The following is a 56,700-nucleotide window of genomic DNA, read 5'->3' as shown; positions in this document are numbered from 1 at the left end:
GGGACAATGGCAGCCAGGCCAGCGGCGGCACGGTGCGCAATACCTGAAAGATCGGATCGAGGCCCCGCATGGCCCAGACGGACTGACCGATGACTGCGCCGATCACGATACCTGCTATGGCCGCAAGACCGAAGCCATAGGCAACGCGTTCCAGCGAAACGAGCACGCGCCAGCCAAGCCCGATATCCTGCGAACCGTAATTGAAGAAGGGATAGGCGATCAGGTCGTAACTGTCCGCCCAAACCTTGGATGGCGCGGGCAGGGAAGCGTCGGGGGCAGCGCACAATATCTGCCAGACGCCGAGCAGCACGGCGAGCACCACCAGCGGAGGCAGAATGTTTCGCGCTGCGCCGCGTACGAGCGCGCCGATATCGAAAACGTGTTTGGGCTGTTTGGCCAGCCGGACGATATTCCCCGTGGCCTTTGTCGTCTTGGGCGTCAGCGGCGTAACGATGGTTTGATTTTTCAGCACGGCGGACATGCAACGCTCCTGTTCGAAGGTGGGAGAGGCGCGCTGTCGCGCGCTCGATTTGCTCAGGACGCAACCTTGATCGCGAGACTGTCGAGATAGGCGGAAGGGTTTTCAGGATCGAAGAACTTGCCGTCGAAGAATGTTTCCTTGCCGCGCGAGGTCGAAGCCGGAATATCGGCTGCCGCAACGCCTAAATCCTTGGCGGCTTCGCGCCAGATATCTTCACGGTTCACCTGATCGACCAACGCCTTGATATCGGTGTCCGGCGCGAACTTGCCCCAGCGAATATTCTCGGCAATGAACCAAGTGTCATGACTCTTGAAAGGATATGACGCCCCATTCGCCCAAAATTTCATTTGCAAATCGGTGCCTTGCGCAACACGGCCATTGCCGTAATTAATATCGCCCTTCAGGCGGCCCAGCACGTCTTTCGGCGGTACGTTGAACCACTGGCGCTTGCCGAGTATCTCAGCCATTTCGGCCTTGTTATCCATGCTTTCGCACCACTGCTGCGCTTCCATCACAGCCATGAGCAGTGCCTTGGCGGCATTCGGATTTTTCTCAATCCAGTCCGCGCGCATGCCAAGCGCTTTTTCCGGGTGTTGCTTCCAGATTTCGCCCGTCGTCGCGGCTGTGAAGCCGATGCCCTGATTGACGAGTTGCTCGTTCCAAGGCTCGCCGACGCAGAACAGGTCCATATTGCCGACCTTCATATTGGCGACCATTTGCGGTGGCGGCACCACGATGGTGGAAACGTCCTTGTCGGGATCGATACCGCCAGCGGCGAGCCAATAGCGAATCCACAGATCATGCGTGCCGCCGGGGAAGGTCATTGCGGCCTTCACCTCCTTGCCCTCAGCTTTCTTCTTTTCGAAGGCGGCCTTCAGCTTCGATGAATCGAGCTGAACACCGGTGCCGGCATATTCCTTAGCAACCGAAATGGCCTGACTGTCGTAGTTCAGCCGCGCCAGCAGGGCCATCGGCACCGGCTGGTTGTTTTGCGTCACCTTGCCAGCATGGATCAGATAGGGGAGCGGGGAGAGAATGTGCGCGCCATCAATGCCGTTCGATGCTCCGCCCAGCACAAGATTGTCACGCGTGGCGCCCCATGACGCCTGCTTGGCAACCTCGACGTCCGGCAGGCCGTGCTTGTCGAACAGACCTTTTTCCTTGGCCACGATCAGCGGGGCTGCATCGGTCAGCGCGATGAAACCAAGCTTCGCGCCGCTGACTTCCGGCCCGCTGGCAGCCGCGAAAGCGCCGCCGGGAAAGGCCGAACGGATGGCGGTGAAGAGCGCCGCTGTGGCGCTGGCTTTCAAAATGTTGCGCCGGGAAATCCCGGTCGTGGTTTCTGCCTTCTCATGCATTGTCATCAGCTGGCTTCCCCTATGCTGGCCTTGGTGACTGTTCGCTCCGCCGTCTCAAATCTGGGCACAAAAAAACGCCGCCTGGAGATCGCATCCTCGAACCTTGCGTTCGTGGTGCAATTCCTTGCGACGTCGGTGTCGTGACAGGAGCGGTATGTGGCTCGCTTGTTGCTCCGGTCGCCGTTGACCGGTGCATAAATCTAACACGCAAGGAACGTGCCAGACTTTTAAAATATTTGCAAGTAGTTGAAAATACGAAGTTTAAAGGGGTGAAAAAATAGACAGCCGTGGCTAGGCGTCAATATAGATCTGACTGTAATTTAGGCGATCATGACAAGATATGCGGCCCGGCGTGCAATCAATTTGGGCATTGCGGGTTAATCTTCTGCTGCGTGCGGATCGGCGAATGTCTCGCGACGCACATCGAAACCGCGCACATAGGCATCGATATCAGACGGATCGAAAACCCTGCCGTCCATGAAACGATCATCCGCATGTGTCCCCTCTACCGTGCCTGGTATGAAGGGTGAAAGGGCGATCCCGAGAGCCGCACAGTAAAGATCTGGCCGGTAGGACTGGGCCACTTTTTGCTGTGCCGTCCGCGATGCCGCTACCTGTCCCCAGCGCACCATCTGGCTATAAATCCACATCGCATCGTTGGGGCGGGGGCAATTGGCAAGACCGGCATGGAAGTCGAAATAATGTTCGATGACGCGCTGGTTCCCGCGAGCATCGAGATTGAATGTCCCGGCAAGTACGTTGCGAATGATATGCTGCGGCACGCCGAGATAGCGCTCGTCTGCCAGAGTCTCGGCCAACGCATCATGGTTTTCGATGCTGTCGCACCAGCGTGCGGCCTTATCGAGGGCGACGATCAAACGAGCAACGGTCGCGGGGTGGGTCTCAGCCCATTCCGGGCGCATGCCGATGACTTTTTCAGGCGCGCTTGGCCAGATATCCTGTTTGGCAGCGACAATGCGCCCGGCGCCCCGTTCTGAGGCCACCATGTTCCATGGCGCTCCGACGCAGAAACCGTCGATAGCACCTGACGCCAGAGCGTCTGAGGTCAATGGCGGCGGCACGACGACCAGTTTTACATCGCGGTCAGGATCAATGCCGCCTGCCGCCAGCCAGTAGCGAAACTCGTAATTATGCGACGAGAAAGGATAGGTCATTGCCAGCGTCAGGAGTGGTTCGCCGCGTGATTTCATGTCGCGCACGACGGACGCGAGCGCCCGCGCATTTTCCAGCGCATCTGCGGCTTCCGGCAGATCGGCAATTGCGCGCATCCGTTCATAAAGGCGCACTGACAGGGTGATGGCGTTGCCGCCGCGCCCTAGCGAGAACGGAGTTATCGTCGGCGATGGATTGGAGCCAAGTCCCAGCATGGATGCCACGGGCATGGGCGAAAGCATGTGTGCAATGTCGAATTGCCGGAAAGCGAGCCTGTCACGGACATTCGCCCATGAGACATCCTTGACGAGATCAAGGTTCAAGCCTTCCGCTCGAGCAAAACCAAACTCTGCCGCTGCAATCAGCACGGAAGCGTCCACCAGAGGAATAAACCCGGCGCGCAGCGTCCTGATTTCCTTGCCTGCTATGCCTGCTGGCGCGGCAAGCCCACTTCCGGTCTTGGTCAATCTGGTCGGCATGTTCACTTGCATACTCCCGGAATATTTGCCCCGGTTCTGAAATCTAAAGCTATTTCATCAGCAGTCCGGCTGCGGTCACGATACTTTGCGCAATGTCGGACATTTTCTTCTTTTCATTCATCGCAGTCTGTCGCAGCAGGGCAAAAGCGTCTTCTTCGGACAGGCCGCGCATTTTCATGAGAATGCCTTTGGCGCGCTCCACCACCTTGCGCTCCTCCAGTGCCGACTTTGCATCCGCAAGTTCGCGTTGCAGACGGCTGAATGCGTTGAACCGGCTGACGGCCATATCGAGAATGGGCTTCACGCGTTCTTTCTTCAGTCCGTCCACAATATAGGCGGAAACGCCTGCCTCCACTGCAGCCTCGATAGAGGCTGTGTCAGAGCGGTCGACAAACATGGCGATCGGGCGGCTTACGGTGCGGGTCAGCTGAAACAGATGCTCCATCATGTCGCGATTGGGGTTTTCTATGTCGATCACAATCACATCGGGATTTAGCGTTTCAATCATACGCGCTATGCCGTGCATCTTGTTGATCACCACGACTTTGCCGTGGCCTGCCTCGCGCAATCCTTCCTCAATGATCGAGGAGCGAATGGCGTTCTCATCGATAATGAGAATGGTCAGGTCCGGCTGCTTCATGCTGCATTGATGCCGTAGCGCCGTTACATTGGCAATAGCTTTCGGTCTATTTATTAATCAATTTTATATTTGGTTATTTTTTAATCAGAATTGATTGAATTGATTGCAGATTTGCTAAAAGTGCAGCGATCGTTCACAAGACGCGGATCAATGGCAGCTGGAGTTTCTGCCGGAACTTCTTGCCAAGGCTAACGGAAATTATCATGCACGAAATCATCTGCCCGCATTGCAACAAGGCATTCAAGATTGATGAAGCTGGATATGCAGATATTCTAAAGCAGGTTCGAGACAGTGATTTCGAGAAGCAATTGCACGAGCGCCTGGAGTTAGCAGAGCAGGACAAGCGGAATGCTGTCGAGCTTGCACAGGCCAAGGTTGCCAATGAACTGCAGAAAGCCGCCGCAGCCAAGGATTCTGAAATCCAGGAACTGAAGACAAGGCTTGAATCCGGGGAAGTCGCGAAGAAGCTTGCCGTAGCCGAGGCTCTGGGGGCCATCGAGAAAGAACGTGATGCTCTTTCGCACGAGCTTGAAAGCGTCAGGCGTGACAACGAAGCCACGTCTAAACTGGCCAAGGCAAAGCTTCTTTCTGAACTGCAGAAAGCGGCTTCCACCAAGAATGAAGAGATTCAGGATCTGAAAGCCCGACTCGATGCCAGCCAGATTTCTCAAAAACTTGCCGTCACCGAAGCTGTCAGCGCGATTGAGAAGGAGCGCGATGAACTGAAGAACGGGCTTGCCCGGGTGGCACTTGAAAAGCAACTTGCCGAGACAGCGCTCAAAGACAAATACGAAACGCAGCTCAGGGATCGCGACGAGGCAATCGAGCGTCTGCGGGATATGAAAGCGAAACTATCGACAAAAATGATCGGCGAGACGCTGGAACAGCACTGTGCAACCGAGTTCGACCGTATTCGTGCGACTGCTTTCCCACGCGCATATTTTGAGAAGGATAATGACGCGAGCAGCGGTAGCAAGGGCGACTTTATCTTCCGCGATATGGACGATGCGGGCACCGAAATCGTTTCGATCATGTTTGAGATGAAGAATGAGAACGACGAGACCGCGACCAAGAAAAAGAACGAAGATTTTCTCAAAGAGCTCGACAAGGACCGGTGTGCGAAAGGTTGCGAATATGCGGTTCTGGTCTCGCTGCTCGAACCTGAAAGTGAGCTCTACAACACAGGGATCATCGATGTATCCCATCGTTATCCGAAAATGTACGTCGTCCGGCCACAGTTCTTCATCCCAATCATCACGTTGCTGCGCAATGCAGCGATAAACTCGCTCAAATACAAGTCCGAACTGGCACTGGTGAAGGCGCAAAATGTCGACATCACAAATTTCGAAAGCCAGCTCGACGACTTCAAAGCTGCATTCGGGCGCAATTGGCGTTTGGCTTCTGACGGTTTTGAGGAAGCAGTCAAACGCATAGATGAAGCGATCAAGGATCTCGAGAAAACAAAAGAAGCGCTTCACAAGTCGGCCAACAATCTAAGACTGGCAAACGATAAGGCTGAGGACCTGACGGTCAAGCGGCTTACCCGCGGTAATCCGACAATGGCTGGTAAATTTGCCGAACTCCAGCAAGGATTGCCCGACGATGAATAGACATATCTGAAACCGCATAAACGCTCAGAGCGCATCGTGACAAATGATGAAGCTCCGGCATATAAGGGAGCGGGGGCTCTCGCGGAGCCAAATGGCGACCAGATAACGGAAAGAACTTCGGCGATCCGGCGTGGCTTTGGGGGAAGGATAGCGCATGGTTTTCGGGGCAACACCGCTCGACGAGGCATTGAACGCTATTCTCGCACATCGGCTGGTTGTGGGTGGGAGGAGTTTCCCCAAAGGGCATGTTCTCGACGCGCATGATATCGAATTTCTCCGAAAGGAGGGACATGACAGCGTGGTGTCGGCCCAACTGGAAGCCGGCGATGTTACGGAGAACGACGCTGCTGCCCAGATCGCATCTGCAATATCGGCAAGGGGCATTATTTGCTCTGCGGCCACGACCGGGCGGGTGAATTTTCTTGCAAGAGAGCCCGGTGTCTTCACCGTCAGCCGGAAGCTTGTGGACGCGGTGAATTCTATCGATCCGTCGATAACACTGGCGACCTTGCGCGAGTTTGACCGCGTTCGTGCCGGGCAGGTGGTTGCGACAATTAAGATCATTCCCTATGCCGTCCCGGAGAGTTCCGTCGCAGCGGTGCTTGCGCTGTGTCGCGACAAGAATATGCTCGGCGTTGAACCCTTCAGCGGACGCACTGTCGGGCTTGTTCAGGGAACGTGCCCGGCTTTGAAAACAAGTGTTCTGAATAAAACCCGTCAAGCGCTTGAAGCGCGTTTGACGATGAATCTTGGAGCCGTGGCGACAGAACTTCGGGTCTCGCATGCGGCGGAGCCGATGGCGTGCGCCATACAAAATGCAGCTGCGGTTTCCGACATTGTCGTTGTGTTCGGCGCATCGGCGGTTGCGGACAAGAACGATGTTCTTCCCAGTTCCATTCGCAAGGCTGGTGGGACGATTACTTATGTAGGTATGCCCGTGGATCCCGGCAATCTGCTGGTCCTTGGCGAAATCGACAGTAAGCCGGTGATCGGCGCTCCCGGCTGCGCCCGGAGCATCAAAGAGAACGGGTTTGACTGGGTTCTGGACCGCTTGATGGCGGGGATGAGCGTCACGCCAAAGGACATTGCAGCGATGGGCGTCGGCGGTCTTTTGCTCGATAGTCCTGCGCGCATTGCGCCGCGCGATGGTAGAGCGAAGAGAAAGCGCGATCTTGCGGTCATGATTGCTGTTCTGGCCGCCGGGCAATCCTCACGCATGGGCGGGGCGAACAAGCTTCTCGCCATTTTTGATGGCAAGCCGCTGGTGCGCCGGTCGGTTGAAAATGCGGTAGAAGCTGATCGTGGCCGGGTGATTGCCGTCACTGGCCATATGGCAGACGAAATTGCCGCTTCGCTTCAGGGGCTTGACGTCTCTATCGTTCACAATCCGGCTTATGCCCTTGGGCTTGCAAGTTCGATCAAAGCTGCCCTTGTCGCAGCACCGGCAGACTGCGACGGGCTGATGATCCATCTGGGAGACATGCCTGCGGTCAGCGCGCAGCACATTCGCATGATGATTGATCGTTTCCGCCAGCACGACGGAAACGCTGTCATTCGCGCCGTTACCGACGAGGGTGAGCGAGGAAATCCCGTCATTATACCGCGCCAGCTTTTCGAAGCCATTTCCGTCCTGTCGGGCGATGTGGGGGCAAGGCATATCATTGAGGCGAGCGAACTCCCTATCGTTGATGTACCCATTGGCTCTGCTGCCAGAATTGACGTGGATACGAGAGAGGCTGTCGTGAATGCCGGTGGACGAATTGTCTGAACATAGTTTTGGTCTTGCCAAGGACCCGTTGGCTGTCGCGCTCCATTGGCGCCAGAATGGCAAAGGGGTTGCGATCGCCACCGTCATTGAAACATGGGGATCGGCGCCGCGTCCCACAGGCAGTCATCTTGTTGTCGACGCGTTGGGCAATTTTGAAGGCTCGGTTTCCGGGGGTGTGTCGAAGGTGCAGTCATTGAAGAGGCGCTGGAAACGATAGCGTCCGGAAAGACAAAGCTGCTGGAGTTTGGCGTTGCCGATGAAACGGCATGGCGCGTGGGGCTGTCTTGTGGGGGCAAGATCAGGGTCTATGTGGAGAAGCTCGATTGATGCAAAGCTCTCTTCTTGCGGAACTGAATGAGCTACGCGCCAGCCGTTTGCTCGTAGCGACATTGACCGATCTGGACCAGAGACGCACTGAGCTTGTGCGGGATGCTGAGGTTGTTTCTAGTGCGTTTCAACCGCACGTTCGACAGGCGTTTCAAACCGGTAAGGCGCTCTATTTTGTGGCCGACAATCGACGGTATTTCATCAATATATATCGACCGGCATTGCGGTTGAAACTGGTGGGGGCAGTCCACATCGCCCAGCATCTTGCGCAGATGGCCATCATGACGGGTTTCGATGTGGAGGTCATCGACCCGCGGACAGCGTTTGCAACGCCGTTGCGGTTTCAGGAGGCCGCTCTTAAGGCAGTCTGGCCGGAGGAGGCGTTTCGCGACAGCCCGCTGGACCGGTATACTGCGGTTGCCACGCTTACGCATGATCCCAAAATTGACGAACCGGCGCTATCACTGGCAATGCAGTCGGATTGCTTTTACATTGGGGCATTGGGCAGTCGTCGAACCCATGCCCAACGCATGGAAAACCTGAAGAAACTCGGGCACAATGCCACCGATCTGGCGAGGATTTCATCCCCGATAGGGCTGGATATCAAAGCCGCGACACCTGCCGAAATCGCGGTCGCCATATTGGCCGAGATCATTCAGAAATCAAACCAGGCAACGGACAGGTGAACATGACCGCAACAGCCCGTAGCATTCTGCCCGGAACCGCCGAAGGGCCAATCCTGGCGACAACCGAACCGCTCAGCTTTTGGGGTGGGATTGATCCTGCTTCGGGTAAAATCATCGACGTGCACCATCCCCTCCACGGGCAGAGTATCAGAGGCGTTGTGCTGATGATGCCATCAACGCGCGGTTCCTGTACGGGTTCAGGCGTGCTGCTTGATTTGGCATTAAATGGCATGGCACCGGCTGCGCTGATTTTCTCCCAGACTGAGGATGTGGTGACGCTGGGGGCGCTGATCGCCGACAAGATGTTCGACCATCCTCTACCCGTCTTGCGCCTGCCACCGGAGGACTGGGAGCGCTTACGAAAAGAGCCGGAGGTCAAGATCACGCCGACCAAGTTAACCGCGCCCGGCTTTACCCTGCCGCTCGTGGGGTCGAAGGAAACGAGGCTCGAACTTTCCGCAGCTGATCAAGCCATGATGACGGGCGCAGATGGCGATGCCACCAAGCTCGCCATGGAAATTATCTGCGCGATGGCCGAAAACCAAGGCGCAGAACGCCTGATCGATGTCGCGCAGGCGCATATCGACGGCTGCATCTATGCAAGCCCGGCCAACTTGATCTTCGCCGAGAAGATGGCGGATATGGGTGCGCGGGTTCGCGTACCGACGACAATGAATGCCATTTCCGTTGATCGCGAACATTGGCAGGCGCAAGGTGTGCCTGCATCCTTTGGGCGGCCCGCCGCACGGCTTGCCGATGCCTATGTGCGGATGGGGTGTCAGAACACATTTACCTGCTCGCCCTACCTTTTGGACACCGCGCCGAAAATGGGGGAAATGATCGCATGGGCCGAAAGCAATGCAGTCATCTATGCAAACACCATGCTTGGGGCCCGCACGGCGAAGCATCCCGATTTCCTTGATCTCTGCATTGCCATGACGGGACGCGCACCACTGTCGGGCGTTTATCTTGATCAACATCGATTTGCGCAGCGTATCATCCACGTTGATATACCCGAAGGGTTCGACGACGCTTTCTGGCCCTTGATTGGTTATCTCGCGGGTAAGGTTTCGCCGGATCGGATTCCACTCCTGAAAGGGCTCAGGGACGCCAAGCCGACACCGGAAAATTTAAAAGCCATGTGTGCGGCCTTCGGTACGACTTCCGCTGCACCCATGCTGCATGTCGAAGGCGTTACACCGGAAGCGCATTTTGTTTCGCCCACAGCCGATACGGTCTCTATCACAAGGAACGACATGGTGGATGGATGGAAGTCACTGAACGATGGTCCAGATGCGGTGGATCTGGTAGCCATCGGCAGCCCGCACGCTTCGCTTGAGGAATGCCGCGCCTTTGCAAACGCTTTGCGAGGCGGCAAAGCGGTCAGAACCACCATTATCACCGCGGGGCGTCAGGTTATAGCTGCGGCGCGCGAAGATGGAACATTGCAAAGGCTGGAAGCCGCGGGCGTTCAGGTGATCCCGGATCTCTGTTGGTGTTCCATTTCCGAACCGGTTTTTCCGGTCACGGCCAAAGCGCTGATGACCAATTCCGGAAAATACGCACATTATGGGCCGGGTTTGTCTGGCCGTGCGGTGCGTTTTGGTAGTCTTGCGAGCTGCGCAGAGGCCGCAAAGACAGGCCACGTAGCGCGGGGCCTGCCGACGTGGCTTGAGGGATGATGAGAAGAGCCGGTGTTGGCTATCGCCTGGCGCTTCAGGCAATGACGCCAGACTTCAGCAGTGCTGAGAAACGTGGGTCGAAATGCCTGCTGATCTGCTCAAGGGCTGCTCCGCGCGCCACGGCCCATATATCGGTCAACCCGACCAGCAGACGCGGCAATGTCCGCACCGGATAATCTACGCTGGAGGAAATGAGCGGCTCGATCCGGTCCACGAGCCGGTTGGCCAGAAGTTTCGGCGCGCCGCCACACAGAATAACTGTTTGCGGGTCGAAGATCGCTTCTATCGTATGGATGGCGGATCTCAGTTCCATCGCCGCCCGCTCCAACCATGTTTCCAGTTGCGGATCGTTCTGCGCCAACAGGGCTTCCAATTCCGCAGAAAGATCGGGCTGCGCTTCGTCGATTTTCAAATGTTTGTAGAGCGACCAGAGAGAAGCATGGTGTTCCAGTGGCGTTTGCGCGCCACGATTGGTCATAAGCATGGTGCCGATTTCACCGGCATTGCCCTTGCTGCCCGTATAGATTTCTCCGTTCAGTATCAGCCCGGCGCCGACACCGTAGCCCATATAGATACAGACGACATTATCGAGGCCGTCTGCGAGACCAACCATTTTTTCTGCCCGCGCGCAGGCGGCAGCATCGTTCTGCAATGTTACAGTCAGGCCGGTGCTTTGGGTCAACCTGTCGATCAGCGGGAAAGATTGCCATGCACTCATCACCCATCGGTCATGCTCGGGAACCCTTGTCCCGAAAGGGCCGGGCATGGCGACCCCAAGCCCCGACATCCGATAGTGTCCATCGAGGAATTTCCGTGCGAGCGTCGCTTGCGCTTTGGCAATTTCTTCCAGAATGATGGCGCAGCCTTCTTCCGGATTATCGGGTGGCAGTCTGGCCTCTCGCCGCACGACTTCATCGCCGGTCAGATTGACGATGACGATCCGGGTCAGATGCCGGTCGATCTGAACGCCGAGCGCGAATGCGCCCTCGGGCACCAGCCGGTAGGGCGTTGCCGGTTGTCCGCGACCACGCCTGACCGCATTTTCCGAACTCACCAATCCGTCGCTTTCCAGACCTTCAATCAGGTTGGAGATCGTCTGTTTGGTGAGATTTGTCGCACGGGCGAGTTCGGCGCGGGAGAGCGATCTGTTTTGGCGCAGGGCGTCGATGATCACCCTGCGATTATGGGCGCTTGTACCCTCATGATTGGTGCCACTCGTGGCCCGAATGTCGCTCTTTCTTGGCATCCTCAATCCCTCTTGACACCAGTAGATATTTATAACACGTTTAAGTCAATGGATTTGACTTAATAAAGAACATGAACATTTAATAATGGTGGAACAACAGCTCTGATCTCACGGCGATAAGGCAATGTGCACGGCACTAGCACAAGCCGGAGGCAGGTTAACGGGAGGTACCAATGCTTAAATCAATTCGCACCGTCTTGCTGGGTACGCTGGCCGTATCCGCTTTCTCGGTTCCGCACGCATTTGCTGAAACGACCCTGAATGCCCTGTTCATGGCGCAGGCCGCTTATAGCGAAGCGGATGTACGCGCGATGACGGAGGCCTTTCAGACAGCCAATCCGGATGTGAAGGTCAATCTGGAATTCGTGCCCTATGAAGGGTTGCATGACAAGACGGTTCTGGCTCAGGGTTCGGGGCAGGGCTATGACGTTGTGCTGTTCGACGTGATCTGGCCAGCCGAATATGCAAGCAACAATGTGCTTGTCGATGTCTCGTCGCGCATTACGGACGAGATGAAGAAGGGCGTTCTGCCGGGTGCCTGGACGACGGTTCAGTATCAGGACAAATATTACGGCATGCCGTGGATTCTGGATACCAAGTACCTGTTCTACAACAAGGAAATCCTTGAGAAAGCGGGTATAAAGAACCCGCCCAAGACCTGGGCGGAACTCCACGATCAGGCAAAGATCATCAAGGACAAGGGCTTGCTTGCATCGCCGATTGCGTGGAGCTGGGCTCAGGCGGAGGCCGCGATTTGCGACTACACCACGCTGGTGAGTGCTTATGGCGGCGATTTCCTGAAAGACGGAAAGCCCGCCTTCGACAAGGATGGCGGACTGGATGCCCTCAAATATATGGTGGACAGCTATAAGTCCGGCCTCAGCAATCCGAACTCGAAAGAGTTTCTGGAGGAGGACGTACGCAAGGTCTTCCAGAATGGTGACGCCGCTTTCGCGCTGAACTGGACCTATATGTATAGCAAGGTCAATGACCCTGCCGAAAGCAAAGTGGTTGGCAAGGTGGGTGTCGTGCCCGCGCCGGGCGTCGATGGCAAGAGCGAGGTTTCGGCGGTCAATGGTTCCATGGGGCTTGGCATCACCACCACCAGCAAACATCCTGATGATGCGTGGAAATATATCGTCTTTATGACCTCGCAAAAGGTCCAGAACGATTATGCAAAACTGTCTCTGCCAATCTGGGCGTCGTCCTATGATGATCCGGCTGTATCGAAGGGACAGGAAGAGTTGATCGCGGCAGCGAAGCTCGGTCTGGCTGCGATGTATCCGCGCCCGACAACACCGAAATATCAGGAAATGTCCACGGCCTTGCAGCAGTCCATCCAGGAAGCTTTGCTTGGACAGTCTTCGCCGGAAGACGCCCTCAAATCCGCAGCTGAAAACAGCGGACTCTAAGACCCTGATGGGGGTGGGTGCACCTGCATCCGCTCCCTTCTTCCATTTAGACTGAGGTGCAAACAATGTCCGGCAACTGGATGACTATGCGAGCGTGGTTGCTGATGCTTCCGTTACTCGCCGTCATGGTTTGCGTGATCGGCTGGCCAATGTTTGAAACGGTGCGCCTTTCGTTCACCGATGCAAAGCTTGTCGGCACTGGCGGCGATTTCGTTGGTATTGCCAATTACATCAAGATGCTGTCCAGCTCCAATTTCCAGCGTGCTTTCTGGACCACAACCTGGTTTTCTCTCATCTCGGTGTCAGCCGAAATGGTCCTTGGCGTTTTGGCGGCACTGTTGCTGAACCAGCAGTTTTATGGCCGCACTGTTCTGCGAGCCTTGCTTATTCTGCCATGGGCGTTGCCAACGGTGGTCAACGCAACACTATGGCGTCTCATCTACAATCCCGAATATGGTGCGCTCAATTCGCTGTTGACCCAGCTTGGCATCATTTCAGACTACCAGTCATGGCTCGGCGAACCGTCAGCAGCAATGACGGCGCTGATTGTTGCCGATTGCTGGAAGAACTTCCCGCTTGTCGCACTCATCGCGTTGGCGGCCCTTCAAGCCGTCCCAAGAGACATAACAGCTGCATCGCTCGTCGATGGCGCGGGTCCATTCAACCGATTCCGGTTTGTGATTCTGCCCTATCTTGCGGGACCATTGATGGTCGCGCTTGTGCTCCGCACCATTGAGGCATTCAAGGTCTTTGACATTATCTGGATCATGACCCGCGGTGGCCCCGCCAATTCCACACGTACGCTTTCTATCCTCGTTTATCAGGAAGCATTTTCCTTCCAGCGCGCGGGATCTGGTGCATCGCTGGCGCTCATTGTGACCCTGATCGTTACGGTGTTGGCGTTGGGCTATGGTTTTCTGGTGCGCAAAACGGCTGGAGCGGCAACATAATGGAACGTCGAAGCCCCATCGCAACTTTCTTCGTTTATCTCGCTGCGCTGTCGCTGGCAGTCATTATCCTCGCGCCCTTGTTCTGGCTGTTTGTCATGAGCATATCGCCGATGGCCGACCTGTCTGTTCGCCCATTGAAATGGTGGCCGACCACAGCGGATTTTTCTCGCTATCAGACTCTGCTGTCCACGGTCCCCAATAGCGCTGGCGCTGCCTTTGTGGCATCGATGTATAACAGTCTGAGAGTGGCGGGCATGGCCACCTTAGTGGCGATCCTTGTTGCGATCCCTGCCGGTTGGGCGGTATCGCGGACCTCGCGCATCGGTTGGTCGCTCACTTTGGTCATCGGCACATACATGCTGCCTCCGGTGGCTTTGGCCGTGCCGCTTTACATGCTCCTTGCAAAACTAGGGCTGTTGAATTCGGTATTCGGTCTTGCGCTTGTCTACCTCACCATTCTGGCACCATTCACCACATGGCTGATGAAGTCTGGCTTCGATGGTATCCCGCAGGAGATTGAGCAGGCCGCGATGATTGACGGTGCAAGCCTGTTCCAGACATTGCGTATCATCACGCTGCCGCTTGCATTGCCGATTGTTGCGACATCGGCGCTGTTCGCATTTCTGCTGGGATGGGACGAATTTTTCTATGCGCTTTTGTTCACATCGGATCAGAGAGCGCGGACGCTGACAGTTGCTATTGCCGATCTGGCTGGCGGGCGCGTTTCCGATTACGGCTTGATCGCGACTGCGGGTGTTTTGGCAGCACTTCCACCGGTTATTGTTGGGCTTTTGATGCAACGCGCACTTATCTCCGGCCTCACCAGCGGCGGCGTGAAAGGATGATGATGAACACGCAAAAGCAGCGTCCTGAAGGACTTGTCGCAATCGATAAAGAGATGGCACGCCAGTCTAGCGATGCTCTGATTTCCTTCGAGAATAATCGCGAACTGGCAGAGAAGATCGCCGGGAGTTTACGTAAAACCGGCAAGCTGCTCCTGCTGGGGATGGGCGGGTCACATGCGGTCGGTCGTGCGGTGGAACCGCTTTATCGCGCCCATAATATCGATGCAGTTGCCATACCGATTTCAGAGCAGCTTGGCGCTTCCTTACCCATTGAAGGCAAAACGGTTCTGGTCACATCTCAGTCTGGTGAAAGTGCGGAAGTTGTACGGTGGTTCGCCGAGAAAAAGGGGCAGGCCGATATATTCGGTTTGACGCTTGATGCTGGGTCGTTTCTCGCCAGCAAAGTCGACTGCCTGGTGGGGCATGGCGGCGGGGAGCTTGCATTTGCAGCAACCCGTAGCCTGACGATTAGTTTCGCTCTGCATCTGGCCATATTGGCGGCACTCGGTGACGATCCGCGAGCCGCACTCAACGTGTTGAATTCCCCCCAAACTGTGGCGATTGATGCAGCGCTTGATTGCATCGCTGATGTCAACACGATTGTAACCTCGGGGCGCTGTCTGCAGGGGGTAGCAGAAGCCATTGCTCTTGGGTTTACCGAGCTTTCGCGCGTGCCGAGCTATTCGCTGGAGGGTGGCCAACTGCGTCACGGGCCGATGGAAATGCTCTCACCAAAGGTTGCAGTTATCCTCTTCAAGGGCAACGATGCGACCGCACCGCTGGTGACGGCGATGGGACAGTCTGTTGCTGAAACGGGAGCCAAACTGGTAGTGTTTGACGCCTCCGGTGAGGCACCTGTTCCGGGTGCTGTAACGATTTCGTTTCCCGCAGCAAGCGGACTTGGCGCCATTTTCACGATCCTGCCAGCTGCGCAACGGCTCATGATGGCCTTTGCCGACCAACGTGTCGAGAATGCCGGTACGCCGGTCCGTTCTTCCAAAATCACCCGGAGCGAATGAGTGAGGCCAATTGCAATTATCGGCAACGTCAATGTTGATATGATCCTGGGACCGACTTCGGCTTGGCCACAACCGGGCACCGAGAACATTGTCAGCCATGACGAGTTGCGCGTCGGCGGTTCGGCGGGAAACTCGGCTTTGGCACTGATGGCTTTGGAAGTTCCATTTCAAATGGCAGCGAATACAGGCGCCGATCAGTTTGGACGCTGGCTCGCTGAGAATTTTGGTGATCATGCCAGACAATGGGCGGTGTTTGCTGGAAAAACCACTCTGTCCGTCGGCCTGACGCATCCGGATGGAGAACGGACTTTCTTCACGACACTCGGTCATCTGCCGCATTTTTCAATTGAAGATGCCCTGTCGGCACTTGATGGTGAGGCCTTGTCCGGCGGACTGGCCCTTCTTTGCGGAAGTTTTCTGACCGACAGGCTGGCGGATGCATATGATCAGTTTTTCGATTGGGCCGACAGCCACAACATCGAGGTGGCGCTTGATACCGGCTGGCCGGTCGAAGGCTGGACGGAGCGGAACCGAAGCCGCGCACTTTCATGGTTGAAACGCAGCAAGTTTGTCATGTTCAACGAGGTTGAGACGATCAATCTTGGAAACTCCGCCGATCCGGTGGAGGCCGCGCACAATCTCTGCCGGACGATGCCGAATGGCGGCCTTTTTTATCGTTAAATGCGGCCCGAATGGCGCCTTCGCGGTTGGACATGATGGCAGCGTCATATCGGTCAATGCGCCTCAGGTAACGGTTATCGATACAATCGGTGCGGGCGATGTTTTCAACGCAGCTTTTCTTGCGTCATTCGCCAAGGGACGCTCGGTTGAGGCCTGCTTGCAGGCCGCCACACGCAGCGCCTCGAAGGCTATTTCCACAAGCCCGCGGGCCTATATGTCGGATACTGAAGGAGCGCTTGCATGAGCACCCTGACCATAAGCAATGTTTGCAAGAGCTACGGGTCGACCGAAATCCTCAAAGGTATCGATCTGTCACTGGCCAGCGGTGAGTTTCTGGTGCTGTTAGGTGCCTCCGGTTCCGGCAAGTCGACATTGCTCAACATGATCGCGGGCCTGGCCGAACCGACAAGCGGCGACATTCGCATTGATGAGCGGTCTATCGTCGGCGTACACCCCAAGGACAGGGATACGGCGATGGTGTTTCAGTCCTACGCGCTCTATCCAAATCTGAATGTGAAGCGCAATATCGGCTTCGGTCTTGAGATGCGCAAAGTACCAGCTGCGGAGCGGGATAAAGCCGTGCTGGAAGCAGCGCGCCTTTTGCAGATTGAAAATCTGCTGGATCGAAAGCCCGCGCAGCTCTCCGGTGGCCAGCGTCAGCGTGTTGCAATCGGTCGCGCATTGGTGCGTCACCCCAAACTGTTCCTTTTCGATGAACCATTGTCCAATCTGGATGCAAAACTGCGCATGGAAATGCGTGCCGAGTTGAAACGACTGCATCAGTTGATGAAAACCACGATGGTTTACGTCACGCACGATCAGATCGAGGCGATGACATTGGCGACGCGGATTGCGGTCATGCGCAATGGGCGCATCGAGCAACTGGACACGCCTGAAAATGTCTATAACCGGCCCGCCACGCTTTATGTGGCGACATTCGTCGGCGCGCCGCCAATGAACATGCTGGAAGCCACATTCAGCGGAGATCGTCTGACGATTGACGGTACGGACACCAGCATTCCAATTGGCAACCTACCGAATATTGCGGCTGGCAGACGTATTTTGCTTGGGGTTCGTTCAGAAGCAATAGGGCGGGAGCGGAAAGATCAAAGCGTCGTTCTGCGCATGAAATGCGATATCGCCGAACTCACGGGCCCCGAGCTGATTGTAACGGGAACCGTTGGCCCACAAAGGCTCGTTGCCGCTTTGCCCCCCAGTCATAAAGTTCAGCCAGGCGAAGAGTTCGAAGTCATGCTCGATCCTGCGAATGTCCATCTCTTTGATGCGGAGACCGAACAGAGACTCAATTGATAGTGCGACGGATTATGAACGCTCATTGATGGCGGTCGCCTCATACAGTGACAATACCGCGCGCTACTTTAACAAAAGCCGTTAAAGTAGCGCGCACTCAGCGTTTTCGGCAAGTGCAGGGCTCGTAGCCACCGGCGAACAAGCGACCAGGCTTCATGCCGATCATGGCCGGAACCTCGTGCAAGGCTTGTGCACCGAGCGAACGTGCAATGGAGATTGTGGCTTCGGCGCAGATGGCCGCGTCTTCCGCCGCATTATGGTGTGCGAAGGTGAGACCGAGATACGAAGCCAAAACATTTAACTTGTGGGAGCCGAGGTCCGGCCAGACCTTCTGCGCCATTTTTACCGAACACAGATACTGAAACTCCGGGTAGCTTTGCCGATATTGGTCGAGGCATGCGCGCCAGACGCTGAAATCGAAAGCAGCATTGTGGGCGATCATCGTCGCGCCCGCGAAGTCATCTGCGAACTCATCCATGACTTCGGGAAACTCTCCGGCATCTTCGACATGCTCGGGGCGAATGCCGTGAATGGCGATATTGAATGAGGAAAACCGCATATCCTTCGGTCGGATAAGGCGCTCTTCAACGCGCACAACGCGGCCATCTTCAATCCATGCCAATCCAACTGAACAGGCGCTTCCGCGCTGTTCATTGGCCGTTTCAAAATCAACTGCGATGGTTTTCAAGGGATGCTCCGGCTGGCTTTGAAGAGCTTCTACCGTCAAGCGCATCATTTGGCAAAACCAAAGCATCGCCTGCATCCGTTTTGAAAAACCGATGCAGGCGGAATCGTGTTGATTATTTCAGCTCGACAACAGCTGCCTTGATATCGGGCTTTTGGGGAATGATACCGCTCTTGGCATACCAATAGGCAATTTTCCCAATCTGCTCGACATCTGCTGCGGTAACGGCGGTCGTCGGAACGGCATTGTTCTCACCGATCACTTGCCCCAGTTCAGCGGGTATATTCATTTCTTTGGCCCAGATGGCGCCAGCGTCCGCCTTGTTCGCCACGGCCCAGGCATTGTCTTTCTTCAGAACATCGAAAATCGCTTGCAGCTCGTCGGCTTTCTTTTCAGCAAATTCTCGGCTTGAAATCAGAACGACCGCATTGTCGGAACCAATGGCAGCGCCATCCGCAATCACCTGACCGCCATAGGACTTTTCGGCGATTGCCACAAAGGGTCCCATGTCGCCCAGGCGTCGACATGGCCTTGCACGAAGCTTGGGCCGCTGTCGCTTGGGCTAAGATAGACGCGCTCGACGCTTTTCGGATCGATACCGTTTGTCTCCAGCCCTTGCATCAGCAGATATTCGCCCGTACCGCCGCGGTTGACAGCAACCTTCTTGCCTGCCAAATCCTTGATCGACGTGATGCCAGCATCTTTCTTGGCAACAATTCCTTCCGATCCCGGCGACATTTTCTGATAGCCGAAGATCGTCAGCGGAATATTTGCCGCCAGCGCTGCGATGGCCGATGTCGAACTGCCTGCTGTAATATCGATGCTGCCCGCATTCAGTGCTTCAAAGGCTGGGGCCGCAGCCGGAAATGGGCCAGCCCATTCCACCTTAATGCCTTTTTCCGCGAGGGCTTGTTCCAGTGTGCCGCGTGATTTGGCCAGTGTTATGTCGTTGGGGCCGCGAAGCCAGCCAATGCGCACAACCTGATCGGCGGCGAACGCCGCTGTGCTCGCAAGTGTCATTGCCGCACCGGTAAGGGCGGCCAGAATTTGAAGTCTTTTCATTGAATATCTCCGCTTTTAAGGGTGCAGGACGGAATGCCGGACGCCCAGCGCTTCCAGCAATTCGGTTTCGATAGCGGCAGCGCGTTTATCTGTTCTCTGTCGAGGGTGATCGATATCGACACGCAGATCGTGACTGAAACGCCCCTGATCCAGAACGAGAATGCGGTCGGCCAAAGCGACAGCCTCCCACACATCATGCGTCACTAGCAAGGTTGCTGGCTTGTGCTTGCGCCAGAGGTTGAACACCAGATCGTGCATGCGAAGACGCGTTAGCGCATCGAGTGCGGCAAATGGCTCGTCCAGCAAAAGCAGTTCCGGTTCTCGCACCAGCGCCCGCGCCAAGGCCGCCCGCTGTGCTTCACCACCAGATAATGTCAGAGGCCATGCATTGATCCTGTGCGACAGACCGACATCGGCCAGCGCTTGCGCGGCCTTGCCGCTGTTGCAGGCGTTCGGCACACCGAGCGCAACATTGTCGATCACACTTTTCCACGGCATCAGCCGAGGCTCCTGAAACACGACGGCACGGCGTTGGGGAATTTCCAGCACGCTTGCGGGAGCTTCGTCGAGCCCCGCAAGCACGCGCAAAAGCGTGGATTTTCCTGAGCCGCTTCTGCCAAGCAGGGCTACGAATTCCCCCGGCGCGATGCTTAGATCGATACCATCAAGAATTGCCGGTCCGCCGAAGGACCGCGACAAGCCATGAATTTTTACGATGTCGCTCATGATATCACCGCAGGGCGCCAGCGCAGGGCATAGGCCTCGATTGCGCGAACCAGCCCGTCAGTGAGCAGCCCCATGAGCGCGTAGACCAGCAGGCAGATCACGATGACGTCGGTTTGCAGGAAATCGCGTGCATAAGTGATGATATAACCTATGCCACTGGAGGCATTGATCTGTTCTGCCACCACGAGGCTAAGCCATGCGATGCTCAATCCATAGCGTACGCCGACGAGCAACGAAGGCAGAGCGCTGGGGATCACGACATGCCGAATGATTTCGAGCGTGCTGAGATTGAGGGTGCGTCCAGCTTCGATCAGCTTGCGATCAACGCCGCGAATGCCGCCATGCAGTGTCAGATAGATCGGGAAGACGGAGCCAAAGGCAACCATGCCGATCTTTGGTGCTTCACCTATACCGTACCAAAGGATGAAGAGCGGAAGAAGCCCCAGAAAAGGCATTGCCTTCAGCATCTGTACCGGCGGATCGATGATGGTTTCACCGAGCTTGGAAAGCCCGGCGAAAAGTGCCAGTGCGACGCCTACGACAAGCGCGATGGAGAAGCCTGCAATGACGCGGAGGAACGACACGGCCAACCCTGTCGCAAGTTCACCCGAAGCCAGCAGCCGCAGGCCGGTTGCCGCGATGTCGACGGGCGACGCCAGCGTGCGGGCCGATAAAAGCCCCGTCATGCTCGCCAGTTGCCACAAGATTAGGATGGCGATGGGCGATATAAGCCTGCGCATCCATTGCGGGAAGCGCGGACGTATATTGGCAATGCCAGCCGAAGGAGAACCGACGTTTGTCACTTTCTCCAGAGCACTCGTATCAGCCATTGATGGCCTTTCCGGTCAGATCCCGGTCGAACAGGGTTGACCATGTAAACTGCTTGCGCTCAGCGACGGGCCGCTCGACAGGAAGGCGCGGCAATACCATTTCGCCGAAACGATAGGCTTCCTCCAGCAGTGGCATGCCCGACAGGATGAACGTATCGACGCCCACGGCCTGATAAGCTTCAAGTGTGCGAATAACCGTGTCGGGCGAGCCGACGATTGCGGTGCCGGGGCCGGGGCGGACGAGACCGATACCCGCCCAGAGATTGGGTGAGATTTCAAGGTCGCGCAGATTGTCGGGTTTCACGCCCCCATGCATTGCCGTCATGCGCTGCTGGCCGACAGAGTCCGTGTTGGAAACGAAGCGCTTGTTGCCCGCCATGGCCGCTTCATCCATCTGGTCGTAAAGGTCGGCTGCTGCTTCCCAGGCCTTTGCGTCAGTCGAGCGCACGATTACATAAAGACGGATACCGTATTTCAGTTCGCGCCCATGCGCTGCGGCGCGCGCTTTGACTTGCTTGACCTTCTCGCCCATCTGTTCGGGCGTTTCTCCCCACGAAAGATAGGTATCGACATGCTTTGCCGCGACTTCGATTGCGCTGTCCGACGATCCGCCAAACCATAGTGGCGGTGGGGCAATCGACGAACCGGCAGGAAGGGCCAGTTTTGCGCCTTCAGTCTGGAAATATTTGCCGTTATGGGTGACGCTTTCACCTGCCATAAGACGATGCCACAGCGTCAGGTACTCGTCGGCCATCAGATAGCGTTCGTCATGCGGCAACATCATGCCATAAGCGCCAAGCATCTTGGCATCGCCGGAAACGACATTCAGCATCAGCCTGCCATTGGAAAACTCCTGAAATGTCGCTGCCATCTTGGCAAGCAGCGTTGGCGCTACCAGACCCGGATGGAAGGCCAGCAGAAACTTCATGCGCTCCGTATAGGGCAGAAGGGCTCCAGCCAGCGGCCACACATCATGAGCGCCGGTGGCAAAAGCGCGCCGGTATAACCCAGATGGTCATAGGCCTGTGCAAGCTGCTTGTAGTAGCCGTAATCGACGACGCGTGAGCCCTCGGGTTTCCAGGGATAAGCGCCGTCTGGCGCGCACATGTACCAAAGGACATTCATGCTGTTTCTGCCTCGTTATGCTCTGCTATAATTTCTAGTCTGCGGCTGATCGCAGCATGGCGAAGCAGTATGTCTGCCTCCGCCTGCTGTTCGCGCAAAAGCGTGTCGTCAGCTGGCATGATGTGCCAGTTGCGTTCCTGGATCACCCGCGTCCAGGCGCGCCGCTCATTGTCGTCGGCGTCCTTGGCGAGCAGGGCTGCGGCCTGTTCAGGATGCGCGATAATCTCACGACCGATCCGGGCCAGTTCCACCGCAAACGCATCAATCACATCGTCCGGCAGATTGCGCTGTCCGATCGTCCAGAACACCGAGCGATTGGGAATTGTGGTGCCGCAATGCAGCAAGACATGGAATTCTCCACTGGCGAGTGCCTGTTCGAGATGCGGCGCCATGGCAATCCACGCCGCCACTTTGCCTGTGCGGAGAAGTTCACGCGAAGGGCTCGCCAGAAGATCATGGCGTTTCACGTCATCAAGACGAAGCCCGACTTGCTCCAGACTTTTTGCCAGAAAATAAGTGTGAAAGGAGCCATCGACGAGCGCAATATCGCGCCCTTTCAGGTCGGCGACGGTCTGGATATCAGTATCCTTGGCAACCAGTATCGCACCATTGGCAGGCCGTGGTGCAGACGCTGCGGCATATGTCACAGGCAGCCCGCTATCCGCTGCAAGAATGGGCGGCGTGGACCCCGTGCCACCAATGTCGATATTGCCGGCAATAAGCTGCTGGGCGGTGTCACGGCCTTCTGGATAAGGCACGAATTCCGGCTTGAAATCGGCAAAAGCCCCAGGCCAGCGCGACGCGAGCGTCAGATGCAGATTATTGGGGTGAAAGCCGATCTTGAATGCCATGAAAACGGGGTCCGGTTGCAAATTCGTTATATAAATTTATATAATGGGATTCAGGCAGGCACCGAAGGAAGGCTTGATTAAACCTTCGGCGAAACTTGGAAAACCATTCCGTGTTTGCTCTATTTTTGAGATTGAATGGCAAGGCGCGACGATCATGAACGAGAAAGCCACTCCAAAAGCCCATGTGCCCAAGGTGAAATGTCGGGCGGTCGGCGCAGCGTCTGATTTTCTGAAAGCCATATCCAATCCCGTGCGGCTTTCGATCCTGTGCGTCTTGCTGGAAGGCGAGCGCACGGTAAGCGAATTGGAAGACGTGCTGGATGTTCACCAGCCGACCCTGTCACAGCAGCTTGGGGAGTTGCGCGAGGCTGGTATTATCGAAGGCAGGCGCGAAGCGCGCGCGGTCGTCTATCGCGTAGCGGACCCGCGCGCCGGGCAGCTCATCGGGCATTTGCGCCTGCTGTTCTCCGATCCCGGTGCGTCTGCAATATGGAAAGGTGCCCAGCTTGGGGCGCCTGCTCCATCAGAAATGCTGGACAGCTAAGCCGGTTCAGCTATGGCCAACACTGTCGCCTACCAGTTCACGCGCACGCCGAGCTTTCCATTCCAGGCATAATTGTCGGCATCAAAGGTCGTGCTGTAGCTGACATTGCCATACCGAAGCCTTTGACATCTTGATCAGGGAAGCCAAATTCCGTCGCCCGGTTTGAGCTGGTTGTCATGTTGTACCAGGTTTGCGGTCTTTGAGTTACTCTTCTTCGCCGACACGCTCAGGGAATGAGCCGATCAACTGCCTGCCATAAATGGCTCCCATCGAAAGTATTGCAGCATAAAGGAACACTTCTGGTCCGTAATCAGGTGTTGGGTTCGGGATTGGTTGGACGGGTGAAACAGGCGGTGTTGGTGGGGAGGAGTTGGTGGTGTGGGGGGTACGGGCGTAAGCTCGGATCGGAGATACCAGTTCTCTTGAGCGGAAGCGTCAATACTGCCGCGATAAAGCGAGTATTCGTAAGGGCCAGCCACGGCTGGACCCGCGAGATGGATCGCGCCGGTCTCCCTTCGTTCCGTCATTGGCTGTATCGACCATAAGATTACCACTTCCAGTGGTGATGGCGCCTTGCCTGCCCGCATTCGTCACCTCCAACCGAGTGGAACCAGATGCCCCGCCGCCGTCGATGATCAGGCGGTCGGACAGTGAGCCGTACGTATCAAGATAAGTGTTGAACCCAATTTGACCTGCTTTACCGGGGCTTCCCCAAATGCGCGTAGCGAAAGCATAGTCGCCGGACGGGGATTTGCCTCACAGAAATATGTACATTCGTTACTGATTGGCGTGAAAGACCTTGGCCGCACCCCGCTATTGAGGGAAGCGCGGTTGCCAAAAAACCATAATTGCTTCACATAGATCGGTACGTACATTTCGCGCTGAACAACGGGGCAACACTTGAAACGCCTAAAATTTGCTTCTCTTTGCCTCCTTCTGGCAACCGTTCCACTTGCACTTGCTTTCGAGGCTGGTACACCGCCGGACCTCAAGCCGCTGCCGCAGCAGGTTCAGGCCGCGCGCCTGACCTCTGAATTTTTGTCGCGTTTTCATTATAAGCCAGTGCCACTCAACGATGCTCTGTCTGCCAAAATTATGGACCGGTTTATCAAATCGTTGGACCCGGACCGGCTGATCTTCCTTAAATCCGACATTGACGGGTTTATGGCGGACAAAACCAAGATTGACGACGCGATCAAACAGGAAAATCTGAGCATCCCGTTTTCCATCTTCAATGTTTATGAAAAGCGCATTACCGACCGCATGGCCTATGCGCGCAGCCTGTTGAACACGAAGTTCGATTTCAATGAGCAGGAGAGCTATCCGCTGATGCGGGACAAGGCACCTTGGCCTGCAACGGATGAGGAAAGCAAGGACCTTTGGCGAAAACGCGTCAAGAATGACTGGCTGCGCCTGAAGCTGGCTGGCAAGGATGATGCCTCGATCCGCGAAACGCTGGAAAAGCGCTATCAGAATTCGCTTGAACGTATTTACAAATACAAGAGCGACGATGTTTTCCAGATGTTCATGGCCGCCTATACAACCTCGGTTGACCCCCATACGGATTATTTCGGCGCCAGTGCTTCTGCCGAGTTCGATATATCGATGAAGCTTTCTCTCGTCGGTATCGGCGCGGTTTTGCAGGAACGGGACGACTACATCACGATCCGAGAGCTTGTGGCCGGTGGCCCGGCTCAGGTGTCGGGTAAAATCGCAGTCGGTGATCGCATTACGGGTGTCGGTCAAGACGAGACCGGACCGATGAAGGAAGTGGTTGGCCAGCGTCTTGATGAAGTTGTACAGCTGATCCGTGGCGCCAAAGGCTCGGTGGTGCGCCTGGATATTCTGCCTGCCAATGCAGGACCGGACGCGAAGCACCAGATCATCAGTCTGGTTCGCGACAAGATCAGCCTGGAAAAACAGGCTGCGCAGAAATCGGTGCTTGAGGTCAAGGATGGCAATGCCACGCGCAAGATCGGCGTTATCACCTTGCCTGCCTTCTATGAAGATATCGAAGCGCGCAGAAAAGGCGACAAGGATTATCGCAGCGCCAGCCGCGATGTCGCCAAGCTCATTACCGAACTGAAGCAGGACAATGTCGATGGCATCCTGTTCGATCTCCGTAACAATGGCGGCGGCTCGTTGTCGGAAGCAATTGATCTGACCGGTCTTTTCGTTGGAAAAGGTCCGGTCGTCCAGCAGCGTAATGCCAATGGCAAGGTCAAGGTTGAAAGTGATGATCGGTCGACGCCTGCCTGGCAGGGGCCGCTCGGCGTGCTGATCAATCGTGGGTCGGCGTCGGCGTCCGAGATTTTTGCGGCGGCGATACAGGATTATGGTCGGGGCGTGATTATCGGAGAACCGAGTTTCGGCAAGGGCACGGTACAGACCGTGGTCAATCTTGACGAGGTGGCGCACAATCCAGAGCCAAAATTCGGTGAGCTTAAGCTGACGATCGCCCAGTTCTTCCGCGTGAACGGAGGCACGACGCAGCTGCGTGGCGTAACGCCGGATATCAGCCTGCCCGGGCTCTTTGATCTGAAGACTGTTGGCGAGTCGAGCTTCGACAATGCCTTGCCGTGGAGCGAAGTCAAACCGGCAAAATACAAGCGTTCCGGCGATATCAAGCCACTCTTGCCTCAGCTGCAAAACCTTCACGACGCCCGCGTAAAGGATAATCCTGAGTTCCAGCAGTTTGTGGATGACATTGCGGTGTTGAAAGCACAGCGCGAAAAGGCGGAGCTTTCTCTCAATGAAACGGAACGCCGCAACGAAATGACGGCGGAAGAAAACCGTCTGAAAGCCCGCAAAAAATCCGATGATGGCTTCAACAACAGTCCGGATGACGGTCTTCAGTCGAACGAGCGAAGCCTGAGCGCAGATATCGCCATTGAGAAAACCCGCAAGAGCGCCAAGGACGTTCTGCAGATTGAGGCGGCGGGGATCGTTGCCAATCTCTCGGATATGCTGGCTGGCGCTAAGGCGGCGGCGAAATAGTCGATAATAGTCATCACCCCTATGCGGCAAATCGCGCATAGGGGTGATGGTGAATATTACCTCTGACCATTCCGGCTTAAATGGCCGCAGCACTACTGTCCGATCTTGACGACCAGTTTTCCGAAATGTCCGGCGCTTTGAAGCGCGTTATAAGCATTCTCGGCCTCACCGAATGGATAGATCTTGTCGATCTGCGGTTTGATGCCGGTACGAACAAGGGATGCAAGCGTGGAAACCGGGCCGACATAAATGCCCTGCAAGGTGATCCTCTTTTCAAGGATTGCAGCAGTTTCGATGGAACCGTTAAACCCGGTCAAGACGCCCATAAGCGATATGCGTCCATCAAAGCGTGTTGCCTTGAGGGTCTTGTTCAGCGTGGCCGGACCTGCTGAATCGACAGCCAGATCAACGCCCACATTCCCCGTTAGCCGCAGGACTTCATTTTCCCAATCGGGATGTGCCTTATAGTTGATGACGTGGTCAGCACCGAGCTTTCTGGCACGTTCCAGCTTTTCGTCGGAACTCGATGTAATGATGACCCGAGCGCCCGCCATTTTTGCAAGCTGCAAGGCGAAGATCGCCACGCCGCCCGTACCGAGCAGCAGGACGGTTTCGCCTGGCTCTAAAGGTCGTCTTTCAAAAAGCGCGGACCATGCCGTAACGCCTGCGCAGGGAAGCGTTGAGGCTTCTTCAAATGTCATGGGGTCCGGTATCCGTACGACCCCGGTTGCCGGTACGACGATACGCTCACTCAACACACCATCGACGGTATTGCCGCCAAGGCTTGCAGCCTTCTTCACCTCGGAGAAGGGGCCTTCAACCCATTCAGGCATAAAACCGATGACCACACGATCACCGATAGCGTAATCTGTCACGCCTTGTCCGATAGCCGATACCACGCCGGCTCCATCGGACAAAGGAATGCTGTCCTTGGTACGCTTCGCGACGATAAGATCGCGATAGTTTAGTGACGCAGCACGCAAATCGACTGCAATCTCTCCGCGCCCTGGCTTGCGGTCCTGTTTCTCAACCAGCCTCAGGCGTAGATTTTCATTTCCGGTCAGAATGTAACTTTGCACGGCATTGTCTCCTTTAATGCCGAACAAATAGGCCTATATTGACCTTTGAAAAAGTACGTACAAATTTGGCATGTAGTATCATGGATGATAGTGTCAGGACACGCGGCAAGCGCCGAAACGTCAGCAAAACAGGCTGCGCGGTGGAAGCAACGCTTTCAGTCATCGGTGGTGTTTGGAAACCGGTAATCCTTTTTCATTTGCTGAAAGGAAAGCTGCGCTTCAACGCACTTTGCAGGCTCGTTCCAGCAGCGACACCAAGGATGTTGACTTTGCAGCTCCGGGAGTTGGAGGCTGACGGGATCATAAACCGCACTGTCTTTCCGGAAGTGCCGCCGAAGGTGGAATATGAGCTGACGGGCCTTGGTCATTCTCTTGCGCCCATCTTGATCAGCATGCGGGACTGGGGCGAGCGCATTCAGGGCGATCAAGCGCATCCAAGCGCAAAGTGCTGAGTTGGATATATAGGGGCGACTTCATCCTTGACGGGCAACCACCTGCACGTTTAAGCGAAAGGGCAGACGGAACCAACAGCGGAAGCCTCTGCCAATGAGCACTTTGCGCATTCTCCCCAGCGCCGATATCCCTGAACTGCCGAACCGCTACAACGGCAAGGTTCGTGAGAATTACGATCTACCGGACGGCAGCCGTATCATCATCTCTACCGACCGGCTGAGTGCCTTCGACGTCATCCTGACATCGATCCCGTTCAAAGGTCAGGTTTTGACGCAGACCGCGTCCTATTGGTTCGAGGAAACGGCGGATATTTGCCCGAACCATGTTCTAGCTTATCCAGACCCGAATGTCGTCATTGGCAGACGGTTGGACATTCTGCCGGTTGAAGTCGTTGTGCGCGGCTATCTGGCGGGTACGACCAGCACGTCGATCCTCACGAAGTACCGCAAAGGCGAGCGCCAGATGTATGGCGTCACACTGCCCGATGGTCTGAAGGACAATGAAAAGCTGCCTCATCCGATCATCACGCCGACAAGCAAGGCTTTCGACGGCGGACATGATGAGCCCCTTTCCGGTGAGGAAATCCTTGAACAAGGTTTGCTGACCGCAGAACAATGGGAAACCGTGTCCCGTTATGCGCTGGCGCTTTTCGAGCGTGGACAGGCGCGCGCTGCGGAACATGGATTGATCCTTGTCGACACCAAATATGAGTTTGGAACAGACGCAAGCGGCCGCATCATTCTCGCGGATGAAATTCATACGCCGGATTCAAGCCGCTATTGGATTGCCGACAGCTATGAAGAGAGCTTCGCTGCGGGAACCCGCCCGGCGAGCTTCGATAAGGATTTCGTGCGCGCCTGGGTCACCGAGCGTTGTGATCCTTATAACGACCCGATCCCGGAAATTCCGCTTGAACTCATCGAGCAGACCTCGAAGGTCTATATTCAGGCCTACGAACAGATCACCGGCAAGACTTTTGTGCCCGATCTGACCGGCCAGACGGTGCTGGACCGCGTTCGCGCCAATCTCGAACCATATTTCGTCAAGAAAGCAAAACCGGCGCGCGCCAAGCCGACCACCCGTGCGCCGCGCAAGAAGGCTGAACCAAAAGCAGCTGTCGTGAAACCAGTTGCAAAGGAGGCTGCTGTTACCGCTCCGGCTGTTCGTAAGAGATACACACCAGCGGAACGGGCTGCCATTCTTGCAGCAGTTGCGAAGGCCACCGAGAACGGCAAAGCTACGCTGAAAGCTGTATTGCAGCATGAAGGCGTCAGCGAGCAGACCTATTACAACTGGAAGAACGCTGCTGGTAAGTCCGTAGCCCCAGCCGCTGCCACTCCTTCTGCAGGTGACGATTTGAAAGCGCTGCTGGCGTTGGAAGCGGAAAACCTCAAGCTGCGCAAGGAATTGGCAGCAAAACTTCGAGCGGAAAATGCGGAATTGCGCAGGCGTCTCGGCAAGGCATAACACTTAAAAAAACAGGCGACCGTAATTAGGTCGCCTGTTTTGCTTTCAGTAGAAATATCGGTTCATTGTCCATCGAATATTTGCGCAAACGAACGCATGAAGTGGTCGTTCTCTTCCGGGCTGCCGATGCTGACGCGAATAAAATTCGTGTATCCCTGTTGTTTCCATGGTTTGACGATGACGCCGTCGCGTAAAAGCTTCTCGGCGAAAGCAACGGAATCCGTCTTGACGTCTATGAACAGGAAATTGCCTTTTGACGGAGCGAACCGGATTTGCCGCGTGCCGAGGAAATCAGCCACACGGGCCCGCTCACGCAAAGCAAGAGCTACACCTGCCGCAAGATGTTCGCTGTCACGCCGGGCGATCAATCCAGTCGCCTGTGCAATCGCATTGGCGTTGAAGGGCGTGCGGGCGCGGTCAAGATAACCGCGCAAGGTGCTGTCGCTTGTGAGGCCGAAGCCAAGACGTGCGCCTGCCAGCCCATAGGCTTTGGAGAATGTTCGAAGCACGATCCAGTTAAGGTCGGTGCCGCGTAACAGGTCTATGGCTGATGGATAATCATCCCCCGCCGCATATTCGGCATAGGCTTCGTCGAGCACAAGCAAAGTGTTTGGAGATGTCGCATTTATAACCCGCTGTAGCGCTTTCGGATCGAGCCAGCTTCCGACCGGGTTGAGCGGATTTGCGAACATGACAAGCCGCGGGTCTTTTGCAACGGCGGCCACCAGAGCATCGACATCGACCTCCAGTGATTGTTTTACCTCGACCCGCTCGACCACAGCTCCCATGAGCGTCGAATAGTCTTCATGCAAAGGGAAGGATGGGTAAAGCGTGACGACGCGATCACCGGGGCGAAGCACAGATCGGCAGATGACCCCGATCAGGTCTTCCGATCCGTTGCCCAAGATAACCCGATTCTCCGGCAACTGAAATTCCTGCGCTATTTCGAGCGCCAGAGCGCGACCGGACGGGTCAGGATAAAGCCTCAGCAGGTCGTGCACGGAGGCGAAGAGTTCTTCTATTTTCGGGGAAGGACCCAAAGGGTTCTCGTTCGAACCGAGCTTTGCGATTTGTGCCGGATGATAGCGATGTTCGACTTCGGCAATGGTCAGCCCGGCATTATAAGGGCTAAGGGCGCGTATCTCTGGACGAATCAGACTGTTGAGCGCTGTTTGATCATCGGTCATTTCTCGTTCTCCTCTCATGGCGCGCTCTTGGATGCGGCGCGCCTTGCTAAAGAACGTTCTAAGACTAAACTCCTATTTTGTATATATATGTATAGACAAGTTCCGAAAAAGATGCCTTTATGTCGGGGAGACCATAAAAAATTGCTAAACATTACCCGCAGAATGGTTAGAAGTTCTGGCGATGTTTTGTTCAGGCAGGGTCCATAGGGGAACATGATGCAGGTTTTATCGCTTTTCGACCTTAGCGGGCGTAAGGCGCTGGTCACTGGCGCGAGCCGGGGGCTGGGACAGGCTATTGCCGAGGCTCTGGCATCGGCAGGGGCCGACGTTGCCATAACAGCGCGCAAGTCCGACGATCTGACCGAAACGGCCTCTCGCATCGCCGCTCTTGGGCGCGCCTGCATGCCGCTTTCCCTTGATGTGCGGGCCGTTGAGGCCTGCGCAGACGTGACTGCACAAGCCGCCGCCAAACTGGGCGGTCTCGATATTCTCGTCAATAATGCCGGTTATGAAGAAATACGGCCTTCGCTCGATGTTGACGAAGCGCTGTGGGACCGCATTGTCTCGACCAATCTGAAGGGCGCATTCTTTTGCGCTCAGGCCGCGGCGCGTCACATGACGGATACCAAAAGCGGCGGCGCAATCATCAATCTTTGTTCGCTCACCTCCTATGTTGGCGTACCGACAGCGGCACCTTATGGCTCGTCGAAGTCTGGCCTCATGGGGATGACGCACGCGCTTGCAACGGAATGGGCGCCGCACGGCATTCGCGTCAATGGTATCGCGCCCGGCTATTTCCGCACGTCGATGACGGACGTTTTCTATGAAAATGAAGAATGGCAAAAGTCCATGCTGGATAAAATCCCCCAGGGGCGGTTCGGTCGCATGGATGATGTTGCAGGCGCGGTGGTGTTTCTGGCGAGCACCGCATCCGCTTATATAACGGGTCAGGTTATCCCCATCGACGGCGGCTATCTGGCATCGATCTAACGTTTCGGCTCCCCGAAACTGACTTGAGACACTTACGACCGGCGTTTTCAAACGCTTCTGAATGAAACGGGAAACATCAATGGAATCCACCGGAAACGGAACTGGCCCCAATGCCAAGATCGGACCGGCTGCCGTCTCGGCCAAGAATGTCAGCATGATCTATAACGGCTTTCATGCCGTTCGGTCGGCTTCATTCGATCTTGATCAGGGACGTTTCCTGACCATTCTCGGGCCATCTGGTTCGGGCAAAACAACCCTCCTGCGGCTGATCGCAGGTTTTCAACGCCCAAGTGTCGGCGAAATTTTCATCAATGGCCAGGCGGTCAGTGCAGTTCCGTCGCATAAGCGTTCGATCGGCATGGTGTTCCAGAAACTTGCCCTGTTTCCGCACATGACAGCAGCGGAAAATGTGGCTTTTCCGCTAAAGATGCGCCGTTTCGATGCCCGGACTATCCCGGAAAGGGTCGAGCGCTATCTCGATCTGGTTCGTTTGGGCGGGCTCGGCAACAGACGCGTTCATGAGCTCTCCGGCGGCCAGCAACAGCGCGTCGCCATTGCCAGAGCCTTGGTGTTCGAGCCTGATCTTCTGCTGCTTGATGAACCGCTGGCCGCGCTTGACCGCAAGCTTCGTGAAGAAATGCAGCTTGAATTTCGCCGCATCCAGCGCGAACTGGGTGTCACCACGATCAACGTCACCCATGACCAGCGTGAAGCACTGGTCGTGTCGGATGAAATCATCGTTATGGATGGCGGTGAAATACAACAGATGGCAAGGCCGTCGGAAACCTATCGCAACCCGTCCAACGCTTTTGTCGCGAATTTCATCGGGGTTACCAATTTCATCACCGGGAAAGCTGCGTCCGTGGACGGCAGTATCGTGCAGGTGGATGCGGGGCCGAAGCTTGTTGGTATATTGGGTGACGGTCAAAAGCCAGTTGCCGCAGGCGATGGTGTTTCTTGTGCCATTCGCGCCGAACAAATCCGTATCGGTTCAAATGCTGAAGGTGCTGCCGGGCTGGATACCACGCTTGAAGGTGTTGTCACCGACGCAATCTTTGAAGGCGAGCGCATTGTGTATGAAGTGCGCGTACCGGCGCTGGGCGATGCCTTGATGCGCGTGTTCGATCACGATCCGGTCGGACACAGCCAGTTTGAAGAAGGCGCGACCGTCACGCTCGGCTGGAATGCACGCGATCTCATCGTTTTTGCAGCATGAACTGAACACCAGATTACAGACAAAACCCTAGAGGAGAGAACATTATGAGCGCTGTGAAGAAGCCTTTTTTGATACTCGACCGCCGCCGCTTCCTGCAAAGCGCAGGCGCTATGGCCGCTGCTGCCGGAACCACCTCGCTTGGCCTTTCCCGCGCTTTCGCGGAAGAGCCTGCAAAGCCGAAAGAACTCATCGTGCGCGCCTGGGGCGGCAGCTGGGTCGATGCGCTGAAGGCGGGCGTTTCCGATCCATTTACGGCGAAGACCGGCATTTCAATCCGCCACGATCTGACGGAAGACAATGAAATTCAGCCGAAGCTTTGGGCAGCGGTAGCGCAGAAGCGTATTCCGCCGATCCATGTCAACTGGGATACGACGACCAATGCAACCAAATCGGCATTGCGTGGCGTGACGGAAGATCTGTCGGACCTGTCCAATCTGAAAAACACTACCGATCTTGCCAAGCCGGTCGGCCTCGACGGTTATCCGATCGTCAATACCTATGGCTATGTCTATGTGCTGGCTTATCGCCCGGAAGCATTCCCGGATGGCCCGCCGAAGTCGTGGCATGCTCTGCTTGATCCGAAGTTCAAGGGACGCATCGCGCTTTACAATGACGGCATTGGTTTCCACTTCCCGGCACAGGTTGCCGGGGGCGGCAAGCTGGAAGACATTCCGGGCAATATGCAGGCAGCCTGGGATTTCATCGCCAAGGTGAAGCAGCAGCAGCCTCTGCTCGGTGAAGACCCGGATTTCACCACCTGGTTCCAGAAGGGTGAAATCGATCTCGCCTGCACCATTTCGACCAATGCGCGCGAAGCCCAGAAGAACGGCGTCAAGATCGACTGGACCGTGCCTGAAGAAGGCGCGAAGTTCGACACCGATGGTTTGTGGATTCCAAAGGGTCTGCCGGAAAACGAGCTCTACTGGGCCAAGGAATATATCAACTTCGCTCTGACCAAGGATGCGCAGCAGGTCTGGCTCGACGGCCTCGGCCTGCCGGGTGTGGTGCCGGGTCTGACGCCGCCCGCCGATCTGGTGAACGATCCGGCTTATCCGACCAAGGACGAGGATTTCAAGCATCTCATCCGCATCTCGGCCAAGGTACAGGTTGAGAACGAGAGCGAGTGGTTCTCCAAGTTCAAAGCGATCATGCAGGGCTGATCCAGCTCGATAGACAACAAGGATCGCCCGAAAAGGGCGATCCCCATGCCCGATATCTCAAGGCAAATATTCAGGAATTGAAACATGCGAGCGGCACGCTCTGCCTATCCGGTGGTTTGGCGTATCATGGATGCGCTGGAAGCAATTGCAGCCTTTATATGGCCCGCGCGGTTTAACCGTGCTGTGCCCTATCTGATGCTGTTTCCGGCCATCGTGTTGGTGGGCTTGCTGGTGCTCGGCCTGATCCAGATAGCAGACACCAGCCTGCGTACGCTCGACACGTCAACCTTCCTGATGTCGGACTATTACACGCTCGCCAACTACAAGCGCGCCCTGACGGAATCCCTCTTTGCGACAGTCGCCTGGCGCAGCCTTCTGGGATCTCTCGTCGTTACACTTTTCACGCTCATTCTGGCGTTTCCCTATGCCTATCTGATGGTCAGAACGCCTTCGGCGGCCTTGCGTAAATTCCTGCTGATAGCGCTTTTCCTGCCATTCTTCATCGGGCAGGTGGTCCGCGCTTATGGTTGGCTCATCATTCTGGGCAATCAGGGCATGGTGAACGAGGCGCTCGGTCTCGTCGGTATCCCACCCTTGCGCCTGCTTTATAACTATCCGGCAGTTCTGTTCGGACTTGTGCAATATATGCTGCCATTCGCGGTCCTGATGCTGGCGCCGGCGCTGACGGCCATACCAGAAGAAATGGAAGCGGCGGCAAGTTCGCTTGGTGCGAACTGGATGCGGACATTTGCGCATGTTGTGCTGCCCATGGCGCGTCCCGGCCTGATTGGCGCGGGGCTGGTGGTGATGACGCTTTCGCTGACCGATTTTGCCATTCCGGCAATCCTTGGTGGCGGCTCTCAGGACTTTATCGCCAACGCCATTTATGACCAGTTCTTCCGCACATCCGATCAGGGGCTGGGCGCGACTTTGGCGCTGCTTCTGGTCGGTGTCGGTTCCATTCTTGTCGGGATCGTCTTTACCCTGTTCGGTGCGGGAACGCTCGCCATGGGGAGGGCGCGCAAATGACCGCTCCATTGTCCAAGTCTGTCGTTATCTGGACCTTTGTAATTGCGGTGCTGGTGCTTCTCTCTGCACCAACAATCGTGGTTCTTGGAGCGTCCTTCACGTCGGGCAATATGATCACCTTCCCGCCCGAAGGGTTTTCCTTGAAATGGTATCAGAAGATCGTCGGGACAAGCGATTTGTGGGATGCATTCCTGCGTTCCCTCTACGTGTCCTTCATCTGTACCATCGTCGCTATTCCTGTCGGAACGCTGGCCGGTATCGCACTGGCCAAATATGCGGTGCGCTTTGAAAAGACGATCCAGATCTATCTGCTGTTGCCCTTCACGATCCCGCTGATCGGTTCTGGTATCGGCCTGATGCTGGTCTTCGGGAATGCCGGTATTCTGGGTCAACTTTGGCCAGTCGGGATTGCAGCCTGCGTCATCAATCTGCCTTTCATGATCTGGGCTGTGACGGCAAGTGCGGCCAATCTCGATGCTGACCTTGAACTGGCCGCCGCAAATTGCGGCGCAGGGCCGATATCGACATTTTTCTTTGTGACGCTCCCGGTCGTAGTGCCGGGTGTAATCAGCGGATCGCTGCTGATGTTCATTCTGGCGCTCAACGAATTTCTGGTGAGCCTGCTTCTGGTTGACGCCCGTATCGTCACCCTGCCGGTGCAGATTTACAATTCGATCCGATCCATCATCACGCCTGACCTCGCAGCGATTTCTGTGGTTTTCATCGCCTGCGCCGCGTTTGCTATCTTCCTGCTCGACCGTCTGGTCGGGCTCGACATTTTCCTGAAATCGAAATGATCAGCTGCGTCCCCAACGCAGCGAGCAAGGAGCCGACTATGTCCGATATAACCTTTCACGAACTGGCAAAGCTGGACGACGCCAAGCGCGCGGAGCTTTTGAAGCGTTCGGAAACCGATCTCTCAGGCTTTATCGAGAAAGTGAAACCGATCATCGAAGCCGTTCGCACGGATGGCGACGCCGCATTGGTGCGGTTTGCACGTGATTTCGACAAGGCCGAAGTCGATCCTGCCAACATCAAGGCAACCGAGGCGGAATTTGACGCTGCTTTCGACAAGGTCGAAAAAGATGTGATCGAAGCCATTCAATTCGGCATCGACAATATCCGTCACTTCCATGAAGAGCAGAAGCCGGAAGCGATGTGGCTGAAGGAAATGCGTCCCGGCGCCTATGCTGGCGACCGCTTTACGCCCATCCGTTCGGTAGCGCTCTACATCCCGCGCGGGAAGGGCGCATTTCCGTCTGTCACCATGATGACCGCAGTGCCTGCTGTGGTTGCCGGTGTGCCGGAACTGGCGATCGTTACCCCGCCGACGCCGGATGGCTCGGTCGATGCCGCCACGCTCGTCGCTGCACGTCTGGCCGGTGTCGAAACCGTCTATAAGGTTGGCGGCGCGCAGGCCGTTGCAGCGGTTGCTTATGGAACGGAGACCGTGAAACCTGCGCTTAAAATCGTTGGTCCGGGTAGTCCATGGGTTGTCGCCGCGAAGCGCCTCCTTGGTGGTGTCATCGATCCGGGTCTCCCCGCAGGTCCTTCCGAAGCAGTGATTTTCGCCGACGATACCGTCAAGGGCGGTCTGGCCGCGCTCGACCTTTTGATCGAAGCCGAGCACGGTCCGGATTCATCTGCATGGCTTGTTACGCATAGCCGTCGTGTGGTGGAAGAAGCGCTAGCCGCTCTGCCGGATCATTGGGCACGCATGACGGAGCAGCGGGTTGGTTTTTCCAAGACCGTTCTGACCGGCAAATATGGTGGTATCGTCCTGACCTCATCGGTCGAGGAAAGCTATCGCTTCATCAATGATTACGCGCCCGAACATCTGGAGCTTCTTTCGACCGACCCGTTTGCGCATCTTGGCCACATTACCGAGGCTGCGGAAATCCTCATGGGGCCGCATACGCCGGTGGTTATCGGTAATTTCGGCCTCGGACCCAATGCCGTGCTGCCAACCAGCCGCTGGGCGCGCACCTATGGCCCGCTTTCTGTGACCGATTTCGTCAAGCGTTGTTCCATCGGCTATGTGACGGCTTCCGCTTATCCGGAATTCGCCAAGCACGCCCGCACGCTCGCCCGTTATGAAGGCTTCTCGTCTCACGAAAATGCCGTTTCGGAAATCCGCAAAGACTATCTTTAAGAAAGTGCGCGCAATGAAAGCGGTCCGGCTTTATGCGTCCAAGGATCTGCGGGTCGAAAATATCGACCCGCCAACGGTGCTTGAGCCGGGCTGGGTCCGGCTGAAGGTTTCCGCTGCGGGAATTTGTGGTTCTGACCTGCACAATTTCTCCACCGGCCAGTGGATCAGCCGTTCGCCTTCGGTTGCGGGGCATGAATTTGCTGGCGTCGTGACCGAGACTGGAACAGGTGTGAGCGGGTTCAAGCCGGGCGATACGGTCATTGCCGATTCCAGATATTGGTGCGGCGAATGCCCGGCTTGTGCGAGCGGTCGACACAATGTCTGTTCCACTCTCGGTTTTATCGGTGAAGTCTGCGATGGTGGCTTCGCTGAGGAGACGGCGCTACCTGCGCGGCTCCTTGTCCATTATGCTCCCGACATCAACCCGGTTGTCGCCGCGATGGGCGAGCCGCTTTCGGTTGCGTTGCATGCCATTCGCAAGCAGCGTGTGCCGTCCGGCGAGGCAGTTCTGGTTGTGGGGTGTGGACCGATTGGCGGGCTTGTGGCTTTATTGCTTTCCCGTTTGCACGACGGGCCGGTGTTGGTCTGTGATCGTAATGAACAGCGCGTTGAACTGGTTTCGAGAGTAACCGGCGCAATCAAGGTGGAACTCGACAAGCCTGCTCTGGAGCGTGCGCTTTCAGGTAAAACCTTGCGTTATGCCATTGATGCGACGGGCAATATCGCCGTTTTGAACGCGATCATCGATGTCCTGTCCGGTGGTGGTTCTCTGGCGCTCGTCGGGATTTCGCACGGCAAGATCGAGCTTGATCCAAATATTCTGGTTGAGCGGGAAATCAGTCTGATCGGTTGTCATGCCTATCAGGACGAACTTCAGGAAATAGCGGCTTTGCTGCCAGAACTGGAGGCATCGTTGGTGAAACTGATCGACCGCGAGATTTCACTTGATGAAGTGCCGGAGGCTTATGACCGCTTGCTGGCGGGCCAGGCCGAAGGACTGAAAACGATCATACGGATAGGAGCATAGTCGCGTCATGAGCTCTGCCGGTAAATCGGATGCGGATCATCGTTCGGCGATGGAATTGCCCGAAACGGCAGGGCCCCTTTACGAGAAGGTGAAGGCCCAGGTTCTCGAAAATATTCGGTCAGGACGCTGGCCTGGCAATTTTCGCCTGCCATCCGAGCATGAGCTTGTAGAGGCGCTTGGCATCTCCCGCATGACCGTCAACAGGGCGCTGCGCGAGCTGACCGATCAAGGCATTTTGAAGCGTATTCAAGGTGTTGGTACATTCGTTTCACCGCCTAAGCCCGAAACGACGTTGATCGAAGTGGTGAACATTGCCAACGAGATTGCGGCGCGGGGCGCGACGCATCGCGCGCAGGTGGTGGCGCTCGATATTGTGCAGCCGGATGCGGCGCTGCTGAACGCGTTCGAACTGCAAAGCCCGATAGCTGTCGCGCATTCAATCATCGTACATTTCGAAAACGATGTGCCCGTGCAACTGGAAGAACGCTTCGTCAACACGCAACTGGTGCAGGATTATGAACTGCAAGATTTCCGCACCATGACGACCTATGATTATCTGCAGAAAAGCACACCGATGACGGAAGTCGAACAGGTGATCTCAGCGGTGACTGCGAATGCGCAGATTGCCGACTTGTTGCAAATCGAGGTCAATGCAGCCTGCCTCCACCTCGACCGTCGCACATGGACCAGAGAGACGGTCGCGACCGTCAACAAGCTGATCTATGCGGGTGATCGCTATCGCTTGGGCAGTCGCTACAAGCCTGAAATTTACAGATAGTCCACCGGGTTATCGATACTCAGCGCGTTCGAACCATCTCGATATTGCTATGCTGAATGCGTGCTTTGAGCAAATCCTGCCGCGAGACCAGACCGACGACTTTGTGTGACTGCGGGACGAGAATGGGAATGCGTGGAATGCCGCTCATAACCATCAGATCGGCGACCTCGCCAAGCGACGTCGAGGTGAAGGCTGTGGGTTGCGAGGCGTCGGAGAGGGTTTCGGCAAGCGATGCGGCCACCGGAGCGCCCGACACCTGCCATTGCAGAACTTCCGATCTGGAAACAAGACTGAGCAAGCGCCCGTCATCGCTCAGAACAGGATACGCTCTGTGGTGTGCGTCTTTCGTGAAAAATGCAATCGTCTCGTCAATCGGCTGTTTTCCCGACAGACATTCCGGCGCAGGCGTCATGACGTGCGCAGCCTGTAGAAATGCAAACGGGTCTACCGAATATTACTGCAAGATATGGCGTCCGCGGCGCGCAATTTTCTCTGTCAGAATGGAGCGGTTGAGAATGAGGACGCTGACGGCATAGGCTGACACTGACGCGGCAATGGTCTCGGGCAGGGCGACGAAATGACCGGTCAGTTCGACCGCGAAGATGGTGCTCGTCAGTGGCGCGCGCATTGCGCCGCTTAATATACCGGCCATGCCGATCATGGCCCAGAAGCCTGCGCCGCCAGACAGGAACTGCTCAATCAGTCCACCCAGTGCACCGCCAAGCAGAAGAAGCGGGGCGAGGACGCCGCCTGACGTGCCGGAGCCAAGCGCAATCAACCAAACTGCCGCCTTGACCACCAACAGCAATGCGATTGCCTTCATGGTCATGGAACCATCCAGCAATTGTTGGATGCTGGCATAGCCTGCACCGAGAACATGCGGATCGATCAACCCTCCGATGCCGACCGCGACGGCTCCAAGTGCTGGCCACCACATCCAATGGACTGGCAACTCTGGTTTGCCTAGCTGATGGGCAGGCCGGTCTCGGATTTCATCGTGCGCAACGCGATTTCGGATTGCACGCGGGCGACCTGCGGATGGGGTAGCAGCACGAGATGAATGAAATCGGCAAAGGCGGAAAGGTCCTTGGCGACAATAATCAGCACATAATCCGCATCGCCGGAAACCGAATAGGCTTCGCGCACTTCTTCATGTCGGGTCAGAAAGCTGACGAAGGATTCATCGGTGCGTTCGTTATGGGTCGATAGATTGACGCGTGTGATGGCGCGCAATCCGTAGCCCAGCTGTGCCGCATCAAGCCTCGCAGAATAGCCCTGAATGATGCCTTCCTGCTCCAGCCGCGTGCGGCGACGCGAGCATTGGGATTGTGACAGATTGACCAGTTCAGAAAGCTCCGCATTGGTCAAGGACGCATCGCGCTGCAATGTTTGCAAGATTGCACGATCAAAGGAATCAAGCGTAATTTCGTGCATGAAACGTCCTTCCGGCTCATAATTTGTGCAAATCTTCGCTAAGATTGCCACATATTGCAAGCACTTCGCGCGGGTCAGCTCATAGAATCTTCTCAATTTAAGGAGGATTCAAAATGGGACCATATCCGCACGACGCAGCCAAAGCCGAAATCAACGAAGCAAATCCCGCGGGAACGGACGGTTTTGAATTCGTGGAATTCGCGCATCCCGAACCAGAAAAGCTCGATATATTGTTCCGCCAGATGGGCTTTCGTCCTGTTGCCAGGCATCGCAAGAAGGATATCGTTCTCTATCGTCAGGGCGACATCAACTATCTTCTGAACCGTGAGCCCAACAGCCACGCTGCATCCTTCGTTACAGACCATGGCCCTTGCGCGCCTGCAATGGCGTGGCGCGTGGTAGACGCGGGCCATGCGCTGCGCCGCGCAGTAGAACTTGGCGCGGAAGAATACCGTGGCGACGGCAAGTCGCTGGATGTTCCGGCCGTTATCGGTATTGGCGGCTCACTGCTCTACTTCGTGGAAACCTATGGCGAAGACGGTTCATGCTATTCGGCGGAGTTCGAATGGCTCGGAGAGGTCGATCCGAAACCGGAAGGTTTCGGCTTCTATTACCTCGATCATCTCACGCATAATGTGGTGCGCGGGAATATGAATACGTGGTACAAATTCTACCACGACACCTTCAATTTCCGGGAGATACGCTATTTCGACATCGCCGGAAAAATGACGGGGCTGACCAGCCGTGCATTGACATCGCCCGACGGGAAAATCCGTATTCCAATCAATGAAAGCGCCGATGATCACAGCCAGATCGAGGAGTATCTTCGCGAATATAAGGGCGAGGGCATTCAGCATATAGCAATCGCCAGCAATGATATTTATGGCGGTACGGATGCGATTTCAGCACAGGGGCTGGAATTCATGCCCGGTCCTCCGGACATCTATTACGAAAAGTCCAAGGCGCGCGTCAAAGACCACAAAGAGCCGCTCGACAAGCTGAAACGGCGCGGCATTCTCATCGATGGCGAAGGTGTTCTGGGCGGTGGCGAGACGCGCATACTGCTGCAGATTTTCTCAAAAACCGTCATCGGGCCGATCTTTTTCGAATTCATTCAACGCAAGGGCGACGACGGCTTTGGCGAAGGCAATTTCAAGGCCCTGTTCGAATCCATCGAGGAAGATCAAATCCAGCGCGGTGTGCTCAGCAATGTGCAGAAACCGCATCAAGATAAGCGTGTGGCGGAGCGCAACGCATGAGCGACGCCTGGCGTTCCTACGCCGGGGCGCCTGAGAACGGCACCATCATTTGCGCGTCGTCGGACATTTCCGATGGTTACACAAAATGTCTGGTTCTGCGCGCTGATGGGAAGGAATTTCCGCTTCTTCTCATCAGGCGGGACGGAATCGTGCGCGGCTTTGTCAATGCTTGTCCGCATCAATATCTGCCATTAAACTACCGATCAGATGCAATACTCTCAACCGATGGTGCGCGTCTCCTCTGCACAGCACACGATGCGACGTTCGACGTTGAGAGCGGAAAATGCTTGTCTGCCGGACTTGATGGACTTGATGCGGTTCCTGTAGCCGATGATGAAAACGGGAATATCGTCATCCGCGAACGGCAGTAAACAAGCAACGGGAGGAAATCATGCCGAATACAATTCGCCTGCATCGCGTCATTGCAGCCAAGCCGGAAAAAGTTTTCCGAGCCTTTGTTGAGCCGGATGCCATAGCGAGCTGGTTGCCGCCTTACGGATATCTTTGCACTGTCCATGAACTGGATGCAAAAGCTGGCGGCAGCCATAAAATGTCGTTCCGCAATTTCACGACGGGCCACGGCCATTCGTTTGGCGGCACGTATCTTGAAGTGGTTCCCGGCGAGCGCCTTGTCTACACGGACAAATTCGACGATCCGAACCTCCCGGGTGAGATGAAGGTTACGGTCGCGCTGAAAGCCGTGTCTGTTGGAACCGAAATCAGCATCACACAGGAGGGGGTGCCAGACATTATTCCTACAGAAGCCTGTTATCTTGGCTGGCAGGATTCTCTTCATAAACTCGCAAAGCTGGTCCAGCCTGAGATTAATGAATAGCGCTATATGAGTATGCGTTGCTGATGGAATGCCGGTGAGGGCCGTTCGTTCACATCAAACGCTACTTTTCATCAGCCGAGTGCTTTATTCTGATATCTAGCTTGCGAAGCACTCGGCTTTGTATTCTCACAAAAGTATCGGGCCGCTGGATAGCAAATACTTATTTTATAAAACCCTAACTTTTCTTGGCAATTTTTCTTGCCTTAACGCAACTGCGCCCTACCCTCCCTCTCTGTCCGATTGTGGCTTGGAGGGCAGTATGCAGTGGCTTCAGTCCGTTTTTGAGCAGGCACCGGAGATAGCACTATTTCTATCTCTGGCTGGCGGTTACGCGCTGGGAAAAATACATTTTGGGAAGTTTCAGCTGGGTGGCGTCGCTGGGTCGCTGCTTGTAGCGGTCGTGATCAGTCAAGTCGGTGTCCATATCGACAATGGGGTGAAGGCAGTGCTCTTCGCCCTTTTCATTTACGCCGTCGGTTTCGAAAGCGGTCCGCAATTCTTCCGGTCGCTTGGGCGTCAATCTCTTCGAGAAATTGCGATGGCCGCGGTGCTGGCGATCAGCGGATTGGTGACGGTGGTTGTCCTGGCGCGTATGTTCGGCCTCGACAAAGGCCTCGCAGCCGGCATTGCCGCAGGGGGCCTGACACAGTCAGCCATCATTGGCACCGCCAGTTCGGCGATATCGAAATTGGGTCTGGCCGCCGATGAAGTTCAGCGATTACAGGCCAATGTCGCCGTTGGCTACGCGGTCACCTATATTTTCGGCTCGTTCGGTGCAATCCTGGTTTGCGTCAATCTGCTGCCAAAATTCATGGGACGTAGCATTCGCGACGATGCCATCAAGGCGGAAGCGGAACTTCTTGCCGGTATTCGGCTGCTCGGCCCCAATGAGCAGGAAGCTGCGCCTGACCTTGTCGGGCGTATCTATCAGGTAGACAAAGCTGCCGGAAAAACCGTCGCGGAAATCGAGGCCAAAACCTCTATAGACAATTCCATCACGATTGAACGCGTCAAACGCGCAAACAAGATCATCGGTGTTGCACCGGATCTCAAGCTCGAAACCAATGATATCATATTGATTGTCGGACGCCGCACCGGCGTTGTGACATTGGGCAATGAGCTTGGTTCCGAACTACAATCATCCGATGGTATGGATGTCATCGTCGCTATTCGCGATGTGACCATCACAGCGCCCGAATTCGTCGGAAAGTCGGTTGCCGATATTAAACAACATATAAGTGCCGACCTCCGTCACGGTATTTATGTGATTGGTGTCAAGCGGGCCGATAAACCACTGCCGCTCAAGCCCGATACCGTTATCGCGGCTGGCGATGTCGTTTCTCTTTACGGAACGGATCAGGACTTGCAGCGTGTTTCAAGCTCGATTGGGCCGGTTATCGTTGTCAGCGACAAGACGGATTTTGTCTTCCATGGACTTGGAATTGCAGCTGGCCTTTTGATCGGCCTTGCCGTCATTCGTTTTGGGTCGATCCCGCTGACACTGGGAAGTGGCGGTGGCGCACTGTTGTCGGGCCTGTTGTTTGGCTGGTACCGCAGCCGCAATATGGCAATCGGCAATATGCCAACGGCGGCTTCGACGCTTCTGCGCGATCTCGGTCTTGCGGGTTTCGTCGCCGTTGTCGGTCTCCAGTCGGGGCTACAGGCGGTTCAAACGATCGTCAGTAGCGGTCTGTCGATCTTCCTGATTGGTGTGGTGGTGACCATTCTCCCGCTCATCATCACCATGCTATTTGGGCGCTATGTTCTCAAATATGACAACGTAGCCGTTTTCGCCGGTGCGCTGTCTGGTTCGCGCAGCGCAAATCCTGCCTTTGGCGAAATTCTGGATAAGGCCGGCAACTCGATACCAACCACTCCATTCGCAATCACCTATGCGCTTGCCAACGTGTTCCTGACCTTGCTCGGGCCACTGGTAGTCGCGTTTTCCTGAGGAATAGATCATGGCGAAGAATGAATATAGCAAATATGCGAAGCTGAGCCCGTTTGAGCTAAAGGACGCGCTGATCGAACTTGCCTCCAGCAAAGCAAACCATGCCATGCTGAATGCAGGTCGCGGCAATCCGAATTTTCTGGCCACCTTGCCGCGCCGGGCTTTCCTGCGTCTGGGCCTGTTCGCTGTCGCAGAAGCCGAGCTATCTTATTCCTATCTCTCGACGGGCGTCGGCGGACTTCCCAAGATTGAGGGTATCGAAGGGCGGTTTCAGCGCTTTATTTCCGACCATAGCGATCAGCCGGGCGTCCAGTTTCTGGGACGGTCGCTTTCCTACGTCCGTGACCAGCTGGGCCTTTCTCCGTCCGAATATCTTCATGAAATGGTGGAAGGCATTCTCGGCTGTAACTATCCGGTGCCGCCGCGTATGCTGAAAATCAGCGAAGAGATAGTGAAGCATTATCTCGTCCGCGAAATGATCGGCGGCTATATGAGCTCCGATAAACTCGATCTGTTTGCGGTTGAGGGCGGAACGGCCGCTATGACCTACATCTTCGACACATTGAAGCAGAACAAAATTCTTGCCGAAGGCGACACGGTTGCAATCGGTATGCCCGCCTTCACGCCTTATATCGAAATTCCGGAACTCAACAATTATCGGCTGAAAGAAGTGCACATCAACGCGGACCCGAAACAGGGTTGGCAATATCCCGAAGCCGAGCTGAACAAGCTGCTCGACAAATCGGTCAAGGTCTTCTTCCTGATTAACCCCAGCAATCCACCTTCGGTTAAAGTGGATCAGCGCGGGCTGGAGCAGATCGCCAAGATCGTCAAGGAAAAGCGTCCTGATCTCATTATCCTGACCGACGATGTGTACGGCACATTTGCCGATGATTTCAAATCGATCTTCGCAATATGCCCGTACAACACCATGTTGGTTTACTCGTTCTCGAAATATTTCGGCGCAACGGGCTGGCGCCTCGGCGCAATCGCGATGCAGAAGGACAACGTGCTGGACGCAAAGCTGAAGGATTTGTCGGGATCGGCCAGGAAGGAACTGGATCAGCGCTATTCATCGCTGGTGCCCAATGTTTCAAAACTGAAATTCATCGACCGTCTTGTCGCCGATAGCCGCACAGTCGCCCTCAACCACACTGCGGGTCTTTCCACACCGCAGCAGGTCCAGATGGTTCTGTTTTCCCTATTCGGTCTGATGGATGAAAAGGATGCCTACAAGGCAGAGTTGAAGAAACTGATCCGCAATCGCGAGGCTGCATTGTATCGCGAGCTTGGACTGGAACCGCAGAGCGACGTCAATGAAGTGGATTATTACACACTTCTCGATCTGGAAGACATCGCGGGCCGACTCTATGGCGACGAGTTTGCTGCATGGGTCAAGAAGAACATATCGCCAACTGAGCTCTTGTTCCGGATTGCCGACGAAACCGGTATCGTTCTCTTGCCGGGCACAGGCTTTGGTACGCAGCAACCGGCTGGCCGCGCATCGCTCGCCAATCTCAACGAGTATGAATATGCAGCCATCGGGCGCGCATTGCGGACGATGGCTGACGAAGTCTATCAAAAGGAATTCAAATCCAAGAAATGATCGGGTGCAGCTTGGCCTTGAGCCAACGCTGCCTTTTGAAACCAAAACGCCGGTCTGTTTCACGCAGATCGGCGTTTTCATGAGGCGCCCCAAATTCATCATACAAGTTTTGACGAAATAGACGATAACACTGATAACTCGTATCACCTGACTTGTGAGCACTCCACGGGCCTGCTACCACAGGAGTACGGAAAACAATGTGCAGGACCGCGATGATGGCAACAAGAAGCAATGAAACATCTGCCCGTCCTGCGGGCAATCTTGTTGTCAAAGTCAGTGGCGAGCTGAAAAAACTGATCCAGTCCGGTGAGTTCAAGCCGGGAATGAAACTGCCCAGCGAAGCAAAGCTGACTGAAGCCTATGGAGTCAGCCGCACGGTTATTCGCGAGGCGGTGGCTGCCCTGCGAGCCGACGGGCTCGTCGAGGCCCGGCAGGGAGCCGGGGTTTTTGTGCTTGAGGCGCAATCAGCGGAAACTCTGCCATTTCACAACCTAGATTATGACCGGGTTTCATCGGTCATTGAGCTGCTCGAGCTGCGCACAGGCGTAGAAGTAGAGGCTGCAGGACTTGCAGCGCTGCGTCGCTCTCCCCAACAGGAAGAGGCTATCATCAACTGCCACCGGCAAGTAGTCACCTGCCTGGAAGCTGGACAACCGACAGCGGAGGCGGATTTCGCGTTGCATCTGGCGATTGCTGATGCGGCCAACAATCCTCGCTTTCGCGAGTTCCTGACGATGATCGGCAGCGGTGTTATTCCGCGTGCGGCTTTACAGTCCCAGTCAGATACAAATTCTGCCGATTATATCGCGCGTATTCATGAGGAGCACTCCCAGATCATCGAGGCCATTTCCAATGGTGACGAAGAGGCTGCACGGTCGGCAATGCGGCGGCACTTGAAGGGGAGTCAGATGCGATACCGCAGCATTCTCAGGCAAGTTCGCTCTAACTTATAATATAAGTTATTGACATATAATATCTGAATACGCTAGGTCATATGCAGACATCAAAAAAGGGGTCAACATATGGAACCGCAGCAGATCAAGGAAAAGCTAGGAGCAGGATTGCTCTCCTTCCCGGTAACGCATTTCGATGCCGAGGGGCAGTTTGCGCCGGAAAGCTATAAAGCCCATGTAGAATGGCTTTCGGGCTTCGATGCACCGGTATTGTTCGCCGCCGGCGGCACCGGCGAGTTCTTTTCTCTGCGCCCGAGTGAAATTCCGACCATCGTGTCTGCGGCAAAGGAGGCCGCTGGCAACAGCGGCACAGCGATTGTTTCGGGCTGCGGCTATGGGACGGAAATGGCGATTGAAATTGCCAAGTCGGCTGAAAAGGCTGGAGCGGACGGCATATTGCTTCTGCCACATTATCTGATCGATGCGCCTCAGCTGGGTCTTTACGAACATGTCAAGCGTATCTGCCAGTCGATTGGCATCGGCGTCATGGTCTATAATCGTGATAATGCTATTCTTCAGGCCGACACGCTGGCTCGCTTGTGTGATGAGTGCCCCAATCTTGTCGGTTTCAAGGATGGTGTGGGCGATATCGGGCTCGTTCGCCAGATTACGGCCAAGATGGGCGATCGCCTGACCTATCTGGGCGGGATGCCGACGGCGGAACTCTTCGCCGAAGCCTATCTGGGCGCCGGGTTCACGACCTATTCTTCAGCCGTTTTCAACTTCGTTCCTGGTCTGGCGGTGGAATTCTATCGTGCCCTGAGGGCGGGTGAACGCGCCACATGCGAGCGTATTCTCAACGAGTTCTTCTATCCGTTCATGGCAATCCGCAACCGGCAGAAGGGTTATGCCGTGGCTGCCATCAAGGCAGGCGTGCGTCTTCAGGGCTTCAAAGCCGGGAAGGTTCGGTCTCCGCTTTGCGATCTGACCAGAGAGGAAGAAGGCCTTCTCGAAGCGCTCATCGGTAAATATAGCCGCAAACAGGCGGCTTGAGCGATCAAGAGGAAAAACCGCGGGTCCATCACCCGCGGTTCCTTTATAAGACGCAATAAAGGCCGCGTTTACAGTGACGCGGCCATTTCTTTCAGGCGTTCACAGGCCTTGGTCAGTTCTGCTTCAGAAGCGGCAATGGACACGCGGATGAAGCCGGGCGCGCCAAAAGCGATACCAGGCACGCTGGATACGCCAAAATCATTGAGCAGATATCCCGCAAGATCAGTGTCGCTTTCTAACGTCGCGCCTGCGGGGGTCGTTTTGCCAATCAGTCTGCTGACACCGATGAACGCATAAAATGCGCCGTCCGGCTGGCGGAAGTCGATATTGGGTATTTCCGACAGATGGGTTGCGACAAGATCGGCGCGACGACGAAAAGTCTGTGCCGCTTCGTGCACAAAGCTCTGGTCGCCATCGAGTGCTGCTTTTGCGGCCGCCTGCGCAATGCTGCAAACGGATGTGACGCTTTGCGACTGCATCTTGTTGATCGCTGCAATGAGCGCCTTTGGACCTGCTGCATAGCCAACTCGCCAGCCCGTCATCGCGTAGGCTTTCGAGACACCGTTGACGATGAGAGTTCGTTCCCGCAATTGCGGGCAGACGCTGCCGAAGGAAACGAAGGGATGGTCGCGTAGCAAGATGTGCTCGTATATCTCATCGGAAAGGATGAGAATACGCGGGTGTTTTTCCAGCGCTGTCGCGAGCGTCTGATATTCCGCAGCGCTGTAGATCGCGCCGGTGGGATTGGATGGCGAGTTCAGCATCAACCAGCGCGTGCGTGGTGTGATGGATTTCTCAAGATGTTGTACTGTCAGTTTGAAATCATCTTGCGGCCGGCATTCAACATAGACCGGTGTGCCGCCATGCAAGGAAACGATATCGCCGTAAGAAACCCAGCAAGGTGTGGGGATAACCACTTCGTCGCCCGGTTCGAGCGTGGCGAGGAACGCATCGAACAAGATCTGTTTTGCGCCATTGGCGACGGTCAGCTCTTGCGGTGAAAAATCAAGATGATTGTCACGCTTGAACTTGGCGATAATCGCGGCGCGAAGCGCTTCGGTTCCGGCTGCTGCTCCGTAACGAATACCGCCGGCATTGACCGCTGTGCAGGCAGCATCGAGAACATGGCGCGGCGGTTCAAAATCCGGCTCGCCCAGCGACAAATCGATAATGTCTCGCCCCTCGGCACGCAGCTTTTTGGCGGCCATCGAAACAGCCATGCTCGGCGATGACTGGATGCCCGCCGATCGTCTATTTTCATATTGCATTACAATGCTCTTGTTTGTGGGTCGGGAAAGGGAAGCCGCCCTAAAGGCGGCTTCTGACAGGATCTGCTGGTCAACCATTCACGACATAATCGAATTCTCTGTCGCGCTGCTTGGCCTCCGGGCACCGTTCATCCGCAGCGCCATAGCCGCCGCCGCCCGGCAATTGCAGGATCAGCCTGCGTCCTGCTGGGACATGCTGCCGGCCCTTGGCGTTGAGCACCGAACCGTCATCGAGCAGGACGGCGCCCGGTGCGCCGTTCTCGCCACCTTCACGCCCGCGCGGCGGGTGTTTGATGCGATCAAACATGGCATTGAAGTAGATCTCATGTCCGTCAGTCGGCGCGATCTCGACAACCTGACCAAGCCCGCCACGGAATTTTCCGGCGCCGCCGGAACCGTCGCGTAATTCCTTGCGCCAGAAAATAACCGGACCGACATGTTCCGTCGCCTCGATGGACATCGAATGAACACCGCTTGGAAAAGCGGTGGCGCTCAGCCCGTCGAGATGGGAGCGGGCACCGGCTCCACCGCTGTTGAACAGAAGAACCTCGGCACGCTGGCCGCCGTCTTTGGGGGCCTTGTCGCCGGAAAGCGGACGCGCACTAACATGAAGGTTCCAAAGCGCGCCTGAGCCTTCCGCTGGTACTCGACCGGGCAGCATCTTATGGACAGCGCCAAGCACTGCATCGGGCACCAGATGGCCGAGCACGTGGCGGACGGAAACGGGGGCAGGGTGCTGCGCGTTCAAGATACAATCCTTCGGCGCAATCACCTTGAAGGGGAGAAGCGATGCGTGATTGTTCGGGATTTCCGGCGCGATCGAGCATTTCAGGCCGTAACAGGCATAGGCAGCTGAATAGATCAGCGGGCAATTGATACCTTTGGGGCTTGGTGCAGATGTGCCGTTGAAGTCCGCAAGTATGTGATCGGCATGGACGTCGATACGCACCGCGATATCGATAGGATCGCCGTAACCGTCAACCCGCATCACGTTGGAATAAGTGCCGTGCGGCAATGCCGCCAGCTTTTCAAGCGTTGCATCATAGCTGCGTTTGAAGATGAATTCGGCCAGCCCTTCCAGATCGTCGAGCCGAAACTCATCCATCATATCCATCAAGCGGCGATGCCCGATTTCGTTGCAGGCGGCGAGGGAATAGACGTCGCCGACGACCTGATGGCTTTCGCGAACATTGTTGCGCAAAATGTTCACGAGATCCTTGTTGACCACCCCGCGTTCCGCGAATTTCATGATCGGTACAAAGATGCCTTCCTCATAAACTTCGTTGGCATCGGGGCCAAAACCACGTCCGCCCACATCCACCACATGGGCGGTGCAAGCGAAGAAACCTGTCAGCGCGCAATCGCGAAAGCTTGGTGATACGACGGTGAAATCGTGCAGGTGACCGGTGCCTTTCCACGGGTCGTTGGTGATGTAGACATCACCTTCGAAGATATTCTCGCGCCCGATATCGTTGATGAAATGGCCAACCGCTTCCGCCATCGCATTCACATGGCCGGGCGTGCCGGTCACGGCCTGCGCGATCATTTGCCCGGCGCGATTGAACACGCCAGCTGAAAGATCGCCGGATTCACGCACACTGGTGCTGAAGGCTGTACGAATGAGCGTTACGGCCTGTTCTTCAACGACCGAGATCAGGCGGTTCCACATGATCTGCATGTGGACATCGGAAATAGGTTTCACTGACATGGGTAAACTCCTTCAGGCAGCCTTGGCGCGCAGCAACAGGCAACCATCGGCCTGCATGATCGCTTCGCGGCTTGAGGTCACGATGGTCGATGTCTCGCGTTCTGTGATGACGGCTGGCCCGGCGATCCAGTCACCCGGTTTCATATCGCTGCGATCAACCACGCTTGCGTCAAGGAAACGTTCTTCAAGAACGTCGAACACCTTGCGCTTGCCGGATATTGTTGCGGTTGATTGTTTCGTGACAGGTTTGGCGGGGGTTGGTACCGCAGCATCTGCGCTGGCGCGCAGCGACCAGCTGACAATTTCGACATCCAGCCCATCGATTACGCGACCGAAGAAGCGTTCATAGCACTCATCAAAAAGCGAGCTGAAAAGTGAGGCATCCGCTTGAGTATAATCACGAACTTCGATGGTGACCGGCACTTCCCATCCCTGACCAACGTAGCGCATATAAGCAGTGCATTCGAGTGAAGGATTGGCGCTGGGTGCGCCCGAGCGCACGAAGGAGGTTGCTTCCTGCACCAGCTCGGCAATCACAGTATTGATCGCATTGGCGTCGAAGCGGCTGATGCGGCTATAAGCGCTGCGGACCGATTCAAAACCAAAAGGCGCACGCAGGAAGCCGATTGCAGAGCCGACACCGGCGCCAGGCGGGATCAGCAGATCATTGACACCAAGCTTTTCGCAAAGCCGCGCGGCATGAACTGGGGCCGCGCCGCCAAAGGCGATCATGGTGAACTCGGAAAGTTCCTTGCCGTTTTCCACCGCATGCATACGCGCGGCGTTGCTCATGTTCTCATCGACAACTTCGCTAAGACCATAAGCCGAGGTTGCGATATCTGAACCCAGCTTGCTGCCAATATCTGCATCCATGGCGTTTTCGGATGCCGAGCGCGACAGTTTCATCGACCCACCAGCAAAGCTGTCGGGATCAAGGCGACCGAGGATAACATCGGCGTCGGTTACGGTTGGGTTGACACCGCCGCGGTCGTAGCAAGCCGGTCCCGGTTCGGAGCCTGCGCTATGAGGACCGACGCGGATCTGACGCATGGAATCGACGGTTGCAATCGAACCGCCGCCTGCGCCAATCTCAACCATTTCGATGACCGGGATAGAGATTGGCATGCCGCTGCCCTTCTTGAAGCGATAGGTACGCGCCACTTCGAAGGTCTTCGACGTTTTCGGCGTCTGCTGTTCAATCAGGCAGATTTTTGCGGTAGTGCCGCCCATATCGTAGGACACGACCTGATCAAGCTTGTGATTGGCTGCGATATGGGCTGCGAAAATCGCGCCGCCCGCCGGTCCGGATTCAAGCAGACGAACGGGAAACTCAATGGCACTGTCGACACTGATAATGCCACCGCCCGAGTGGATCATAAAGACCGGTGCAACAAGCCCTTCATCGTGAAGACGGCCTACCAGACGATTGAGGTAAGAGGCCATCAAAGGTTTGACATAGGCATTGGCACAGACGGTATTGAAGCGTTGAAACTCACGCATCTGCGGCGAGACTTCCGACGAAATCGATACGGAAAGATCAGGCTTTCTGGCCAGCAGTCTGTCGCGGAAACGGCGCTCATGTTCGCCATTGAGATAGGAGTGGATGAAGCCGACAGCGATACTCTCATAGCCTTGCGCAACGATGCGATCACAAAGCGCTTCCATCTCGCTCTCATCCAGAGGCTTAAGCGCTTCGCCGCTTGCACCCATGCGCTCATCAAGGACGAACCGGTCGCTGCGGTCGACCAACGGGACCGGGAGGACGATATCAAGATCATATTGCTCGAAGCGGCTTTCGGTGCGCATTTCGATCACGTCGCGAAAGCCTTTGGTCGTGACGAGCGCCGTTTTTGCACCGCGACGCTCGATCAGAGCGTTTGTCGCAAGAGTGGTGCCATGGATCACCGTATCGATCTGGTTCAGCGCTATCCCAGCCTTTTCCGCTACCTCGCGAATGGCTTTGACAATTGCATTTTCAGGAAACGCGTAATCGGTCAGAACCTTGGTTGAGTGCAGTGTCGAACCAACCTCCATCGCCACATCGGTGAAGGTTCCGCCAATGTCGACGCCAACCCTGATCAGTTTGCCATCTATCGTCATGTCTTGCCTAACTCCCAAGATCAGATTCTATGCGTTAAGTGCGGGGCCGGGCTGGAAGGCCACGGTTCATGCACGTGTTTCCTCGTACCGACAGGTGGTGCCTGCCGGTTCATAAATGTTGTTTGCGGTGCCTCGGCTAACTCGGAACGTTCAGACGTTCACCAGTCAGTCTGTGGTTAGTTCTTGCCGGTGAAGTCCACTCCATCAAGGGTGGTCGGCAGCTTTGCGCGATCCACACCGATCCACTTTTTGTAAAGACCGTCGAGTGAACCGTCCGCCGTATGGCGCGTGACAAAATCATTTAGATAGTCGAGCATTTCCTGATCGCCCTTGCGTACCGCCATTGCCTGGAAATTGTCAGCGACTTTGTATTTGCGACCGTAGTTGCCGCTGTTGCCAGTTTTGTCGATCACCAGCCCATAGGTCACGCTGCCCAGAATGGCATCGACCTGACCCGACAGGAGCGCCTGCACGGTAGTCGCATCATCATCGAAGCGCTTGATCTGCGTGTTGGCGGGCGCGACCTTTTTCAGGACCGGTTCGAAAACGCTGCCGCGATTAACGCCGATGATGTATTTACCCAGATCATCATTGCCCTTAATATCAACGTCGTTCTTGCCCCAGACAGTGATGTCATTGGAGGAATAGGGAATGGCGAATTGAATGACCTTGGCGCGCTCTGGCGTGATGGTCATGGATGGAACGAGAAAATCGACCATGCCATTGGTGAGAAGCGGAATACGGTTCTGACCGGTAATGCGCTCGAACTTGATCTGAACGCCCAGTTCCTTGGCAATCAGGTCAGCAACATCGACGTCATAGCCTCCATTTTTGCCGTTCTCATCGATAAAGCCCCATGGAAACTGGTCCATCTGCACGCCGATGGTAACGGTGCCCTTGGCCTTGATTTCCTCGGGCGTAGCGGCGCCAGCTGCTGTGGCGATGCACACGGACGCGAGCAGGCCGAGCGCAAAGCCGAGTGAAGCCTTGGAACGAGCGAAACTTGAATTGAACATGTTCTTACCTCTGGTTGTTTTATTGTTATTCAACGGGATGCATTCATCCGCTTTTCAATCCGGGCGCTGTAATAGGTGAGCGGAATGCAGATCACGAAGTAGACAAGACCGACAGCGCCGTAGACTTTGAGTGGCTCGAAAGTGATGTTGGCCATCAGCTGACCCGAGCGTGTGAGTTCGGTCAGGCCGAGCAGAGCCGCAAGGGCGGTGCCCTTGATCAGATTGACGAGGAAGCCAATCGTTGCGGGCAGGCCGATGCGAAAGGCTTGGGGAAGCACGACATCCGACATGCGGCGGATATAGCCGATACCAAGCGCGCGGGCCGCTTCATCCTGCCCTGCCGATACGGCCTCGATACTGCCCCGCCAGATTTCACCGAGAAATGCACTGGTATGGAGCGAAAGACCGATGATCAGCGCGACCCAGACATCGACACGAATGCCGAGCAACGGCAGGCCGAAATAGACGAAGAAAAGCTGGATCAGCAGCGGTGTGCCCTGAAAGATCTGGATATATGTCGCCATGAAATAGCGAAGCCATTTCTTGTTGCTGGTGCGTCCAAGGGCCACGATGAGACCACAGGCACCACCGAAGACGAAAGCGAGGAGTGACAGGATTACTGTCCAGCGAGCCCCTTCAAGAATGAACAGGAATTCTGCAAAGCCGAAACTGCGTATCATCGGTCTGCCTCACTTCGTCGGATAGGAAAAGTAAGTTCTGCCAATGAGTTGGAGAACAAGGGAAAAGAACTGCGAAAGCGCGAGATAGATAACGCCGAGTGCGAAATAGACTTCGAAGCTGCGGAATGTCTCGGAATCGATCATTTGACCGACATAGGTGAGTTCTTCCGCGGAAACTGAAGCCACCAGGCTGGAATTGAGCATCATCAAAATGAACTGGCTGCAAAGCGCTGGGTAAACCGCGCGAATGGCTGGCCGAAAGATGATGAAGCGATAGACGTCAAGTGTGTGAAGACCAAGCGCCCGTCCTGCTTCCACCTGCCCCTTCTTGATGGAGTCCACCCCACCGCGCACGATTTCGGCAGCATAAGCTGCGCAATTGAGCGTCATGGCGAGAATTGCCGCCTGTGTGGCTGTCAAGGTGACGCCAAGGGAAGGCATTCCGAAGAAGATGAAAAATACCTGCACCAGAAACGGCGTGTTGCGGATCAATTCGATATAGGCAAATGCCACCCGGGATACGGTTCGTATCGAGCTCATGCGCATCAACATGAAGACAATGCCGAGCATCAAACCAAGCGCCATCGAGATGGAGGATATCTTTAGGGTTTGTAATGCGCCGCTTAGCAGCAGCGGCCAGGCCGCCAGAACCGGCCCCATGTCGAAACTATATTGCATTGGCAAGCTCCCGTTATTTCGTCTGGTTCCCCTTTGTGGTTAGTGATTGAGGATCTGGCCCAGAAATGCCTTGGCGCGTTCGTGCTTGGGATTGCCGAAAAACTCTGCAGGAGGGGCGCTTTCGATAATCTCCCCGCGATCCATGAAGATGACACGGTGCGCAACGGCGCGCGCAAAACCCATTTCATGTGTTACGCAGATCATCGTGATACCGTCGTCCGCAAGCGAGATCATGGTATCGAGGACTTCTTTCACCATTTCAGGATCAAGCGCTGATGTGGGTTCATCGAACAACATGATCTTTGGCCCCATGCAAAGCGCGCGAGCAATGGCCACACGCTGCTGCTGACCTCCGGAAAGCTGGGCTGGATATTTGTTGGCCTGTTCGGCGATATGCACCCGCTTGAGAAAATGCATGGCCTTTTCTTTGGCCTCGGCTGTTGAAGCTTTATGTACGCGGCGCGGCGCCAGCATACAGTTTTCGAGTACGGTCATATGGGGGAAAAGGTTGAACTGTTGAAACACCATACCGACGTCGCGCCGGATATGATCGACATTGGCCCCTTTGTTGCCTAGTCGTGTTCCATTCACATCGATGGTGCCGTCCTGAATCTCTTCAAGATGATTGATACAGCGAATAAGCGTTGATTTACCCGAACCGGAAGGGCCGCACAGAACGATATGTTCGCCCCGCTTCACGTGTAGATCCACATTCTTGAGTACGTGAAGCTGGCCATACCATTTATTGACCGCGCTCAGCGTGATGGCTTGTTCAGACATCTATCTCTCGCTTCATATGTGTAGGCAGAACGGAAATTGCCCGCTCAGGGCTGAACTTCGAAAATGGCGTCGACTTCGACAGCAAATCCGCGTGGCAGAGAGCCTACTCCCAATGCCGTGCGGGCATGTCGCCCTTTCTCGCCTAGAATTTCGACCAGAAGATCGGAGGCGCCATCGATAACGGCGGGATGGTCTTTGAAGCTGGGCACGGCATTTACAAAGCCGCGCACCTGCAAACAGGCCGAAATGCGGTCGAGATCGCCATCAACGGCCATTGAGGCGCGTGCCAGAAGATTGAGCGCGCAGACACGCGCTGCCTGATACGCCTCCGCTATATCCATAGTGTCGCCGACGACGCCCAGATAACGGTCAACGCCATTGACGCGCGGCACCTGTCCGGAAATGTAGAGTGT

53 protein-coding genes and 4 pseudogenes (2 of these 57 only partly in view) are annotated in these 56,700 nt (G+C 55.7%); 31 read left to right on the top strand and 26 right to left on the bottom strand.

The genetic code is table 11. The features are described from left to right. The 4 genes from ntrB to QLQ11_RS18520 all read right to left on the bottom strand — a co-directional run. A protein-coding gene (gene ntrB / locus QLQ11_RS18535) for a nitrate ABC transporter permease (RefSeq protein WP_283735240.1) crosses the window boundary here: on the bottom strand, nt 1–481 show its 5' portion. Its footprint begins 422 nt before the window's first position; the window shows 481 of its 903 coding nt (coding positions 1–481); it begins with the start codon at nt 479–481; its stop codon lies beyond the left edge, outside the window. A 53-nt stretch (nt 482–534) separates the two neighbouring features. Continuing rightward, entirely contained in the window at nt 535–1,845 is a 1,311-nt protein-coding gene (locus QLQ11_RS18530) for a CmpA/NrtA family ABC transporter substrate-binding protein (protein ID WP_283735241.1), read from the bottom strand. Between the two features lie 371 nt (nt 1,846–2,216). After that, nucleotides 2,217–3,491, bottom strand: a complete 1,275-nt coding sequence (locus QLQ11_RS18525) for a CmpA/NrtA family ABC transporter substrate-binding protein (protein WP_371836082.1) — start codon at nt 3,489–3,491, stop codon at nt 2,217–2,219. Nucleotides 3,492–3,540: 49 nt separating this feature from the next. Next, entirely contained in the window at nt 3,541–4,131 is a 591-nt protein-coding gene (locus QLQ11_RS18520; protein ID WP_121537755.1) for an ANTAR domain-containing response regulator, read from the bottom strand. A 203-nt stretch (nt 4,132–4,334) separates the two neighbouring features. Here QLQ11_RS18520 and QLQ11_RS18515 point away from each other — a divergent pair, with 203 nt between their 5' ends. The 5 genes and pseudogenes from QLQ11_RS18515 to QLQ11_RS18495 all read left to right on the top strand — a co-directional run bounded on the left by QLQ11_RS18515 (nt 4,335) and on the right by QLQ11_RS18495 (nt 10,204). Then, nucleotides 4,335–5,741 (top strand): DUF2130 domain-containing protein, encoded by a 1,407-nt coding sequence (locus QLQ11_RS18515; RefSeq protein WP_121537757.1) that lies wholly within the window; start codon nt 4,335–4,337, stop codon nt 5,739–5,741. Between the two features lie 154 nt (nt 5,742–5,895). Then, nucleotides 5,896–7,509, top strand: coding sequence for a molybdopterin-binding/glycosyltransferase family 2 protein (locus QLQ11_RS18510; protein ID WP_283735243.1), 1,614 nt, complete (start codon nt 5,896–5,898; stop codon nt 7,507–7,509). Further along, nucleotides 7,487–7,836, top strand: a pseudogene (locus QLQ11_RS18505) (XdhC family protein). The gene QLQ11_RS18510 and the pseudogene QLQ11_RS18505 overlap by 23 nt, the downstream one beginning before the upstream one ends. Continuing rightward, complete coding sequence (locus tag QLQ11_RS18500) at nt 7,776–8,522, top strand: XdhC family protein (protein WP_283735244.1); 747 nt, start codon at nt 7,776–7,778, stop codon at nt 8,520–8,522. The pseudogene QLQ11_RS18505 and the gene QLQ11_RS18500 overlap by 61 nt, the downstream one beginning before the upstream one ends. Nucleotides 8,523–8,524: 2 nt before the next feature. Continuing rightward, complete coding sequence (locus QLQ11_RS18495) at nt 8,525–10,204, top strand: aconitase family protein (protein ID WP_283735245.1); 1,680 nt, start codon at nt 8,525–8,527, stop codon at nt 10,202–10,204. 34 nt (nt 10,205–10,238) lie between these two features. Here QLQ11_RS18495 and QLQ11_RS18490 read toward each other — a convergent pair whose 3' ends face one another. Continuing rightward, nucleotides 10,239–11,450: an ROK family protein gene (locus tag QLQ11_RS18490; protein ID WP_371836049.1), complete on the bottom strand. Its 1,212-nt coding sequence runs from the start codon at nt 11,448–11,450 to the stop codon at nt 10,239–10,241. A 173-nt stretch (nt 11,451–11,623) separates the two neighbouring features. Here QLQ11_RS18490 and QLQ11_RS18485 point away from each other — a divergent pair, with 173 nt between their 5' ends. The 6 genes and pseudogenes from QLQ11_RS18485 to QLQ11_RS18460 all read left to right on the top strand — a co-directional run bounded on the left by QLQ11_RS18485 (nt 11,624) and on the right by QLQ11_RS18460 (nt 17,668). Continuing rightward, on the top strand, nt 11,624–12,862 hold the full coding sequence (locus tag QLQ11_RS18485; protein WP_283735247.1) for an extracellular solute-binding protein: 1,239 nt from the start codon (nt 11,624–11,626) through the stop codon (nt 12,860–12,862). Nucleotides 12,863–12,927: 65 nt separating this feature from the next. Then, nucleotides 12,928–13,812, top strand: coding sequence for a carbohydrate ABC transporter permease (locus QLQ11_RS18480; protein ID WP_283735248.1), 885 nt, complete (start codon nt 12,928–12,930; stop codon nt 13,810–13,812). Beyond that, a complete protein-coding gene (locus QLQ11_RS18475) occupies nt 13,812–14,657 on the top strand; it encodes a carbohydrate ABC transporter permease (RefSeq protein ID WP_371836048.1) in 846 nt (281 codons plus the stop codon). The genes QLQ11_RS18480 and QLQ11_RS18475 overlap by 1 nt, the downstream gene beginning before the upstream one ends. Before the next feature lie 2 nt (nt 14,658–14,659). Further along, nucleotides 14,660–15,676 (top strand): SIS domain-containing protein, encoded by a 1,017-nt coding sequence (locus QLQ11_RS18470; protein WP_283735741.1) that lies wholly within the window; start codon nt 14,660–14,662, stop codon nt 15,674–15,676. Next, a pseudogene (locus tag QLQ11_RS18465) lies at nt 15,677–16,601 on the top strand (carbohydrate kinase family protein). After that, nucleotides 16,598–17,668 (top strand): ABC transporter ATP-binding protein, encoded by a 1,071-nt coding sequence (locus QLQ11_RS18460; protein WP_121537773.1) that lies wholly within the window; start codon nt 16,598–16,600, stop codon nt 17,666–17,668. Before QLQ11_RS18465 ends, QLQ11_RS18460 begins: the two are co-directional and overlap by 4 nt. Nucleotides 17,669–17,765: 97 nt before the next feature. Here the strand turns inward: QLQ11_RS18460 and QLQ11_RS18455 are convergent, their stop codons facing one another. From QLQ11_RS18455 to QLQ11_RS18425, 7 genes and pseudogenes are all read right to left on the bottom strand, one after another. Continuing rightward, nucleotides 17,766–18,356: a 3'-5' exonuclease gene (locus QLQ11_RS18455; protein ID WP_121537976.1), complete on the bottom strand. Its 591-nt coding sequence runs from the start codon at nt 18,354–18,356 to the stop codon at nt 17,766–17,768. Between the two features lie 112 nt (nt 18,357–18,468). Continuing rightward, the gene (locus QLQ11_RS18450; protein ID WP_371836047.1) at nt 18,469–18,849 is read right to left on the bottom strand and encodes a hypothetical protein; all 381 of its coding nucleotides are present in this window, start codon (nt 18,847–18,849) and stop codon (nt 18,469–18,471) included. Continuing rightward, nucleotides 18,813–19,415, bottom strand: coding sequence for an ABC transporter substrate-binding protein (locus tag QLQ11_RS18445; protein ID WP_371836046.1), 603 nt, complete (start codon nt 19,413–19,415; stop codon nt 18,813–18,815). Before QLQ11_RS18445 ends, QLQ11_RS18450 begins: the two co-directional genes overlap by 37 nt. A gap of 15 nt (nt 19,416–19,430) precedes the next feature. Then, nucleotides 19,431–20,141 carry an ABC transporter ATP-binding protein gene (locus QLQ11_RS18440; RefSeq protein ID WP_283735250.1) on the bottom strand — a complete coding sequence of 237 codons (711 nt, stop codon included), beginning with the start codon at nt 20,139–20,141 and terminating at the stop codon, nt 19,431–19,433. Further along, nucleotides 20,138–20,971: an ABC transporter permease gene (locus QLQ11_RS18435; RefSeq protein ID WP_371836045.1), complete on the bottom strand. Its 834-nt coding sequence runs from the start codon at nt 20,969–20,971 to the stop codon at nt 20,138–20,140. Before QLQ11_RS18435 ends, QLQ11_RS18440 begins: the two co-directional genes overlap by 4 nt. After that, a pseudogene (locus QLQ11_RS18430) lies at nt 20,964–22,096 on the bottom strand (LLM class flavin-dependent oxidoreductase). The gene QLQ11_RS18435 and the pseudogene QLQ11_RS18430 overlap by 8 nt, the downstream one beginning before the upstream one ends. Continuing rightward, nucleotides 22,093–22,947, bottom strand: a complete 855-nt coding sequence (locus tag QLQ11_RS18425) for an ABC transporter substrate-binding protein (RefSeq protein ID WP_283735254.1) — start codon at nt 22,945–22,947, stop codon at nt 22,093–22,095. Before QLQ11_RS18425 ends, QLQ11_RS18430 begins: the two are co-directional and overlap by 4 nt. 154 nt (nt 22,948–23,101) lie before the next feature. Here QLQ11_RS18425 and QLQ11_RS18420 point away from each other — a divergent pair, with 154 nt between their 5' ends. Next, nucleotides 23,102–23,491 carry a helix-turn-helix transcriptional regulator gene (locus QLQ11_RS18420; protein WP_283735255.1) on the top strand — a complete coding sequence of 130 codons (390 nt, stop codon included), beginning with the start codon at nt 23,102–23,104 and terminating at the stop codon, nt 23,489–23,491. 435 nt (nt 23,492–23,926) lie between these two features. On the opposite strand, the gene QLQ11_RS18415 is transcribed toward QLQ11_RS18420, so the two are convergent. After that, entirely contained in the window at nt 23,927–24,208 is a 282-nt protein-coding gene (locus QLQ11_RS18415) for a hypothetical protein (protein ID WP_371836081.1), read from the bottom strand. Nucleotides 24,209–24,391: 183 nt separating this feature from the next. Here QLQ11_RS18415 and QLQ11_RS18410 point away from each other — a divergent pair, with 183 nt between their 5' ends. After that, a complete protein-coding gene (locus QLQ11_RS18410) occupies nt 24,392–26,488 on the top strand; it encodes a carboxy terminal-processing peptidase (RefSeq protein ID WP_283735256.1) in 2,097 nt (698 codons plus the stop codon). Nucleotides 26,489–26,580: 92 nt separating this feature from the next. Here QLQ11_RS18410 and QLQ11_RS18405 read toward each other — a convergent pair whose 3' ends face one another. Further along, nucleotides 26,581–27,567 carry an NAD(P)-dependent alcohol dehydrogenase gene (locus tag QLQ11_RS18405; RefSeq protein ID WP_283735257.1) on the bottom strand — a complete coding sequence of 329 codons (987 nt, stop codon included), beginning with the start codon at nt 27,565–27,567 and terminating at the stop codon, nt 26,581–26,583. A gap of 80 nt (nt 27,568–27,647) precedes the next feature. Here QLQ11_RS18405 and QLQ11_RS18400 point away from each other — a divergent pair, with 80 nt between their 5' ends. The 3 genes and pseudogenes from QLQ11_RS18400 to QLQ11_RS18390 all read left to right on the top strand — a co-directional run bounded on the left by QLQ11_RS18400 (nt 27,648) and on the right by QLQ11_RS18390 (nt 29,487). Then, the gene (locus QLQ11_RS18400) at nt 27,648–28,019 is read left to right on the top strand and encodes a helix-turn-helix domain-containing protein (protein ID WP_109366064.1); all 372 of its coding nucleotides are present in this window, start codon (nt 27,648–27,650) and stop codon (nt 28,017–28,019) included. Between the two features lie 103 nt (nt 28,020–28,122). Then, nucleotides 28,123–29,061: pseudogene (locus QLQ11_RS18395) on the top strand (phosphoribosylaminoimidazolesuccinocarboxamide synthase); the annotation flags it as partial. Nucleotides 29,062–29,139: 78 nt separating this feature from the next. After that, nucleotides 29,140–29,487 (top strand): transposase, encoded by a 348-nt coding sequence (locus QLQ11_RS18390; protein WP_283735743.1) that lies wholly within the window; start codon nt 29,140–29,142, stop codon nt 29,485–29,487. Between the two features lie 62 nt (nt 29,488–29,549). On the opposite strand, the gene QLQ11_RS18385 is transcribed toward QLQ11_RS18390, so the two are convergent. Further along, on the bottom strand, nt 29,550–30,674 hold the full coding sequence (locus QLQ11_RS18385; protein WP_371836044.1) for a histidinol-phosphate transaminase: 1,125 nt from the start codon (nt 30,672–30,674) through the stop codon (nt 29,550–29,552). A gap of 216 nt (nt 30,675–30,890) precedes the next feature. On the opposite strand from QLQ11_RS18385, the gene QLQ11_RS18380 reads away from it, so the two are divergent. The 8 genes from QLQ11_RS18380 to hutC all read left to right on the top strand — a co-directional run bounded on the left by QLQ11_RS18380 (nt 30,891) and on the right by hutC (nt 39,026). Then, nucleotides 30,891–31,664 (top strand): SDR family NAD(P)-dependent oxidoreductase, encoded by a 774-nt coding sequence (locus tag QLQ11_RS18380; protein WP_283735745.1) that lies wholly within the window; start codon nt 30,891–30,893, stop codon nt 31,662–31,664. Between the two features lie 79 nt (nt 31,665–31,743). Beyond that, nucleotides 31,744–32,880 carry an ABC transporter ATP-binding protein gene (locus tag QLQ11_RS18375; RefSeq protein WP_171317691.1) on the top strand — a complete coding sequence of 379 codons (1,137 nt, stop codon included), beginning with the start codon at nt 31,744–31,746 and terminating at the stop codon, nt 32,878–32,880. Nucleotides 32,881–32,924: 44 nt separating this feature from the next. Then, a complete protein-coding gene (locus QLQ11_RS18370; protein WP_109366059.1) occupies nt 32,925–34,040 on the top strand; it encodes an ABC transporter substrate-binding protein in 1,116 nt (371 codons plus the stop codon). 84 nt (nt 34,041–34,124) lie between these two features. Then, nucleotides 34,125–35,069, top strand: a complete 945-nt coding sequence (locus QLQ11_RS18365; protein ID WP_283735258.1) for an ABC transporter permease — start codon at nt 34,125–34,127, stop codon at nt 35,067–35,069. Next, nucleotides 35,066–35,866: an ABC transporter permease gene (locus QLQ11_RS18360; RefSeq protein WP_283735259.1), complete on the top strand. Its 801-nt coding sequence runs from the start codon at nt 35,066–35,068 to the stop codon at nt 35,864–35,866. Before QLQ11_RS18365 ends, QLQ11_RS18360 begins: the two co-directional genes overlap by 4 nt. A 38-nt stretch (nt 35,867–35,904) precedes the next feature. Continuing rightward, nucleotides 35,905–37,221 carry a histidinol dehydrogenase gene (gene hisD, locus QLQ11_RS18355; RefSeq protein ID WP_121537980.1) on the top strand — a complete coding sequence of 439 codons (1,317 nt, stop codon included), beginning with the start codon at nt 35,905–35,907 and terminating at the stop codon, nt 37,219–37,221. 13 nt (nt 37,222–37,234) lie between these two features. Then, the gene (locus tag QLQ11_RS18350; RefSeq protein WP_121537797.1) at nt 37,235–38,248 is read left to right on the top strand and encodes a zinc-binding dehydrogenase; all 1,014 of its coding nucleotides are present in this window, start codon (nt 37,235–37,237) and stop codon (nt 38,246–38,248) included. A 7-nt stretch (nt 38,249–38,255) separates the two neighbouring features. Further along, nucleotides 38,256–39,026, top strand: coding sequence for a histidine utilization repressor (gene hutC, locus QLQ11_RS18345; protein WP_109366055.1), 771 nt, complete (start codon nt 38,256–38,258; stop codon nt 39,024–39,026). Nucleotides 39,027–39,045: 19 nt separating this feature from the next. On the opposite strand, the gene QLQ11_RS18340 is transcribed toward hutC, so the two are convergent. Genes QLQ11_RS18340 through QLQ11_RS18330 form a run of 3 tightly spaced genes read right to left on the bottom strand, consistent with a single transcriptional unit; the run spans nt 39,046 to nt 40,460 of the window. Next, nucleotides 39,046–39,438 (bottom strand): CBS domain-containing protein, encoded by a 393-nt coding sequence (locus tag QLQ11_RS18340; protein ID WP_283735260.1) that lies wholly within the window; start codon nt 39,436–39,438, stop codon nt 39,046–39,048. A gap of 42 nt (nt 39,439–39,480) precedes the next feature. After that, a complete protein-coding gene (locus QLQ11_RS18335) occupies nt 39,481–39,978 on the bottom strand; it encodes a chloride channel protein (protein WP_283735261.1) in 498 nt (165 codons plus the stop codon). A gap of 11 nt (nt 39,979–39,989) precedes the next feature. Continuing rightward, nucleotides 39,990–40,460 (bottom strand): Lrp/AsnC family transcriptional regulator, encoded by a 471-nt coding sequence (locus QLQ11_RS18330; RefSeq protein ID WP_121537799.1) that lies wholly within the window; start codon nt 40,458–40,460, stop codon nt 39,990–39,992. Between the two features lie 113 nt (nt 40,461–40,573). On the opposite strand from QLQ11_RS18330, the gene hppD reads away from it, so the two are divergent. The 7 genes from hppD to kdgD all read left to right on the top strand — a co-directional run bounded on the left by hppD (nt 40,574) and on the right by kdgD (nt 48,057). Beyond that, nucleotides 40,574–41,719 carry a 4-hydroxyphenylpyruvate dioxygenase gene (gene hppD / locus QLQ11_RS18325; protein WP_121537801.1) on the top strand — a complete coding sequence of 382 codons (1,146 nt, stop codon included), beginning with the start codon at nt 40,574–40,576 and terminating at the stop codon, nt 41,717–41,719. Next, on the top strand, nt 41,716–42,090 hold the full coding sequence (locus QLQ11_RS18320) for a Rieske 2Fe-2S domain-containing protein (protein ID WP_121537803.1): 375 nt from the start codon (nt 41,716–41,718) through the stop codon (nt 42,088–42,090). The genes hppD and QLQ11_RS18320 overlap by 4 nt, the downstream gene beginning before the upstream one ends. A gap of 20 nt (nt 42,091–42,110) precedes the next feature. Beyond that, complete coding sequence (locus QLQ11_RS18315; RefSeq protein ID WP_121537805.1) at nt 42,111–42,554, top strand: SRPBCC family protein; 444 nt, start codon at nt 42,111–42,113, stop codon at nt 42,552–42,554. A gap of 259 nt (nt 42,555–42,813) precedes the next feature. Continuing rightward, the gene (aspT, locus tag QLQ11_RS18310) at nt 42,814–44,505 is read left to right on the top strand and encodes an aspartate-alanine antiporter (RefSeq protein ID WP_121537807.1); all 1,692 of its coding nucleotides are present in this window, start codon (nt 42,814–42,816) and stop codon (nt 44,503–44,505) included. A 10-nt stretch (nt 44,506–44,515) separates the two neighbouring features. Further along, nucleotides 44,516–46,111 (top strand): bifunctional aspartate transaminase/aspartate 4-decarboxylase, encoded by a 1,596-nt coding sequence (locus tag QLQ11_RS18305; protein WP_283735262.1) that lies wholly within the window; start codon nt 44,516–44,518, stop codon nt 46,109–46,111. Nucleotides 46,112–46,323: 212 nt separating this feature from the next. After that, the gene (locus tag QLQ11_RS18300) at nt 46,324–47,064 is read left to right on the top strand and encodes a FadR/GntR family transcriptional regulator (protein WP_371830806.1); all 741 of its coding nucleotides are present in this window, start codon (nt 46,324–46,326) and stop codon (nt 47,062–47,064) included. A 69-nt stretch (nt 47,065–47,133) separates the two neighbouring features. Continuing rightward, nucleotides 47,134–48,057 carry a 5-dehydro-4-deoxyglucarate dehydratase gene (gene kdgD, locus QLQ11_RS18295; RefSeq protein ID WP_124915431.1) on the top strand — a complete coding sequence of 308 codons (924 nt, stop codon included), beginning with the start codon at nt 47,134–47,136 and terminating at the stop codon, nt 48,055–48,057. A gap of 68 nt (nt 48,058–48,125) precedes the next feature. Here kdgD and QLQ11_RS18290 read toward each other — a convergent pair whose 3' ends face one another. The 8 genes from QLQ11_RS18290 to QLQ11_RS18255 form a co-directional block, all read right to left on the bottom strand. Next, nucleotides 48,126–49,325: a pyridoxal phosphate-dependent aminotransferase gene (locus QLQ11_RS18290; protein WP_121537813.1), complete on the bottom strand. Its 1,200-nt coding sequence runs from the start codon at nt 49,323–49,325 to the stop codon at nt 48,126–48,128. A gap of 70 nt (nt 49,326–49,395) precedes the next feature. Next, nucleotides 49,396–51,033, bottom strand: a complete 1,638-nt coding sequence (locus tag QLQ11_RS18285) for a hydantoinase B/oxoprolinase family protein (RefSeq protein ID WP_121537815.1) — start codon at nt 51,031–51,033, stop codon at nt 49,396–49,398. A 12-nt stretch (nt 51,034–51,045) separates the two neighbouring features. Further along, the gene (locus tag QLQ11_RS18280; protein ID WP_283735263.1) at nt 51,046–53,133 is read right to left on the bottom strand and encodes a hydantoinase/oxoprolinase family protein; all 2,088 of its coding nucleotides are present in this window, start codon (nt 53,131–53,133) and stop codon (nt 51,046–51,048) included. A gap of 176 nt (nt 53,134–53,309) precedes the next feature. Beyond that, a complete protein-coding gene (locus tag QLQ11_RS18275; protein ID WP_109366043.1) occupies nt 53,310–54,149 on the bottom strand; it encodes a transporter substrate-binding domain-containing protein in 840 nt (279 codons plus the stop codon). A 29-nt stretch (nt 54,150–54,178) separates the two neighbouring features. Next, nucleotides 54,179–54,829 (bottom strand): amino acid ABC transporter permease, encoded by a 651-nt coding sequence (locus QLQ11_RS18270; RefSeq protein WP_109366042.1) that lies wholly within the window; start codon nt 54,827–54,829, stop codon nt 54,179–54,181. A 9-nt stretch (nt 54,830–54,838) separates the two neighbouring features. Next, nucleotides 54,839–55,507, bottom strand: a complete 669-nt coding sequence (locus tag QLQ11_RS18265) for an amino acid ABC transporter permease (protein ID WP_283735264.1) — start codon at nt 55,505–55,507, stop codon at nt 54,839–54,841. A gap of 39 nt (nt 55,508–55,546) precedes the next feature. Then, nucleotides 55,547–56,287 carry an amino acid ABC transporter ATP-binding protein gene (locus tag QLQ11_RS18260; RefSeq protein ID WP_124915438.1) on the bottom strand — a complete coding sequence of 247 codons (741 nt, stop codon included), beginning with the start codon at nt 56,285–56,287 and terminating at the stop codon, nt 55,547–55,549. Nucleotides 56,288–56,331: 44 nt separating this feature from the next. Then, nucleotides 56,332–56,700 carry the 3' portion of a RidA family protein gene (locus tag QLQ11_RS18255; protein ID WP_283735265.1) on the bottom strand. The gene runs 99 nt beyond the window's last position, so the window shows 369 of its 468 coding nt (coding positions 100–468); its start codon lies beyond the right edge, outside the window — the gene reads right to left on this strand; the stop codon is at nt 56,332–56,334.

The sequence above is a fragment of the Ochrobactrum sp. SSR genome (genome assembly GCF_030067775.1).
GTDB lineage: Bacteria > Pseudomonadota > Alphaproteobacteria > Rhizobiales > Rhizobiaceae > Brucella > Brucella teleogrylli.
Note: the sequence above shows the minus strand (reverse complement) of the source record. Positions and strands in the feature narration are given on the sequence as shown.

Excerpts from the sequence above, each read along its gene's own strand:
- QLQ11_RS18375 (WP_171317691.1), top strand. The coding sequence starts at position 31,744 with ATGGAATCCACCGGAAACGGAACTGGCCCCAATGCCAAGATCGGACCG.
- QLQ11_RS18380 (WP_283735745.1), top strand. The coding sequence starts at position 30,891 with ATGCAGGTTTTATCGCTTTTCGACCTTAGCGGGCGTAAGGCGCTGGTC.
- QLQ11_RS18485 (WP_283735247.1), top strand. The coding sequence starts at position 11,624 with ATGCTTAAATCAATTCGCACCGTCTTGCTGGGTACGCTGGCCGTATCC.
- QLQ11_RS18340 (WP_283735260.1), bottom strand. The coding sequence starts at position 39,438 with ATGACGCCTGCGCCGGAATGTCTGTCGGGAAAACAGCCGATTGACGAG.
- QLQ11_RS18290 (WP_121537813.1), bottom strand. The coding sequence starts at position 49,325 with ATGCAATATGAAAATAGACGATCGGCGGGCATCCAGTCATCGCCGAGC.
- QLQ11_RS18510 (WP_283735243.1), top strand. The coding sequence starts at position 5,896 with ATGGTTTTCGGGGCAACACCGCTCGACGAGGCATTGAACGCTATTCTC.
- QLQ11_RS18460 (WP_121537773.1), top strand. The coding sequence starts at position 16,598 with ATGAGCACCCTGACCATAAGCAATGTTTGCAAGAGCTACGGGTCGACC.
- QLQ11_RS18300 (WP_371830806.1), top strand. The coding sequence starts at position 46,324 with ATGATGGCAACAAGAAGCAATGAAACATCTGCCCGTCCTGCGGGCAAT.
- QLQ11_RS18270 (WP_109366042.1), bottom strand. The coding sequence starts at position 54,829 with ATGATACGCAGTTTCGGCTTTGCAGAATTCCTGTTCATTCTTGAAGGG.
- QLQ11_RS18420 (WP_283735255.1), top strand. The coding sequence starts at position 23,102 with ATGAACGAGAAAGCCACTCCAAAAGCCCATGTGCCCAAGGTGAAATGT.
- QLQ11_RS18440 (WP_283735250.1), bottom strand. The coding sequence starts at position 20,141 with ATGAGCGACATCGTAAAAATTCATGGCTTGTCGCGGTCCTTCGGCGGA.
- QLQ11_RS18330 (WP_121537799.1), bottom strand. The coding sequence starts at position 40,460 with ATGCACGAAATTACGCTTGATTCCTTTGATCGTGCAATCTTGCAAACA.
- QLQ11_RS18350 (WP_121537797.1), top strand. The coding sequence starts at position 37,235 with ATGAAAGCGGTCCGGCTTTATGCGTCCAAGGATCTGCGGGTCGAAAAT.
- QLQ11_RS18260 (WP_124915438.1), bottom strand. The coding sequence starts at position 56,287 with ATGTCTGAACAAGCCATCACGCTGAGCGCGGTCAATAAATGGTATGGC.
- QLQ11_RS18435 (WP_371836045.1), bottom strand. The coding sequence starts at position 20,971 with ATGGCTGATACGAGTGCTCTGGAGAAAGTGACAAACGTCGGTTCTCCT.
- QLQ11_RS18495 (WP_283735245.1), top strand. The coding sequence starts at position 8,525 with ATGACCGCAACAGCCCGTAGCATTCTGCCCGGAACCGCCGAAGGGCCA.
- hppD (WP_121537801.1), top strand. The coding sequence starts at position 40,574 with ATGGGACCATATCCGCACGACGCAGCCAAAGCCGAAATCAACGAAGCA.
- QLQ11_RS18400 (WP_109366064.1), top strand. The coding sequence starts at position 27,648 with ATGGATGATAGTGTCAGGACACGCGGCAAGCGCCGAAACGTCAGCAAA.
- QLQ11_RS18500 (WP_283735244.1), top strand. The coding sequence starts at position 7,776 with ATGGCGCGTGGGGCTGTCTTGTGGGGGCAAGATCAGGGTCTATGTGGA.
- QLQ11_RS18525 (WP_371836082.1), bottom strand. The coding sequence starts at position 3,491 with ATGCCGACCAGATTGACCAAGACCGGAAGTGGGCTTGCCGCGCCAGCA.
- QLQ11_RS18265 (WP_283735264.1), bottom strand. The coding sequence starts at position 55,507 with ATGCAATATAGTTTCGACATGGGGCCGGTTCTGGCGGCCTGGCCGCTG.
- QLQ11_RS18320 (WP_121537803.1), top strand. The coding sequence starts at position 41,716 with ATGAGCGACGCCTGGCGTTCCTACGCCGGGGCGCCTGAGAACGGCACC.
- QLQ11_RS18475 (WP_371836048.1), top strand. The coding sequence starts at position 13,812 with ATGGAACGTCGAAGCCCCATCGCAACTTTCTTCGTTTATCTCGCTGCG.
- QLQ11_RS18490 (WP_371836049.1), bottom strand. The coding sequence starts at position 11,450 with ATGCCAAGAAAGAGCGACATTCGGGCCACGAGTGGCACCAATCATGAG.
- QLQ11_RS18470 (WP_283735741.1), top strand. The coding sequence starts at position 14,660 with ATGAACACGCAAAAGCAGCGTCCTGAAGGACTTGTCGCAATCGATAAA.
- QLQ11_RS18515 (WP_121537757.1), top strand. The coding sequence starts at position 4,335 with ATGCACGAAATCATCTGCCCGCATTGCAACAAGGCATTCAAGATTGAT.
- aspT (WP_121537807.1), top strand. The coding sequence starts at position 42,814 with ATGCAGTGGCTTCAGTCCGTTTTTGAGCAGGCACCGGAGATAGCACTA.
- QLQ11_RS18425 (WP_283735254.1), bottom strand. The coding sequence starts at position 22,947 with ATGGCATTCAAGATCGGCTTTCACCCCAATAATCTGCATCTGACGCTC.
- QLQ11_RS18360 (WP_283735259.1), top strand. The coding sequence starts at position 35,066 with ATGACCGCTCCATTGTCCAAGTCTGTCGTTATCTGGACCTTTGTAATT.
- QLQ11_RS18385 (WP_371836044.1), bottom strand. The coding sequence starts at position 30,674 with ATGACCGATGATCAAACAGCGCTCAACAGTCTGATTCGTCCAGAGATA.
- QLQ11_RS18285 (WP_121537815.1), bottom strand. The coding sequence starts at position 51,033 with ATGTCAGTGAAACCTATTTCCGATGTCCACATGCAGATCATGTGGAAC.
- QLQ11_RS18305 (WP_283735262.1), top strand. The coding sequence starts at position 44,516 with ATGGCGAAGAATGAATATAGCAAATATGCGAAGCTGAGCCCGTTTGAG.
- QLQ11_RS18315 (WP_121537805.1), top strand. The coding sequence starts at position 42,111 with ATGCCGAATACAATTCGCCTGCATCGCGTCATTGCAGCCAAGCCGGAA.
- QLQ11_RS18280 (WP_283735263.1), bottom strand. The coding sequence starts at position 53,133 with ATGACGATAGATGGCAAACTGATCAGGGTTGGCGTCGACATTGGCGGA.
- hutC (WP_109366055.1), top strand. The coding sequence starts at position 38,256 with ATGAGCTCTGCCGGTAAATCGGATGCGGATCATCGTTCGGCGATGGAA.
- QLQ11_RS18445 (WP_371836046.1), bottom strand. The coding sequence starts at position 19,415 with ATGAAAAGACTTCAAATTCTGGCCGCCCTTACCGGTGCGGCAATGACA.
- QLQ11_RS18520 (WP_121537755.1), bottom strand. The coding sequence starts at position 4,131 with ATGAAGCAGCCGGACCTGACCATTCTCATTATCGATGAGAACGCCATT.
- hisD (WP_121537980.1), top strand. The coding sequence starts at position 35,905 with ATGTCCGATATAACCTTTCACGAACTGGCAAAGCTGGACGACGCCAAG.
- QLQ11_RS18370 (WP_109366059.1), top strand. The coding sequence starts at position 32,925 with ATGAGCGCTGTGAAGAAGCCTTTTTTGATACTCGACCGCCGCCGCTTC.
- QLQ11_RS18480 (WP_283735248.1), top strand. The coding sequence starts at position 12,928 with ATGTCCGGCAACTGGATGACTATGCGAGCGTGGTTGCTGATGCTTCCG.
- QLQ11_RS18530 (WP_283735241.1), bottom strand. The coding sequence starts at position 1,845 with ATGACAATGCATGAGAAGGCAGAAACCACGACCGGGATTTCCCGGCGC.
- kdgD (WP_124915431.1), top strand. The coding sequence starts at position 47,134 with ATGGAACCGCAGCAGATCAAGGAAAAGCTAGGAGCAGGATTGCTCTCC.
- QLQ11_RS18275 (WP_109366043.1), bottom strand. The coding sequence starts at position 54,149 with ATGTTCAATTCAAGTTTCGCTCGTTCCAAGGCTTCACTCGGCTTTGCG.
- QLQ11_RS18365 (WP_283735258.1), top strand. The coding sequence starts at position 34,125 with ATGCGAGCGGCACGCTCTGCCTATCCGGTGGTTTGGCGTATCATGGAT.